The organism is Acinetobacter sp. 102, assembly GCF_037028485.1.
Classification (GTDB): domain Bacteria; phylum Pseudomonadota; class Gammaproteobacteria; order Pseudomonadales; family Moraxellaceae; genus Acinetobacter; species Acinetobacter higginsii.
The window spans coordinates 1-56,443 of the sequence record NZ_JAZEZK010000025.1; the positions used below are offsets into that span (position 1 = coordinate 1).

Here is a 56,443-nt window from a genome sequence, read left to right on the forward strand (position 1 = left end):
CAGCTACAGATATAGCTCTCTCTGGTAAAAAAATTAGCGGATTCCAATCATTATATTCATATACCTCATAAGTTTTTTTTGTAGAAATATTAAAAATTTTATTTGGTACTTCATAAGATTGATCAGTAGCGTTTGTTAAGGACGTTTGAACTTTAGCAGTAACATGAATCATACCATTATTAGTTTTTTTGATTTTTCTGTAACACGTAGGATTTCCATCAAATAATCTTAATGTTTGAATAGGAGTGGAGATATTAAAAATTTTAGGAAAAAATAAAAAATCGTCACCTTTGCTTTCAGGCAGATAAATTTTTAATTTGTCTAAAATATATTCAATAATATCGATGTCTAAAAATAAATTAGTTGATGAAATACCATGACCAAAGATACTTTCATTTCGATCTTCAACATATGTATGTAAGATATTTCTTAAAGATATTTCTTTGATTTGTAGCCATTCTACTAATGCAGGTTCGTTTGAAATATCTTTATCTTCAAAGTAGAATCTAGCTAAAGAACTATTTTTTAATTTGGCTATCTGTGTTAGAGAGTTACTTATAAAATCAACGCATGTTCCATCGGCTGGTTGAGATAGCTCAATGAAACTAATATCAATTTTTGACATATTTTCCGAACTTTCTTTAGCTAAAATATTTATATATTCCGCATTTGAAATACAAATATGTTGAATAAGTATTCTAAAAATACTCAGGCTTACTTCAGCAATATTTTTTTGTGTTTTTAATTTGCGTGCTGCTTTAATATTATTTAAAAAAATATTATACATTGCAAGATCCAAATATATAGTTTGTACTTTGATATTATTTTAAATTATATTGAATTATTTTTTATATTCAATGATTTATTTCAAATAAAGATTAATGTAAAGATAAAATCTGTAATTTATCGCATAGTTCTTTGGAATGTCGCATAGTTGTTTGTAAATGACAGCCACCGCCGACCAAAGCAATTGCGGATGCGGTATGGTGTGGTGCACGAAAGGGTCGTTGCCCAAAGCTATGTTGTGCATTGGCGACTGAATAAATACTGGCGACCTCTAAATTTTCCTGTGCATTGAGTGGCGGTAAAATGGAGGGAAGGCGAGAGGCGAGTAAGGTTTTACCTGTACCAGGAGGGCCTTTAAATAAGAGCGAATGCCCACCTGCTGCTGCAATCTCTAAGGCACGACGTGGTCGTAACTGTCCTTTAACATCTGCGAGGTCGAGTTGATAAGACGTTAAACCATGAATTGATCTTTGTGGTGCAGCAGTAATTTGAGAATTGCCCGAAAAATGTGCACAGACATCCTGTAGGTGATTGGCCGCATATACCTCAAAATTGGGGAGTTGGTTGGCCTCTTCTAAATTGCCATTAGGCAGCAACAGACGATGCTGCGCTTGTTGGCAGGCCATCGCGATGGTCAATGCGCCTGAAATCGGGCGTAAATGTCCATCTAATGCCAGTTCACCAATAAATTCAAAGCCTTCAGTGCTATTTTCTGGTAATTGTCCTGAAGCAATCAAGATGCCAAGAGCAATGGGTAAATCAAGTCTAGAACCATCTTTAGGGAGATCTGCTGGTGCCAAATTGATGGTTAAGCGCTTGGTTGGAAACTGAAAACCGCTATTAATAATGGCTGAGCGGACACGATCTTTACTTTCACGTACTGCAGCTTCAGGTAGACCTACAATTGTGAGTGAAGGCAAGCCTGAACTGATGTGGACTTCAACTTCAATTTGTGGGGCGTGTAGACCCAATAAGCCTCTCGTATAAATTTTGGCAAAAGACATCTTATTATTGTTCCATTGTGGTGCTTTATTTTTAATCATTTTTCGGTGCTATTCGCACCGAATTGGTGCTTATTTTTTATTCTGAACGATTTCTTCAAGTATTTTCATTTGCTGTTGCAGCTCAGTGAGGCGTTGATTGGCCGTATTGAGAGCAGTTCGTTGGCGATCAAGCTCTTGTTTAGAGACAAGGTCTAACTTTTCGATGCTTTCACTGAGTAACGCACGTAAGTTTTTTTCTAGGTCTTTTTTAGGTTGGTCAACTTGTTGCAAAATTGCCTGTAAAAGAGTCTCAATCATAAAGTGCTCAATAGGTTATGTATATTTGCTGCTCAGTGTATCACTGCTGGCTATATTCCTCTAGCACACTTCGGGACAGAAGGATGAGTGACTGGTTGATTTCATTCAATATAGCGAAATGAAACTTATTTTCGATGCACTATCTACATCTTCAAGCCTAAATAGGTTATAAAGAAAGCTTGTGCCCAATATTTAAAAACCCCCAACCTTTAAATATTGGCATGAAAATTGAACATAAAACCTTACTGGTGAAAATAAGCCGAAGGAAAACAAACATGAAGCTTGTAACTGCAATTGTAAAACCATTTAAATTAGATGATGTGCGTGAAGCACTCTCTGAGATTGGTGTTCAAGGGATTACCGTAACTGAAGTCAAAGGTTTCGGACGTCAAAAAGGTCATACAGAACTGTATCGTGGTGCAGAGTATGTGGTTGATTTCTTACCGAAAGTGAAGATTGAAATTGCAATTAGTGATGAAATGGTGGACGCAGTCATTGAATCAATCACTCGTGTCGCAAGCACAGGCAAAATTGGTGACGGCAAAATTTTTGTCACGAATTTAGAGCAAGTAATCCGTATCCGTACGGGTGAAACTGGGCCAGATGCTGTCTAAATTGGCACAAACTTTGCTGAGTTAGAAATAAGAGAAATAGCTCACAAAATAAGGTTGGGGGACACGAATGAAAAAAATGCTTATGGCGCTCAGTCTATCTGGCGCACTCTTAGGTGGTTCAGCGGTGGTTTGGGCAGAAGATGCTGCATCAACACCAGTAACTGAACAAACTGTAGCCGTTGCTGATACGGGTGCTGCAACAACTGAAATTGTAGCCGTTGAAGCTCCAGCTCCTGAAGAGGCTGCTCCTGCTGCTGTAGCAACAGTGGATACAGGTGATACAGCTTGGGTTCTTGTTTCAACAGCATTGGTTCTGTTGATGACTATTCCTGGTTTGGCTCTGTTCTATGGTGGTATGGTGCGTAAGAAAAACGTACTCAGCACCATGATGTTCAGCCTTTCTGCGGCGATCTTAGTGAGTTTAATCTGGGTAATTGCCGGTTACTCATTGGCTTTCTCTGGTTCAGGTGCTTATGTGGGCGACTTGGGCAAGGCGATGCTGAATGGCGTTGCATTTGATGCCTTAAGTGGAACAATTCCTGAAAGCTTATTTGTTATTTTCCAAATGACGTTTGCGATCATCACTGTTGCGATTATCAGTGGTTCGATTGCTGATCGTATGAAATATTCAGCATTTATGGCATTTATCGCAGTATGGGTCATTTTGGTTTATGCACCAATCACTCACTGGGTATGGGCGGCTGATGGCTGGTTATTCAAAGCAGGCGCATTAGATTTTGCTGGTGGTACGGTTGTTCATATTAACGCAGGTGTTGCAGGTTTGGTTGCAGCATACATGTTAGGGAAACGTACAGGCCTTGGCCGTGAATCTATGGCACCACATAACTTAACTTTAACTGTGATTGGCGCAAGCTTGATTTGGGTAGGTTGGTTCGGCTTTAACGGTGGTAGTGCTTTAGGTGCTGGTGCGCGTGCAAGTATGGCGATTCTTGTAACTCAAGTAGCTGCTGCCGCTGCTGCATTCTCATGGCTCATTGTTGAACGTCTTGTTCGTGGTAAAGCATCAGTTCTTGGTGGTGCATCAGGTGCGGTTGCTGGTTTAGTGGTGATTACGCCTGCTGCTGGTTTCGTTGGTGTAGGTGGCGCATTAATCATGGGCTTAATTGGTGGTGTTGTGTGCTTCTGGGGGATTACTGCACTGAAACGCCTGCTTAAAGCGGATGATGCTCTGGATGCGTTTGGTTTACATGCTGTTGGTGGTATCGTTGGTGCGATTCTTACTGGTGTGTTCTACAGTGATGAAATCATCAAAGCAGCAAATGTTGCACTTGCACCAACCTTTATCGGTCAGTTGTGGGTACAAATCGAGGGTGTGTTAGCAACAATCGCGTATAGCGCAATTGTGACCTTCATTATCCTGAAAGTAATTGATCTAGTGATTGGTATCCGTGTTAGCGCTGATGATGAACGTATGGGTCTTGACCTGAGCCAACATGGCGAACGTATCGAATAATCAGTGCAAGATGTGATTAAAAAAAACAGCCTTATGGGGCTGTTTTTTTATGGCTTTAGGGTGCTAGTTCTGCAATTGAAGAAACTTTGCTACACTTAAGCAAAGTGAGTAAATAATCGCGCAACTATGCATTGTCCATTTTGTAACGCTGCTGATAGTAAAGTCATAGACTCCCGTTTGGCTGCCGAAGGCTGCCAGATTCGTCGTCGTCGTGAGTGTGTCATTTGTGGGGAGCGTTTTACCACCTTTGAAAGTTATGATGTGGTCATGCCTCGCGTGATCAAATCAGACGGTAAAAATGAACCTTTTGATGAGGCCAAACTACGCCGTTCTTTAATGCATGCCTTACAAAAACGTCCTGTCACTCAGGAACAAATTGAAACCGTACTCAGTGATATTCAATCGCAGATCCGCCGTCTAGGCGAGCGTGATGTCAAATCCAGAACCATTGGTGAAATCGTTATGCAGGCATTATTTGCATTGGATCATGTTGCCTATGTTCGATTTGCTTCTGTGTACCAAGATTTCCAAGATGTAGAAGCATTTCGCCATCAAATTGAGCAAATGCAACAACGTGAAAATGAAGCTTAAATTCGAGAGATCATGTCTGAGTTAACCCAAGATCATTTATCTGAACATCAGCACTGGATGCAACAAGCCATTGCCTTAGCTCGACGTGGTCAATATTCGACGAAGCCGAATCCAAATGTCGGTTGCGTCATTGTCAAAGACGGTCAACTGATTGGGGAAGGCTATCATCCTAAAGCTGGTCAGCCGCATGCGGAAGTTTTTGCCCTGCGTCAAGCAGCTGAGAATGCCAAAGATGCAACTGCATATGTCACTTTAGAACCTTGTGCACATTATGGTCGAACACCGCCTTGTGCGGAGGCTTTGGTCAAAGCTCAAGTGAAAAAAGTCGTCATTGCCTGTTCTGATCCAAATCCACTGGTCGCAGGTAAAGGCGTTAAGATTTTACAAGATGCTGGCATTGAGGTTGAAACGGGAATTTGTACGGAAAGTGCAAAAACGCTCAACTTGGGTTTTTTGAAGGCCATGTCAACTGGCCTGCCTTATGTACGTTTAAAAATAGCATCAAGTCTGGATGGCCGTACTGCGATGGCTTCGGGTGAATCAAAGTGGATTACTGGCACAGCAGCTCGACAAGATGTCCAACATTGGCGGGCAATTTCGGGTGCGGTGATCACTGGTATTCAAACGGTTTTGGCCGATGATTGCGAACTAAATGTGCGTGCATTAGAAGGCGTTGATCTGACAACAGTGGTGCAACCAAAACGGATCGTTTTGGATCGACAAGGGCAATTACCACTTTCTGCAAAAATTCTACAGCAATCTGAAACGGTGATGGTGATGACACCATTTCGTCAAGAACTTGCTGATTTAGGCGTGATACAATTGCCACCGCAACCTTTAAACCAGTTATTGCAGACTTTGTCTCAACAACATCAAATTTATGATGTTTTGGTTGAGGCAGGTGCGACTTTATCAACGGCCTTTTTACAACAAGGATTGGTTGATGAAATGATTAGTTATGTTGCGCCAACTTTACTTGGTCAATCTGCTCGGGCTATGTTTAATGCTGAATTTAGCAAAATGGCAGAGCAGCTCCGTTTTGAGTTGGTCAATGTAACCCAACTTGGGCAAGACATACGCCTAAGATTGCTCCCTATCCAAGAGATGATATGAATCCAGAACCATCGGTTTATCACAAACGTCGTCATGCTGCCCGTACGACTGACGAATATCTTTTTCATCAGTTAGTGCCTTATCTCGGTAATAAGCGTCGACTGCTTCACCTCATTTTAGAAGCACTTGAGATTACAGGTACATTGAATAGCAAGAAAAAGAATCCACCGATTTTTGCTGATTTCTTTGCGGGGAGTGGGGTTGTTTCGCGGTTAGCCCGCCAAAATGGTTATCGCGTGATTGCCAATGACTGGGAACCGTATAGTCATGCCTTGAACAATGCCATTTTAGCTTGTGTCGATGCACCTGCTTTTAAAGAGTTAGGTGGCTATCAGAAAGCCATTGATTATCTGAATCGCTTACCTGAGGTCAAAGGCTGGGTCACGCATAATTTATGTCCACGTAATGATGATGTGTATGATCCTGCCCGTGATCGTTTGTTCTTCAAACGCCGTAACGGTATGCGGATTGATGCGATTCGTCAGCAGATTGCAACATGGCAAGCGCAAGGTGCAATTAATGATGTAGAGATGAGTGCTTTATTGGCACCGCTACTGTATTCCGCAAGTTTCGTCAGTAATACCAGTGGTGTCTTTAAAAGTTTCCATCAGGGCTGGGGCGGACGTACCCAAACTGCCTTGGAGCGGATTGAATCTTTATTGTGGCTGACACCAAGTCGCTTCTGTGAGATTGGAGATGCTAAGCGTCCTGCTGCTGAAATGTGGTGTGTCGATGCACAGCATCTGGCCAATCAAATGAGTAGTTTTGAGGTTGATGTCGCCTATCTTGATCCACCCTATAATCAGCATGCCTATAGCAGTAACTATCATGTTCTGAATGCACTGACTTTATGGGATCAAGTTGACTTGCCATCCCCAGACACCAAAGGTTTTAAAAGTGGTATTGATCGAGCTTGGCGTAAAGAACGTCCAAGTCCTTATAACTCTTCTAAATATGCCAAAGAGGCCTATGAAAAGTTATTGGAAACGATTAATGCGCGTTATATTTTGACCAGTTATTCGACTGATGGAAATATTGAGCCGAAGGACTTACTGACTGCCAATTTGAAGCGCGGTAAAGTGACCTTATTGACTCAAGATGTTCCACGTTATCGGGTCAGTAAACAACGCCAGTCTGAACGTGCTCGCGTACTTGAGTTTATTGTGATCACGGACACCCATGCCAAGTCTGGACCACCATTACGGCAGCTCTTGGGGCAGTTGTACCATTTCGCTGAATTGGGTGGTGTAGATACCACAGGTAACAGTACCCAACTGGCACTTTGGTAAAAGAAAAAAGACACCATTTTGGCAACAAAGTGGTGTTTTTGTATCCAGTATTCGCTGAGTATCGGTTAATTAGATTGTTGTGATCGATTTGTAAGATAAGCCTATGTTTTTATAGTAAATATCTACCAATTTTGAGTTGGTTTATATGTGCATAGTCATGCTTTTAAGTTGAATGATAGAAAATAATAATTAAAAAATACTGATGTAAAACAAATGAATAGAACTATTTATTCTTCTGTTTTTATCGTCATGTTCACTGAATATAAAGCTGGAAATACTTTAACCAATCGTTCAAATTTTTACCAAATGATATTGACCATATCTAAAAATAACTATAGTTTGCCGAGCTTAATTTAGGGTCTTGCCTATTTGCAGCGATGACCAAGAGAGGTTGTTATGAGTCGCTCGGAACCCACCTTATTGGGGCAATGTGTAGCTGAATTTTTTGCTACCGCAATTTTTTTATCATTTGGTATTGGTGTGGTGGCTGCACTTAAGCTTGCGGGAGCGAGTTTAGGCTTGTGGGAAATTAGTATTGTATGGGGTTTGGCTGTTGCATTGGCAGTGTATTTGTCTGCTGGCATTTCTGGGGCACATCTTAATCCCGCAGTGACCATCGCTTTGGCACTGTTTGCTGGTTTTGAAAAACGTAAAGTGCCTTTCTATATCATTTCACAAGTTGCTGGTGCTGCTGTAGGTGCACTTCTGGTTTATGGTCTGTATAGCAATTTATTTGTGGACTATGAGCAAACCCATCATATGGTGCGGGGCAGTGTTGAAAGTTTAGAATTGGCGGGAATTTTCTCAACCTATCCACATCATCTGCTCTCGCTTGGTCAGGCCTTTATGGTGGAAATGTTTATCACCATGTTATTGCTTTGGCTGATTATGGCGATTGGTGATGATAGCAATGGTTTACCGCGTGGTGCTTTGGCACCGATCTTGGTCGGTTTATTGGTTGCAGTGATTGGTGCATCTTTTGGCCCATTGACTGGCTTTGCTATGAATCCTGCCCGTGATTTTGGCCCAAAAATTGTGGCTTATTTCTCTGGCTGGGGACCTGTTGCATTTACCGGTGGACGCGATATTCCATATTTCATCGTCCCGATTATTGCACCAATCGTAGGGGCTTGTTTGGGCGTACTTGGTTATAAGCTGTTTTTTAGTCATTTTTTAGTCAACAATCCTGTTGTAGTAAAAGAAAAAGAAATTGCTGAAAAGCAAGTGTCTGAAATGTAATAAAGACCAGATCAAGAATCTGAAGGGCAGTCAACGGATTGCCCTTTTTATTTGCCTGTATTTGGACTGTACATGCCTTGTTATCTCTAGTTCTTTGCTTTAAGGTATCTTCTTTACAGTGGTACATACTGCAATAAAGATAGGTTGAAACTCCCATGTTTACAGGCATTATTGAAAGTTTAGGTAAGGTTGAGAGCCTACAGAGTGTAGGTGGTGATGTTCGTTTATGTATTCAAACGGATTTGGATATGTCTGATGTACATTTGGGGGATTCGATTGCCACTAACGGGATCTGCCTGACCGTGATTGAATGGGGTGAAAACTGGTATGCAGCTGACGTTTCGCGAGAGAGTTTAAACCGTACCACATTAGGCCAATGGAAAGTCGGTCAAGCCGTTAATGTCGAAAAAGCGATGTTACCAACCACACGTTTTGGTGGGCATATTGTCAGTGGACATGTGGATGGTTTAGGTGAAATTACCTTAGTGCGACATGATGCACGTTCACTGTATTTTGAAGTGACAGCGCCTGTTGAGTTGGCTAAATATTTAGCCGAAAAAGGTTCAGTCACTGTCGATGGGATTAGTCTGACTATTAACCATTTGCGCGGCAATATTTTAAGCTTGAATTTAATACCACATACTGCAGAACGTACCAATATTGGTACTTGGCAGGTTGGAAGCAAAGTCAATTTGGAAGTAGATGTCTTGGCACGTTATATCGAGCGTTTATTGCTAGGTGATAAGGCTGCGGAACAGAAAACTGAATCGAATATCAGTATGGCATTCTTGGCTGAAAATGGTTTTTTAAAATAAAAGATGAAGTATAAAAAAGCCCAGTTTGAACTGGGCTTTTTTATTATTTTTCGTCTGAAAATTCACTATTTTTCAAGATATAGTCAATTTCATCTTGCGCGAGGGCATGTAACTTGGCGCGGAATACAGTTACCGCTTGCTCAATTAAACCTTCGGCTTCTAATTCAAGTCGTACACGAACACTTTCTAACTCTGAAAGAATTTGCTGATCATCGATCACAACACGTTGAGCCTTTGAATAATCGATACTTGGCTGTTCAGGATTACTTTGATAGCGTTCAGTTTGCTGTGCAATTTCCTGATCAATATGACCACGTAAGGCAAGCAGGTTTTCAGTCTGTTGTTCAAATTGACGGGCTTCATCGGCTTGCAGTTGTGCTGCATAGGCGGCTTCAGCTGCACGCTTTTCTTCCAATGCCTTTTCCAAAGCCAGTTGTTTACGAATACGTGCTTGTTCAATCAAGTCTGCTTTTAAGTCGGCATAGGCTTGATCAATACGCTGCTGAGAAAGTTGCTGCGCATTTTCCTCATGTTGTGTCCATGTCTGAGTCAGTGTTTTTGGTAGCAGTAGATCACAAATACGTGCTAAATCATCCTGATAGGTCTGACGGACAGCCTCAGGTGCATTTAACCAACGTTTTTTAAAGTCCTGACCTACATTTAATGCCACAAGACACTCCTCAAATGATGCTGTTTATTGCCGATTTATAATTTAAATGTTCGAGGTTCGATACCTAAACGACGATACATTTTAAATTTTTCCCGCCCGATCTGTTTTGCCGTTTCATTATTTTCAATAATTTCGATAATGTGGCGAAAATCTTGAGTTTGTTCAAGTGCATGATTGTTAAAATTAAACACGATCCAATCATTCGACGGAGGTAATTCCGCTGAAATACACACAGGACTATGCGGCTGATCAATGCCATGTGGAATAAAGCTGAGTGGATCAAAGTTCCAAAGTTTCTCATCTAACTCCGTTTGCTGCCCTGAATCAGCGCAATACCACCAGATGTGTGGATGCTGATTCAGAATCTTACGGCATAAACGGCAAGCACTTTCGACTTGCCGTTCTTTACTATTTTCAAATAGATAAAAGCTGATTTGTGGCATGTTTTAGTTTTTCGTTGCAACACGATTTGCTAAAAACTGCATCAGTAATGGCACTGGACGACCTGTAGCACCTTTAGCTGCACCCGATAACCACGCTGTACCTGCGACATCGAGGTGTGCCCAACGATAATCACGAGTGAAACGTTCGAGGAAACACGCAGCAGTAATTGCGCCACCATATGGACCGCCAATGTTGGCAATATCGGCAAAAGGAGAGTCGAGTAATTCTTGATACTCTTCCATCACTGGCATACGCCATACTCGGTCTAGTGACTGTTCGCCTGCCTGTTGTAGGTCTTGGGCAAGTTCATCATCTGGCGTAAATAAGCCACTCACCACTTTACCTAGCGCAACCACACAGGCACCTGTGAGGGTTGCAATATCAATCACCAGCGCAGGGTTAAAGCGCTTGATATACGTTAAGGTATCACAGAGAACCAGACGGCCTTCTGCATCGGTATTCAGGATTTCAATAGTCTGACCGCTCATACTGGTCACAATATCACCTGGGCGAGTAGCATGAGCGGAAGGCATATTCTCAGCAGCTGCAATCGCACCGACTACATGAATTGGCAATTGTGCTTCGCATAGTGCTTGAATGGTTCCAAGAACAGAAGCTGCGCCGCACATATCAAATTTCATTTCATCCATGCCTAGGCCTGGTTTTAATGAAATACCACCTGTATCAAAGGTCACACCTTTACCGACAAGCACGACAGGGGCTTGATCTACTTTGGCATTGTATTCGAGTGTAATAATGCGACCCGGGCGGTCAGAGCCTTTGCTGACTGCAAGGAATGCATACATCCCCAAGTCCGCTATTTGCTGCTCATCAAGCACTGTGACTTTTAAAAGCGCTGGATATTGTGCTGCAAGTGCAATTGCTTGATCTGCCAAATATTCAGGGAAGCAAATATTACCTGGACGGTTGCCGAGATCACGTGCGTAGTTTTGACCTGATTGCACTGCATGAATTAGATTCAGTTGTGCATTATCTAAAGTAGTTTGGTTGGCAACAAGATGGATTGTTTCTAATACAAATTCATTTTTTTTCGATTTAAATTCATCATAACCATACGCTGCTTGAGTCAGGCTCAAGACAAATAGTGAATGTAAATCGGTTGGAAGTGCGGAAAGATCGACACTAATTTGTTTAAATTTATTTTGTGATGATTTGATAATAGTTTGTGCGAGTTTTGCTAATTTTGTGGCTTTTAACTCGGCACTTTTTCCGAGTCCGAGCAGGTGAGCATTGGCTTGTGCGGAAATATTGGCAATTAAGGCTAAGCTTTCGTTAAAACCTGCTTTGAATTGTGTTGCGTTAAGCACTTCTTCTAGGTGGTTGATTTGATATGTATTTAAGTTCTGTTGTAATTGTTCTGAATCAACCAAAATCCACAAAGATTCGCTAGACGCCTGAGTTGGGAATGCGTTATGAAGGGTAAATTTCATTGTTTGTATGGAACCTGATGAGTGAAAAATAAAGATAAGTCCATTAAACACTTTCAGATATGAGGTTGCAATCCGCAACAAGCGATAGGTTTTATATTTTTAACATTCGGGTAAACTAGCGTTACCTTCAATTGGGCTTTTTGGAAGTATTACTTTGATTATTCGGCGTTATCTCGTCAAACAAGTGGTTTCGACATCTCTCGTCGTCATAGGTTTATTAACCCTGATTATGATGGGTGGTCGTTTAATCAAATATTTTGGCGTGGCAGCTCAAGGTCGTTTAGATGCAGGCATTTTATTTAGCATCATCGGCTATCGTTTGCCCGAGTTTTTAACGCTGATTCTTCCTTTGGGTTTCTTCATTGCCTTGATGCTGGTGTTTGGTCGTCTTTATGTTGACCATGAAATGGCGGTGTTAAATGGCAGTGGTGTGAGTCGTAACCAGTTGGCACGCATGTTGTTACCGATGACGTTGGTCTATCTGGTGGTGCAAACCTGTTTAATGATTTGGATGGGACCATGGGGCTTACGTGAGTTTGAAAAACTGACCAGCACACAAGCGGTACGCACGGGCTTTGACTTGGTTCGTCCCAAGGAGTTTATTTCTTCAGGACCTTTTACGATTTATGCAGACTCATTGTCTGAAGATCGTAAGAATTTAAAAGAGATTTTCTTCTATCAAAAATCCAACCAAGAAGATAAACCAGACATCATGATTTTGGCGAAAGAAGCCACCCGTGTTGAAGTTGCTAATGATACGGCGAATGTCGTGGACTTGGTTCAAGGCCGCCGTTACGAGATTTATCCTAATCAGCCACGTTATCTTCAGGCAGAATTTCAATCTTATCGCTTACGTTTAGAAAATGATAAAGATGTGAAATTTGAAAGTGATGATGTAGAAGCATTGTCAATGTCCAAGCTTTGGCAGAAACGGGATGACTCCGTGGTGCGTAGTGAGTTAGGTTGGCGTATCTTTGGGCCATTTATCATTATTGTGGGTTTGATGCTTGCTGTCGCATTGTCTGAAGTGAGTCCGCGTCAAGGGCGTTATTATCGTTTGATTCCTGCGATCTTTATTTTTGCCAGCTTAATTGTGGTATTGATCGCAATTAAGACTCGAATCAGTAAAGATGAGTTGGACATTTGGGCTTATCCAGCTGTGATTTTGGTTTATGCCATTGCAGCCGCAATTTTTGCACGTAAACAAAAATTAGCGCCTAAAATTAAGAAAAGTATGCAGCGAGTGGGGTTGTGATGTTAGCACGTCGAATAGTCGCCAAACATGTGACAAAAACCACGGTTCTAGCCATGCTCGGAACAACGCTGGTGTTATCTTTCCTACAAGTATTATTTACGTACCTTGGTGAATTGGGTTCGCTGAAACCTAACTATAATGCGTGGCAGGCTTTTCTGTTTGTGATGTGGGGTGCGCCGCGTTATTTATATGAAATCCTGCCTGTTGCTGCATTGATTGGCTCTGTTTTAGGACTGGGCGCACTTGCTTCGAATAGTGAACTGATCGTAATGCGTTCTGTTGGTATCAGTTTATGGCGAATTGTTGGCTGGGTCATGCGTTCAGCGCTGTTATTGATCGTACTGTCTTTTGTGTTGAGTGAATGGGTGATTCCTTATACCAACGAACAAGCTCAAAGTATTAAAAAACAACGCAGTGTAGCAGCTTTGGGCGAAGTCAAAGGCTATTGGTCACGTGAAGGGCAGCGCTTTATCTATATTGATTATGCCAACTCACAAGGTCAGTTACGCAATATTCAAACCATTGATTTTGATCAGGACCATCGCTTGCAGTCTTTTGTGACCGCTGAAAAAGGACAGTTTATTAAAGATGGTGAATGGCAGTTGTCCCAATCACATCAAGTGGATTTACTGGCGCAAGGCAATGCCATTAAAACGGATCATGAGCAGCAATCGCTTGGTTTAGCATTACAGCCGAAATATGTACATATGGTGACCTTGGACCCTGAAGATTTATCTCCAAGCCAATTGATTAGTTTCATGCGCTATATGGATGAATATAGTCAGGTTCCGAAGACCTATGAATTGGCCTTTTGGCAGAAAGTGACCTCACCATTTTCTTTAATTACCTTGGTGTTGATTGCTTGCTCCTTCATTTTTGGGCCGTTACGTCAACAGTCAATGGGTTTCCGTTTGGTGATTTCACTGTTCACAGGTTTAGGCTTCTTCTATCTTCAAGATTTCTTGGGCTATGCAAGCTTAGTGTATGCACCTTCACCTGCATGGTTTGTACTGATGCCAGTGGTGCTGATCTTTATGGTGGGAAGCTATCTGCTTTATCGAGCACGTTAAGCTTGATGGAGAGGTTCTATGATCAGGATTGATGAAAGCCATCAGTCAGGTCATGGAGAATTCGATTAAATTTCGGTAAAATAGACCGATCAAATGACAAACAGAGAGTCCATTATGACGGATGCAAATGCTGGCAAAATTCCTCACGTTCTGGTGATTATGGATGGCGTAGGACATCGTGAAGCAGTTGAAGATAATGCTTTTTTAGCAGCAAAAACGCCAAACCTCACTGCGATGAAGGCCAAGCATCCAAATAGTTTAATCTCAGGTTCAGGCGAAGATGTCGGCTTGCCTGATGGTCAAATGGGCAACTCTGAAGTCGGTCATATGAATTTAGGTGCAGGTCGTGTGCTGTACCAAGATTTCACTCGAATTACTAAAGATATCCGCACTGGTGCTTTTTTTGAGCATGAAGTTTTAGTTGATGCTGTAGAAAAAGCCAAACTAGCAAAGGGTGCTGTACATGTGATGGGCCTGTTGTCTCAAGGCGGTGTTCATTCACATGAAGACCATATTGTGGCAATGTGTGAGCTAGCATTAAAACGTGGTGCGACAGTATATCTACATGCCTTCCTAGATGGACGTGACACTCCACCACGAAGTGCAAAGCCATCATTAGAAAAACTAGATGCTTTATTTGCACAATATCCAAATCAGGGTCGTATCGTTTCGATGATTGGTCGTTACTTTGCGATGGACCGTGATAATCGTTGGGATCGTGTTGAACAAGCCTATCGCCTCATGACTGAAGGTGAGGCAGTACGTGTCGCCAACTCAGCAGTTGAAGGTTTAGAGCTTGCTTACGCTGCGAATGAAAATGATGAGTTTGTTAAAGCAACACGTATTGGCGAAATTGCTAAAGTGCAAGATGGTGACAGTGTTGTTTTTATGAACTTCCGTGCCGATCGTGCGCGTGAGATTACGCGTGCTTTTGTTGAAAAAGATTTTGCTGGATTTACCCGTAAAGTCGTTCCAAACCTGTCTAAGTTTGTCATGTTGACCCGTTATCAAGCGAGTATTGATGCACCTGTGGCGTATATGCCAGAAGGACTTAAAAACTCGATTGGTGAATATCTGTCAAGTTTGGGTAAGACCCAATTGCGTATTGCTGAAACTGAGAAGTATGCACACGTCACTTTCTTCTTCAGTGGTGGTCGTGAAGATGAATATGAAGGTGAAAAACGTATTCTCATTCCTTCGCCGAATGTTGCAACCTACGATTTAAAACCAGAAATGAGTGCTTATGAAGTAACTGATGAGTTAGTCAATGCAATCAATTCTGGTGAGTTTGACCTTTTAGTCGTGAACTATGCCAATGGTGATATGGTTGGGCATACGGGTGTGTTTGATGCTGCGGTGAAAGCCGTTGAAACAGTCGATAGCTGTCTAGGCCGTGTTTACGATGCAGTGATGGCAAACAAAGGGCATATGTTAATTACAGCGGATCATGGTAATGTAGAGCAAATGCAAGACTATGATAGTGGACAGGTTCATACCCAACATACCACAGAGTTGGTTCCATTTATTTATGTTGGTCCAACACAAGCAACGATTGCTGAAGATGGCGTATTGGCGGATGTAGCACCAACACTCTTGCATTTGATGGACATTCCTGTGCCGCCTGAAATGCAAGGCAAGAACTTAATTACTTTAAAATAAGGTGAATCAATGATCCAACACAACAACATTTACCGAGCGTTATGTGCAAGTGTGTTGATGTGTTGGGGACATAGTCTCTCAGCCGCACCAATCACCCATTCTTCTGGGTGGTCGAATGAAGACTCCAAGTCTGGTAATGCTGAAGTCCCGATTGAATCTATTCAACAATTTGTACAGATTTACGGCATCGTCAAAGATAACTATGTCGATAAAAAGTCGGATGATGCTTTATTCCAACAGTCGATTAAGGGCTTGGTCAGTGGTCTAGATCGTTATTCCCGTTATTTATCTGCAGAAGAATACCGTCAACTGATCCAGTATACAGAGGGCGATTTAGCTTCTGTCGATTTCAATTTAAATTATGATGCACATTCGAAAACGTGGCAAATTCAGGATCTGAAGTCAGGTTCGGATTCGAGTAAACTCGGTTTACGCAATGGACAAGTTATCCTAAAAGTGGATAACCAAGAACTGAAAAGCTTAAATCAAGACCAAGTACAAGGTCTGCTCTATGGCTCGATTGGAAGTACTGTCCAGATACAAACAGAGAATAATAGTACGACCATTTTGGTGAGAAACAAGAAAGTCGAAACTGATATTGAACCCGTTTTATTGCACAATCAGGTATTGGTGCTGAAAATACGTGTTTTTCAGCAAGATACGGCGAATGAGATTAAACGTTTGATTGAAGAATATAGTTCGACCAAACTTAAGGCCGTGGTATTCGATCTACGCAATAACCCAGGGGGCTTGCTTTCAGCCTCAGTTGAAGCGGCTGACCTATTTTTAAATCAGGGTTTAATTGTCACGACTAAAAGCCGTTCTGAAGGTGATCAGCAATTCCAAGCACTTCCTTCTAATGAATTTCAAAATATGAAATTAGGCATTTTAATCAACCGTCGTTCTGCTTCTGCTGCTGAAGTCTTTACAGCAGCATTAAAAGAGCATAAGCGTGCATGGGTGGTCGGTGAAAATAGTTATGGTAAAGGTGTGGTACAAAAGTTATTTCCCTTACCAAGTGGCGCTGCATTGCAGATGACGGTATCACACTATTACACTCCCAATGGCAATATGATTGAAGGTCAAGGTATTCAGCCAAATCAGACCTATGCTTTGTCTGCCGAGATGAAAGAAGATAATTATCTTGAGCATGTCACAGATCTGGTTTTAAAAAGTAGATATTAAAAAAAGCCCCTCAGTTGAGGGGTTTTTTTTAATATTGATTATTCATCATCTTCAGTATCTAAACCGAATTTTTTCAAACGGTAGCGTAGAGAACGGAAAGTCATTCCCAACTTCTTCGCGGCTAAGGTTCGATTCCAATGGGTAAGATTCAATGCATTCAGAAGAATTTCTTTTTCAATATTCTCCAAATAGCGCTCCAAACCTTCGGGTGGAAGCTTCTTTGAACTCATGTTTGGACTTGCAGAATATTGCGGTGTTTCAACTTCTTCAGTTGTCGTATTGGAAAATGAAGGTGCTGGGTTTGCCAATGAACTACGTAAAGGTGCAGTTTGGAGATGTGCCAAATCAATATTGTCATCGTCACTCAGCGTAATCGCACGTTCAATAATATTGCGTAATTCGCGCACATTACCTGGGAAATATTGCTGTAATAAGAACTGCTCTGCACGTGAAGATAACGATTTCGCAGTGAGGTCCCATTCTTGACTAATCTTTTGAATAAAGTGATTGGCCAATAACAAAATATCCTGTCCACGTTCACGTAAAGGAGGCAGTACGATATCCATCACATGAATACGGAAGAACAAATCTTGACGGAAACGACCTTGCTGTACCAACAGTTCCAAATCTTGGTGACTGGCACTAATCACACGGAAATCCACATCAATCTCTTGATCTGAACCAACGGGACGAATTTTCTTTTCCTGTACGGCACGCAGCAATTTGACCTGCATATTTAAAGGTAGTTCGGCAATTTCATCCAAGAACAAACTACCGCCGTGTGCAGAGAGAATTAAGCCTTGCTTGTCCTGAGTTGCGCCAGTAAAACTGCCTTTTTTATGCCCGAATAGTTCACTTTCCATCAATTCAGTTGGAATCGCCCCACAGTTAATCGCAATAAAAGGGCCTTCGCTGCGATTACTTAAACGGTGGACCAGATTCGCAACCACTTCTTTGCCTGTTCCTGATTCACCTGTAATGAATACTGGGGCCTGGGAACGTGCAATTTTCTTTAAGGCGATGCGGAGCTGTTGAATAGGTGCAGAACGTCCAATTAACAGCTTGTTCTCTAAGGCTGTTTCGGCAGCCTCTTGTTCAGGTTGTGGACGGTTCAATGCTTTCTGAATCAATTGATCCAAATGCATCTGGTTGACAGGTTTACTGACAAAATCAAATGCGCCTGCTTTTAAGGCTGAAATGGCAATATCCATATTGCCATAGGCAGTCAGTACCGCAATAGGCGTATTGGGATAGTTCTGTGTCACGTGTTTGACCAGATCCAAACCATTGCCATCTGGAAGATTTAAATCTGTTAAGCAAGCATCGTACTGGAATTCAGTAAAGAACTTTTTTGCCTGTTCGACCCGATAGGCCAGATGTGTCTTGATGCCCATACGCGCCAGCGTCATCTGCATTAAAAGACATAAATCTTCTTCGTCGTCTACCAATAAGACGAGTGGTTGTTTTGTTGCCATTTCCCCGAGAAACCTAATCTATAAATCAATGAGTTTTTGAGCATTCAATCCTGAAGCATGCTCCTTGTTGTCGCTCTATATAAGTGAGCTTTGCATGATTTGCCTCGCAAAAAGTATGAGACAAATACAATCCTAAACCAGTTCCTTTAATTTCGGTACTAAAAAATGGTTTGAACAGTTGAGAAATATCCCGTTTTGAGACACCCGTCCCAAAATCGATGACATCAATGCAAGTTCGTCCGTCTTTTTCGTGCACCTCGACTTCGATATAAGGCGCATCAGTTGCATTATGTCTTAACGCATTTCTAATTAAATTAATCAGCACTTGGCGTAATTGTTTTTCATCAAATAAGATGTTGGTTTGCTCTGTGAGTTTAATTTGAATTTGTTGTTTAGCATCTGCAAGATCTTCATTGAGTAAACTTTCAAAGAAGGAGCTCAGATCAATTTCTTGTGCTTCTGTCGGTTTATTTCGTGCCATTGCTAAGGTGTCTTGCACGATGCTATCAATCCGTTTGGCTTGTTTGCTAATCATGCGCGACAGCATTTCTTGTTGGTGGGTATCACTGTCTTTGAATAATTCATTGGCTTGCACAATAGCAGCCAAAGGATTGCGAATTTCATGGGCAATACTGGCTGACAGCTGACCAAGTGCGGCGAGTTTCAATTGCTGAACTTGCTGAGTCAGTTTTTGTGCGTCTTTTAAGATCAATAACACTAAGGCTTGTTCGGGAACAATTAGATGCTTAACCCGAACGTTGATGGTGTATGAACTTTGCTGTGATTCAAAACTGAATTCTTCGCCATCCTCTAAGTCACTAAACTGAACCAGTTCAAATAAGTCGGGTTGTAATTTGATCAGTGGCGTTTTTTCTAAGGAAATCGGTAAATGGATACCTAATAGCGCATTGGCTGCTGGATTGGTTAATACGATATGATTACTTTCATCCAGTACTAAATAGCCATCTTCGATTTGTTCTAAGATATAGCGGTTAATATTCTGTAGTTGATGGATTTCAATGGATTGATGAAAGGTTAAGGTTTCTAGAATTTTAAAACGCTGTACTGCAATACGACCAATGGCATGAACTACAAAAAATAAAAACGCCAGAAAAACGCTATTTCCGAGGTGATTTAAATTATTGGCCTCAAAAAAGTCACCTAAAAAACGTTGGTAAACCACCATAATGACGGCAAATAAAGTAATAATCAGCGACAGGTGAGCGTTTAATAATATCGCAGAAGAAAAAATAATAATGACGTAAAGCAAGCTGAGTTGCAGATTTGGACCACCTGCAGAAAAAGTGATTAAGCTTAGGCAAATGACATCAATCAGAAAGATAAAAATCAACTGCTTTGAGGTCTGTATTGGGACAAGATGTAGTAAAAACAGTTGAAAAATGTTGAATGCGATATAGCAAATCAAGGTATAAAAATATAAGAAGGGATAAACATAGTTGCTGGAAAGTTGTTCAGCAGTGAGTAAATAAATTAACAGCAGGCTAATCGAAATGATTAGCCGATAGCCGCTATACCAAACCCCAAGCCGATAGACAGTTTGTGAGACTGACGACGCAATTTTCCCTAACATAGGCACTTACTGTTATTTTAAGGTTTAATGAGTCCATAACGAATCGCAAGATGGGTGAGTTTGACATCACTATCAATGCTCAATTTTTCAAAAATACGATAACGATAGGTATTTACAGTTTTGACGCTTACGAATAATTTGTCAGCGATTTCTTGAGCACTAATACAATTCACCACCATCATGGCAACTTGCATCTCCCGCTCTGACAAGGCATCAAATGGCGATTGCTGAGTATCCGAAAGATAGGAGCTGGCCAGTTGCTCGGCAATATCAGCACTAAAGTATTTTCCGCCTTGCATGACTTTGTTGATAGCACGAACCATTTCAGAAATCGGTGCACCTTTGGTGATATAGCCTTTCGCTCCTGCTTTTAATAACAGGGATGGATAGGGTTCTTCAGCAAGACCGCTGACGGCAATCACTTTTGTTTCAGGTGCGCTTTGTAATAAGCGGCGAGTAGTTTCCACCCCACCAATACCTGGCATATTCACATCTAACAACACTACTTGCGGGTGTTTCTGACGGACTAATGCAATGGCCTCTTCACCTGATTCAGCTTGCCCAATGACCTCTACATCGGGGTGGTCTTCCAACATACGACAAATTCCTGTGCGTACGAGTTCATGATCATCAACAACGAGAACAGTGATCAAGAAGACCTCCTTTTTTCAAAAAAACTGGTTTTTTGTTACATAAAGCAAAATTAGCTTGCAATGAAACGACAAAATTAGCAATCCTATTCTTCGTTTTTAGCGAATAGTTGTACACAATTGTGTCTATAAAAGCTTTACCCGATTTGTTTAAATGTAAGGCATAATGGTATTAAGCGCAAATGTGCAGCGTCCTGAGTTGAGTATTGTGTCGTGAAAAATTCTAAAAAATCTATCATGCATGTTTTAAGCATGTCTATCTTGTTGGCCTGGAGTTCAACAAGTTTTGCTGAACTGGTTGTGAATAACAATCCAGCTTCTTCGCGTGTGAGCGGTTCAGCTTCGATGAATTGGTCTGCAACTGATGCAAGTCAGTTTATGGAAGATGATGATCCAGTAGAAATTAGCCCACAAGGTTCAACCTCTGTTACCACAACATTGCGTAACGGTGGTTCGGCAACAATTACTTCTTCAAGTACGCCGCAACAGTCGTCGACACAGATTCGCGATACCTTTGGCTACAGCAGTCAGCCTTCAGTCAATGCACGCGCTGCTTTGGTGATGGACGCGCAAACGGGTGAAGTACTGTACAGTAAAAACAGTAATATGTCGGTACCCATTGCATCGATTACTAAGTTGATGACGGCTGTCGTCACGGCAGATGCTCGTTTAAACATGTCAGAAGAAATTACGCTAGAGTCAATCGACTTTGCTGGTGCTGGCGGTAAGAACTCAAGTTCAACCCTACGTGCAGGCGATACCATGAATCGCGCAGAAGCACTTTTGTTTGCATTAATGAAGTCTGAGAATCCAGCTGCAGCTGCATTAGCACGTACCTATCCAGGTGGTCGTTCTGCATTTATTGCGGCAATGAATGCAAAAGCGAGGCAATTGGGCATGACGTCTACGCGTTATGCTGAATCTACAGGTTTAGATCCACATAATGTTTCTTCAGCACGTGATTTGGGTATTCTGGTAAGTAGCGCTTCACAATACGGCTTGATTCGTCAATTCTCTACCACGCCGACCTATGACTTTAATTTAGGTTACCGTGTGCTGAAATCCAATAATACCAATGCGTTGGTACGTAATGGCGGTTGGAACATTAACTTGTCAAAAACAGGCTATATCAATGAAGCAGGTCGTTGTGTAGTGATGCATACCACTGTGAATTCACGTCCAGCGGTTGTGGTGTTATTAGGTGCGCCAAGTTCGCAAGCACGTAATAGCGATGCAACGAATTTATTAAGCTGGTTAAGCACTTTGCCAAAACGCGTTTAGTTCTCTTAAGTCAAAAAACTCCTCTTTATGGGGAGTTTTTTTATGGTTGCTGCAAAGAGTAATTTCTATATTCAGACCATAAAAAAACCAGTTGCAGGCACTGGTTTTTTTATTTCAGTACGTATGCTTACATATTTGAAAGAATAGAATCTTTCACTTGATCCATAGTCGCGTCAATCGACAACATCACGGCATCAGCACATTGCTTGATTGCAGTGTCTGGGTCTTTTAAGCCATTGCCTGTCACTGTACATACAATCACAGAACCTTCAGCAATTTTACCTGCTTTAAGATCACGGATCGCACCACCAATAGATGCTGCTGACGCAGGTTCAACAAACACACCTTCATACATTGAAAGCAAACGTTGCGCTTCTAGAATTTCAGCATCAGTCAGTTCATCAAACCAACCTTTAGAATCACGTACCACTGCTTTAGCATGGTTCCAGCTTTGTGGATTACCGATACGAATTGCTGTTGCAACAGTTTCTGGGTTCTCTACTGGCGCACCACGTAAGAATGGAGCAGCACCAGAAGCTTGATAACCGACCATTGTTGGTAAGCCTTCTGGCTTAGGACCAGTGAATTGATCTGTTGCAGCATCATAAATCACTTGTTCAAATTGATCTGCAGGTTGGTTTGCAACTGCTTCGGTATAGCCCATCCAGTGTGCTGTGATGTTACCAGCATTACCGACTGGTAAGCAGTGATAATCAGGAGCACGACCCAATGCTTCTACGATTTCATAAGCAATGGTTTTTTGACCTTGCAGACGGTATGGGTTGATTGAGTTTACAATCGTTACAGGTGCTTGATCTGCAACTTCTTTAACCAAACGCATGCCGTCATCGAAGTTACCACGGATTTGCATAGTGATCGCGCCGTACATCATTGCCTGCGCCATTTTACCCATAGCAATTTTGCCTTCTGGGATTAGAACAAACGCTTTGATGCCTGCACGTGCTGCATACGCTGCTGCCGCTGCAGAAGTATTACCTGTAGATGCACAGATAATTGCTTTAGAGCCTTCTTCAACTGCTTTGGTCACCGCCATGGTCATACCACGGTCTTTAAATGAACCAGTTGGATTCAGACCTTCGTATTTCACATAGATTTCGACGTTTTTGCCAATAATACGTGGAATGTTCTCTAGTTTAATCAGTGGGGTATTCCCTTCACCTAAAGAAATTGCGCGTGTAGTTGCAGACACAGGTAAACGGTCACGATAACGATCTACAAGACCAGTATAACGATTGGCATTCGACATGATGGTGTTCCAATATGAGGTAGAGCGGGGTGAGGGAAGTCATTTTCCCTCAACCTGATTAACTATCGAGCGATTCTAAACGAATTCTTACGATTTCGCCACGAATTGCAGGTAATGCTTGAATTTGTGCTAGTGCTTCATCCATTTTTGATTCAACGATCGGATCTGTTAAAATCACGATAGGAATCAAGTCTTTTAAGCGTGATTGCTGCATGATGGCATCAATACTAATACCTGCACGGCTTAGAATCGTAGTGACATCAGCGAGTACGCCTGTTTGGTCTTCAGCATTGAGACGGATGTAGTAACCAGTGGTCATTTCTTCACGGCTCAAGATTGGCACGTTAGTCAATGCTTCAAAAGCAAGCTGAGGAATTGTTCCTGCGCCATCTTCGGTATATGAAATATCACGAACGATATCAATCACGTCAGCAACCACAGCAGAAGCAGTTGGACCTGCGCCTGCACCAGCACCGTAATACAAAGTAGGACCAACTGCATTGGCTTGTACTAACACTGCATTTTTAACGCCATTGACGTTAGCAATCAATTCTTCAGCAGGAATTAAAGTTGGATGTACACGTAACTCAATGCCTTTATCTGCGCGACGTGCGATACCTAAGTGCTTGATACGGAAACCAAGTTCTTCTGCATATTTCACATCTTGAGCAGTGATTTTGCTGATGCCTTCGGTATAGACCTTATTAAATTGCAATGGAATACCAAAAGCACATGACGCCAAAATCGTGAGCTTATGTGCAGCATCAATGCCTTCCACATCAAAGGTTGGATCAGCTTCAGCATAACCAAGTTCTTGCGCTTCTTTTAAAACGTCTTCAAAGGCACGGCCTTTTTCACGCATTTCAGTCAGAATGAAGTTACCTGTACCATTAATGATGCCTGCAAGCCATTCAATATGGTTAGCAGCAAGACCTTCACGGATCACTTTAATGATTGGGATACCACCAGCAACAGCTGCTTCATAGGCAATCTGAACAGCATTGTCTTCAGCTGCTTTAAACAGTTCATTGCCATGTTCAGCCAGTAAAGCTTTGTTTGCAGTCACAACCTGTTTGCCATGTTTAATGGCTTCCATGATGACTTCATAAGCAGGATGAATGCCACCCATGACTTCGACTACAACATCAACATCAGGTTGACGTACGATTTCCATCAGGTCATCACTTTGTTGAATGCCTTCGAGCTGTAAATCTGGACGTGGACGGCGTGTGCCTACGTGTGTAATTTGAATTTCTCGACCGGTACGGCGTTTAATTTCCGCAGCATTTTCTTGTAGTAATTTAAGGGCTCCACCACCTACAGTACCAAGACCGAGTATCGCCAGACGAACTGGTTTCACGTCACACTCCATTATATTCAATCATTTTAATGAAGCTTGATCATAGCTAAAAAAATGCGCAGACACTAGGGCTAAGATCATCTTTAATCTGTCGCCCGAGTCTTTGTTATTTTGAAAGGGATTTTTAGCTTATTTGTTTAAGCGTTGAACAATTTCTTCAGGGGTCATGTAACCACCTAAATATTCACCTTCGACGTTATAAATCGCTGGTGTACCATTTACACCCATATTTAAACCCAATTGATATTGGTCACGTACTGGGTTCTTACATTCTGCTGCAGTCACAGGTTGGCCTTGAGTTGCTTGCTCAAATGCAGCTTTACGATCTTGGCTACACCAGATAGCCTGCATAGTTGGCATGAATTGTTCGCCACGTGGCCAAGCGATATAACGCACTTCAATTCCTTTGGCATTAATCTCTGCTAAGTGTTCATGCAGTTTATGGCAATAAGGGCAGCTTGAATCTGTAAACACATAAATCACATGTTTAGCTTTGCCACCTTGCGCAGGATAAACGATTAAGTCTTCAGTTTTGAGTGAGGCTAAATGTTTTTTATTTTCGGTTGCTTGTAAGGCATCGCTGACATTGTGCAGTTGTTTATCACCTAAACGCACTACATCACCTTGAATAATGTATTGACCATCAGCAGTGGCATAGACTGAACCCATCCCTTCCAGACTCACCCAATAAAGGTTTGGAACTTCAGTTTTTTTGATGCTCAGGATTTTCGCGTTGATATTGGCTGTTTTAAAGTTTTTTTCTAAGGTCGAGACCAAACGCTGTTGTGCATTGCGTTCGTTTAATGTTGATGCTTCACCTGTCGCTGGTGCACTTGCTGTGAGCGCATCTTGTTTTTGTGCTGAGTTTTCTTTTGAGCAAGCACTGACTAATAATGTTGATGCTAATGTACAAGCAATTACAAGCTGAGACCGAGTAAACAACATATAGAACCTTTTTTGTACGAATTCATTTGTATAAGGGGCCTAGCATAACAAAAAAAATGAATCACTTCGTTAAATCTTGCATAGGCTCTGTGAACAGCATCAAGTTTTGCCTGAATCCTAGATAAATGGTGGTTTTAGCCACGTGGATGGTATTTACCATGTAATTCCTGCATTCGCTGTTGCGCGACATGGGTGTAAATTTGCGTAGTAGATAGGTCACTATGTCCAAGTAGCATTTGCACCACACGTAAATCTGCGCCGTGATTGAGTAGATGAGTTGCGAAAGCATGGCGTAAGGTATGGGGAGACAATTCCGCTTGAATATTAGCTTGTAGGGCATAACGCTTAATCGCATACCAAAAATTCTGTCGACTCATGAGACCGCCATGTTGAGTGAGAAACAGATAATCCGTGCTGCTTTTATACAGCTGTGGACGTGACTCAGCCAAATATCTTTCGATCCAATCACAGGCAAATTGACCCAACGGAACGAGACGTTCTTTATTACCCTTACCTGTGATTCGAACAAAGCCCTGTTTTAGGTTGATCAGTTCTAAACGTAAATTTAGTAATTCTGAAACACGTAGACCACAGGCGTACAGGACTTCGAACATGGCACGATCACGTAGGCCTAATGCTGTATTGATGTCAGGTGCATTGATTAATGCTTCTACATCTTGTTCAGATAAATCCTTGGGCAAGGCACGACCAATTTTAGGGGAATGGTGGGTGGCAACAGGATTATCGTCCCGTAATTTTTGTTCTCTTAAAAACTTATAAAACTGTCTTAAAGCAGATAGACAACGTGCAATCGAACGAGGACTTTTCCCTGCTTTGGTGAGGGCGATAAGAACATCCGCAATGTCATCACTAGACCATTGCGGTAATGCGGCGGTTTGATGTAATTCAGCACATTGAATCAGGTCGGATAAATAGGCGTTACGGGTATGTGGGCTCACGGTTTGAGCCACTAGATAATCCCGAAAACCCTGTAAAAAACTCAAATTTTCAGGGATGTTAACCGCAGCGGGAATACGAGGCTTTTTATTTAACATAAGGCGTTGAAGATATTTCTCAGTGAAAGAGGGGCGGGTATTTTAGGGAGAACACTGCCCTGATTTATTTTTGGTTGAATTGCACTGTAAAAGAAAAATGAATTGTTGTCGATCTGTCACAGAAGCAAATGCCACTGAGATTGGTTTTGGTAATTATTCTCATTTGCTTGTATACTAGCAAAAAAGGGTTAAGGGTTAGAAGCGGTGCGATTGTCAGCATTAAAAGTCAAGCAAACAGCGATGATTACGAAAGTAAATCGCGTGGTCGATGAGACAGAACAGCCAGATTTAGTTGCAGTTCGTTTAGAAAGTTTAGGCTTTGTGCCAGGTACACAAGTACAGGTGATTACCAAAGGTATCTTTGGTGGGGATCCGATTCTAATCCAGCTCGGTTTTACGCGTTTTGCGTTACGAAAAGCGGAAGCGGATAAAATTGAAATTCAACTTGAAGGAGCACCTGCATGAGTGATGCGTTACGTGTTGCCCTTGTGGGAAATCCAAACTGTGGTAAGACATCTTTATTTAACCATTTGACTGGTACACGCCAAAAAGTTGCCAACTATGCGGGTGTGACGGTTGAACGTAAAGTCGGGCACTTTCAGCTTCCTTCGGGGAAAGCGGTGCGTGTTCTGGATTTGCCAGGAACCTATAGTTTACAGGCGACCAGCCCAGATGAAGAAATTACCCGTGATGTCTGCCAAGGTAAAATTGCGGAAGAAGGGCAACAAGATGCCTTCTTGTGTGTGGTGGATGCAACCAACTTAAAGCTACATCTTGGTTTGGTGTTAGAAATTATTGAGTTGGGTCGTCCTATCCTTGTGGTGTTGAATATGATGGATGAAGCGCGTCGTCGCGGTATCCAGATCAATACACAAAAACTTTCTGAGCGTCTCGGTGTACCTGTGGTTGAAACGGTTGCAGTACGTAGTTCGGGCATTGAAAACTTATTGCACGCATTGGATCAAGGAAAGTACTCTGTTCCTCAGACTGAGCTCAGTGGTCTGGCAGGCACGCCACATCAAAAAATTGAAGTGATTTTCAAAGATGTGGTGAACTTTGTTGATCAGGAAGATAAGCGTACTGATTTTCTAGATAAGATTTTCCTACATCCAGTGCTTGGCCTACTTAGCCTTGCAATCATGATGTTCATCGTCTTCCAAGCTGTTTTTTCATGGGCAGAACCATTTAAGGGCGCAATCGAAGATGGTGTAGTGCCATGGTTGGGAGAGTGGTTGACGGAAACAATTAGTCATCCTGTGCTGCAAAGCTTGTTGGTTGATGGTGTGCTTGCTGGTGCGGGGACTGTGGTTGCATTCTTACCGCAAATTTTAATCCTATTCTTCTTCATTCTTGTACTGGAAGAGTCGGGTTATCTACCACGTGCCGCATTTTTGCTTGACAAATTAATGTTCAAAGCGGGTTTGAGTGGGCGCTCTTTTATCCCGTTGTTATCGAGTTTTGCTTGTGCAATTCCGGGCATTATGGCAACCCGCAGTATTAGTGATCCACGTGATCGTTTTACCACGATCATGGTTGCGCCGTTAATGACCTGTTCTGCACGCTTGCCTGTTTATGCCTTGTTGATTGGTGCATTTATTCCAAGTGAAACGGTATTGGGGATCTTTAATTTGCAAGGTCTCGTGCTGTTCGGTTTATATATGGGTGGCATTGTAAGTGCGCTCTGTGTTGCATTTGTGATGAAATTTTTGCAAAAGGACAAAACCCAGCATGCTTTGTTGATGGAATTACCAAGCTATCGTTTTCCTGATATGAGAAGTGTGGCAATCGGTTTACTAGAGCGTGCAAAAATCTTCTTGCGTCGTGTTGGTGGAATCATTGTTGCCTTGACCGTAATTCTTTGGTTCTTGTGTACTTTCCCACAAGCTCCTGAAGGTGCGACACAACCTGCGATTGATTATAGCTTGGCGGGTATGCTTGGGCATTTATTACATCCAATTTTCGCGCCTTTAGGTTTTAACTGGCAGATTGTCGTTGCACTTATTCCAGCTATGGCTGCACGTGAAGTTGTGGTTGCTGCTTTGGGTACCGTGTATGCCTTATCAGGGGCAGATGATGATGCAGTTGCACAAGGTTTGACTCATCTGATCAGTGCTGATGGTTCGGGTTGGTCATTGGCAACTGGCTTGTCATTATTGGTCTGGTTTATCTATGCACCACATTGTTTAGCCACTTTAGCAACAGTACGCCGTGAAACAGGCTCATGGAAACATGTCGCGGTCATGACGGTTTATCTATTTGGTTTGGCTTATTTAATGTCGTTCTTCACCTACCAAATTGCATCACGCATTTGGGGGTAAAAGGAGTAGCTTATGTTTGAGTACTTGATTGTTGCTGTATTGGTGCTGTGGAGTGCTGTTGTAGTGTTTAAGAAGGTGCTTCCTCAAACAGCAAGTTCAGCATTTCTGAGTCTGTCAAATCTTTGTCAGCGACTAGGTTGGCAACGTTTGGCGACATGGTTAAAACCGAAAATGGCAGCTGGTTGTGGCGGAAATTGTGGTTGTTCTACGGATGAAGCGGAGAATAAAAAAGCAGAGCCTGTTCAAACAGTGAAATGGCGTTAAGCGCAATCTTAAAATTGCCCATCTTAAGATGGGCAATTTTTTTTGGAAAAGAAAAAATGAATCAGACGGATATGAGTGAGAAGACATCGTTAAGCTTAAAACATAAATGGATTTTATTGGGTTTTGTGCTATTGATGACTTTGCTTTATCTCTCTGCTTTGTCAAAAAATCTGAATATTTATAAAGAAACAGTTTTATGGCTACTTTCATGTTCCATCTTGACGTATCTATGGTTAAAACCCGAATTGATTGAACTTAAATTCAAGCACTATGTATTTAAATCTGTAGATTGGCTGGGGGTTGTGATCCTAGTTTTATTGGGGATTGGCTTTTTTATACCTGCCTAAGCTTTTACGCACTGACACAAAAAAGATTGAATAAAACCAAAACTGAAAAAGCATTTAAAACAGTAAAGTGCTAACATTTTTGCCATTCTGTAATCTGCAAAAAATGGGGCGAAAATGTTAATACAACGTGGTGGATTAAAAGTTGTGGCTGGCTTGGGTATTTCGGGTGTGTCAGCAGTTAACTTTCTACATGAACAGGGCTACCAAGTTGCAGTAACAGATTCACGCGCAACCCCACCTGGACATGATCAGATTCCAACAGGTGTTCGTACCAGTTTTGGTCAACTCGATACCGAGCTTTTATTACAAGCAGAAGAAATTATTCTCAGTCCAGGGCTTGCACCTCAACTTCCAGAAATTCAACAGGCCATTGAAAAAGGTATTCCAGTTGTTGGTGATATTCAATTATTACGCCGTGCGACTGAGGTGCCAATTATTGCGATTACAGGATCAAATGCAAAAAGTACCGTGACCACATTAATCGGCTTGATGGCACAAGAGGCTGGCAAAAATGTGGCTGTCGGTGGCAATTTAGGTCGCCCTGCATTGGATTTATTAAAAGATAAACCTGATCTGATTATTTTAGAGTTATCGAGCTTTCAACTTGAAACCACATCACATTTAAATGCAGAAGTTGCTGTGGTGTTGAATATGAGTGAAGATCACCTAGATCGTCATGGCGATATGTTGGGTTATCACAAAGCCAAACATCGTATTTTTCAGGGTGTGAAAAAAGTCGTTTATAACCGTGATGACAATCTAAGCCGTCCATTGGTTCCAGATGTTACGCCAATGCAAAGTTTTGGTCTGAATGCACCTGATTTAAATCAATATGGTGTATTACGTGATGCCGATGGCAGCATGTGGTTAGCGCGTGGAAGAGAGCGTTTGTTGAGAACCTCTGAGATGTATATTCAAGGGATGCACAACGTTGCCAATGCATTGGCATGTTTGGCATTGGGTGAGGCGATTGGTTTACCTACGGATTCGATGTTTGAAACGCTTAAGCATTTTAAGGGCTTGGAACATCGTTGTGAGTATGTCGAAACGATTGATGGTGTACGCTATTACAATGATTCTAAAGGAACCAATGTTGGTGCGACGCTAGCTGCAATTGATGGTCTTGGTGCTGCAATTGAAGTGAACAAAGGGAAGTTAGCCTTGATCTTAGGTGGGCAAGGTAAGGGGCAGGATTTCAAGCCTCTCCGTGATGCAATTCAAAAATATGTGAAATCAGTGATTCTCATTGGTGAAGATGCTGCGGTGATTGAACAGGCGATTCAAGGTACAACAGTTATTCAGCATGCAAATAGCTTAAAAGAAGCGGTCGAACTGGCTCAAAAAGCCACACAAGCGGAAGATGTCGTTTTACTTTCGCCGGCTTGTGCAAGCTTTGATATGTTTAAAAGCTACAATGATCGTGGGCATCAATTCGTGGCATGTGTAAATGCCTTGAACGAAAAGAAGAACTAGGAACAAGACTATGGCTGATTTAGCCCAAAATACGGTGCAAAAGATTTCGCAGTTGCTGAATCGTTTACCCAAGCTTCCAGCAGAAATGACAGCGCGGAATATCCTGATTTTTTGTGTGATTTCTTTACTGTGTTTCGGTTCGGTTATGGTGGCATCTGCTTCGATGCCATATGCAGAATATATCCATGAAAGCCCATTTTATTTCTTGATTCGTCATGGTATCTCAATTGTCGTGGCTGCGCTGGTGGCGTTTCTGACTTATCGGGTGTCATTAAATCTGTGGTTTAAAAATGCCTTTCCTTTATGGCTCATTACCATCGTATTGCTGTTGGCGGTGCTGGTGGTGGGTTCTGAAGTGAATGGTGCCCATCGCTGGATTAAGGTCGGTGGCTTTACCTTGCAGCCAACCGAGATTGCCAAAATTGTGATGGCGATTTTCACCGCAGACTATGTGGTGCGTCGAGCCAAAGAGGTCCGTACCCACTGGAAAGGCTTATTGCGTTTAAGCGGGGTGATGGCTTTAACGGTTGGTTTTATTGTTGCTGAGCCTGACTTGGGCGCAACTGTTGTTATCGTGTTAATGATGGTGGGTGTATTCTTCTTGGCGGGTGCACCTGCAACGCAGTTCTTGATTATGCTGGGTGCAATCTTTGCGGGTGTCAGTGCATTAATTATTTTCGAACCATTCCGCTTCCAACGCTTGATTTCGTTTACTAACCCTTGGGCAGATCCTTTGGGTGTGGGGTATCAGCTCTCCAATGCTTTGATGGCCTTTGGTCGTGGTGAGTGGTTTGGTACGGGCTTAGGGCACAGTGTACAGAAGCTCTCATATCTACCTGAAGCGCATACCGACTTTATGTTGGCGGTGTTAGGTGAGGAGTTTGGTTTCTTTGGTGTGTCGATTGTGATGATGCTGTCGTTTACCATGCTGGCGTGTTGTATCCGTATTGGTCACCGTGCCTTGCAACATAACTACTTACGTGCAGGTTATTTGGCCTACGGGATTAGTATCATCTTCCTGATGCAGATTTTGGTCAATGCAGGCATGAATATGGGCTTGATGCCAACCAAAGGTTTGACTCTGCCTTTCATTAGTTATGGCGGTACATCACTCATGATGTGTGCGGCGATGATTAGCTTGATTCTAAAAATTGATGCGTCAACGCAAGAGTTGAATCCTGTAAAAGAAGAATCAAATTTCTGATAGACGTCTCTCCCTCTTTCTTTATCCAAATATGATGTGAGATAAAGGAAGAGGGGAATCTGTATTTATTGTATTTTTTGATATGGCGGTAATGCGGTACCAGCCTCTTCAACCAAATTCATTAATATTTTATATTCTGCATAGCTATCATTTAAGTAATTAAGTTCAGCGTCTTTTTTTTCATGACGAAGAATTTCAGCATGATATTGATAACGTTTTTCTAAATAATCCTTATCTAACCCAAGCGCAATAATCATGAGTTCCTGTGACCAATGCATTTGCACTAGAATATGATCAATCGCATCTCCATATGCCCATGTTTGTAGACTTTTGAGATTGCCGTTTGCGAAATGCTGATGCAAAAAATTTACAAGTCGATCAAACTCTGGGAAAAAAATTTGGATGCCATAGTTACTTTCCCATCTTGAGTTTAAATTAAAATTTAATGCATAAAATTGTTCAGCTCCAGATACTCTTTTTGTTGTATCTCTAATATCTGGTATGTCGACTCTAACTTTAAGTTTCTTGGTAAATTTACTTTTCATCTCTTCTGTTAAGAAATGATTTGTCAAATCCAAAGTCAGATCAATGTCTGGAGATTGGGTTAAACTCCACAAGATAACTTTGAGTTGATAAAAAATACTTTTTCTATCGCTAATAAGTATGAAATGTCTCATTCCACTATTCATATTAGTTTCAGCGTCAGGGCGATTCCATTGGGGGTCAATAAAATCATAATTTCGATAAAACCGATGTAACTCTAGCTTTTTTAAAACGGGGTGATGTAAACACCATAGCTTAAACAATTCTTCAGCTTTTTTTATATTTCGTGGCGCCTGAATATTGTCCAGATCAAAGACCTGTTGTTCAGTGCTTAAGGGTTTAAGAAAAGATTTAAGAATTGCTGAGACCGCATTGGTTGGGACTTGGAGAACGCTTACTCCCCATGCCGCAAAGCGTGGTTCATAAAAACCGACTCCTGAAGCCCGAACAGCTTCATAAAATACTCTGTATAACGCATCACCTTGCGCCAAAATATCGAAATGTTCTAATTCTAATATCGCACACGGTGCCGTTGTTAGACCGTGCTGTAAACCTATAACCCAGTCCTCTATTTCATTAGAAAAGAACTCGCTATATTTTGGATCGGTTACTTTTATAACAATATAATTAATCCATGCCTGTAGTGTCTTGCCTTGACTCTCAGTATCTCGGTGCTGTTGATATAAATCATAAGCTGCACGCTCAGAATCATTCAGCGAAGGAATCTCGGCTGTAAAAATTTCAGGTTCCCATAAATAAATTGCACCTAAAGACATATGTTTCCCCTTTAATTTGTTGTCTCAAATTTTTAATGTGATGAAAGCTTTTTATTTTGGTGATTGATTTTATTTTAGTTAATTGTTTTTATAAATAGATTCCAGTTAAATGCTCACCTTTTGGAATCAGCTTGACATCCCATTGCTGCACGGCTTGTTGTAGCATAATCCGCGGTTGATTCAGTTCCACCGCAGGTTGGCCTAAAGCCAAGATCGCTTGCTGTAATAGTTTGGGGGCTTGAGTGATATCCAATGCTTGTGCCAGATTCTGTTTAGACAGTTTTTGCCCTTGATCGTTCATGGCAAGTGGTAAATGCATATAGCTTAAACTTGGATAACCCAGTAAAGAACCTAACCAGATTTGTCGAGCGGTGTTATCGAGTAAGTCCGCACCGCGTACAACATGCGTGATGCCTTGCAGATAATCATCGACCACTACTGCCAATTGATAGCTGATAATGCCATCACGACGCTTTAATACAAAATCACCCAGATCATGCTGTAAGTTAGAACACTGCTGGCCTTGTAATCGATCTTGAAAGCAAATCAGTTGGTCGGAAACTTTTAAGCGAACGGCCTGATCAGCAAAATCAAGATTGAGATTGCGGCAGGTTCCGGCATAGATATGATTGGAACCCAGCATTTTACGGGTACATTGGCAGGCATAAATCGCATTGAATTGCTTGAGTTGCTCAAGCACCTGCTCATAGATCTCGAAACGATCTTTTTGAAAAATAATTTCTGCATCGGGTTCAAATTGAAAGGCATCAATGCAAGAGAGAATGTGTGCTTCGCTATTGGGATAAATGCGAGGGATGTCGGTATCTTCAATCCGAACCAGCCATTGGCCGTGATTGGCTTTGGCGTCGCAATAACTGGCAACTGCGGTGAGCAGGGAGCCAAAATGCAATGGGCCGGTTGGCGATGGCGCAAACCGACCCACATATGAGCGAAGATTAAGCAAAGCATCGCTTTGCTTAACTTCATGGCTCAACACGGTTTTCAAAATTAACCGTTATTTTGCTTTTCTTTGATTTCAGCCAAAGTTTTGCAATCGATACATAAAGTCGCAGTTGGGCGAGCTTCTAAACGACGTAAGCCAATCTCGATACCACAAGTTTCACAGAAACCGTAGTCTTCGTTTTGAATGGCTTCAATCGATTGTTCGATTTTACGGATGAGTTTGCGTTCACGGTCACGTGTACGTAATTCAATCGCAAATTCTTCTTCTTGCGTCGCGCGGTCATTGACGTCAGGAAGTGCACTAGATTCGTCTTGCATCGTATTTAAAGTACGATCAACTTCAGACATTAACTCTGCTTTCCATGCATTTAAAATTTGGCGGAAATGCTCAAGTTGTCCTTCAGACATATATTCTTCATTTTTCTTTGGCTGATAAGGCGCAATTCCAAATAAGCTCGCAGTTGTACCGCTTTCTGAAGCTTTTGGTTTGGTTTTGCGTGTACGTTTTACAGCCAATTTTTGATCGTCGATCACTTCTGTCTGTTCGTCCAAGACTTGATTTTGGTTGTCATTCGCCATATAGGGCATTCCTCATCTTACACGTACTATCTATACGCAAAAAATATGGTGATATGCAAGTGTTTTTATAGAAACCTGAGATGGTTTTTCCCATCAAGGGTCGACATCATATAGAGTTTTTGAGCAAGATGGTAGTCATTCCCGTCCAGATTTTGTCTGAAATTGACAATGTAATTTGTAATCAAAAGTTTAATCATATCCTAAAACTTCAGAACTACTCATTCGTTGCGATGTCGGTAAACGATAGACCTGAGTTTCCAGTTCACCGTTCGCTTTAAGGCAGATATAGCGGTAACCAGGATGCTCTTCATCGAGTGCAAATTTATCGCTTCTTGGTTTGAATTGGATACAGGTTGAAGGGGTAGATAAAAATTCAACACCTTGCCATGTATTGATCGAATCTTGATGTACATGACCACAGACTATTGCTTTGACATTGGAGAATGGTTGGATTGTTTCCAACAGGTCTGAGGAGTTTTTGAGCTTGTGTTGGTCAATCCATGCCGATTGCATCGCAAAAGGATGATGATGACAAGCAATCAGCACATGACGATCATGTTGTTGTGCAAGTAATTGGGTGAGTTGCTGCAATTGTGCGTCAGCAATTTTTCCATCAATACGTTTTGGTTGTGCGCTATTTAATAAAATAATGCACCATTGACCTAGTTCAATCACCGTTGGCTGAGTTGGATCTGTTTCATGAAATGGAAAATGCGCCACATCGTCATGGTTGCCTGGCGTATGGAAAAAGGGAATTCCCACGCTTTGCATATGTTGTACATAGCGTTTATATGTCAATGGTGTTGGCGATTGTGCCAAATCACCGGTGTGTACAATGAGGTCAATATGAGGATGTTGCTGGCGCATCAAGTCGATTACAGCATGAAAACTTTGTTCGGGCTGCATCCCGACAAATTCTAAATGTGGATACTCTAATAAATGTGTATCAGTAATCTGTATCATCACAAAATCTTGTTGCGATAATGATGAGACTTGGAAAGTCACCGTCGTTAGCCCCTTCAGATTTTTATCTTTGTTGTAGTTGTATATGTTGAGACAGCCACTGCAATGCCATGATTACAGGTGCGTTTCTCAACCGCCCGTTATTTAATAATGCTTCTAATGCGGAATAATCAAATAGATGAAGTTGAATATTTTCCCCTTCATCTGGCATCCCAAAAATGCCCCCGTCCTTTGGCAAATCAACTTCTGCTACATATAAATGAAAAAATTCAGAACATGCGCCAGCAGAAGGGTAGAAGCTAAATAAATGTTTTAATGTGGTGATCTCACTGCCAGATTCCTCTAGGCTTTCACGGCGGATACAGCTTTCAGGCGATTCATTTCCATCAAGTACCCCCGCGATGACTTCGAGTTGCCATGGCGACACTGGATCACTCAATGCACCGACACGAAATTGTTCAATCAGTGCAAAGCGTTGTTGTTGGTCATTATATAGTAAAACGCCAGCGGCTTCTGGACGATGAACCAATTCACGTTGAATTAAAGGTGAAAAATCTTCTCGGTGAAATAACCGATGTTTTAAACTCACTTTCTCAACTTGAATGAATCCTCGAAATAAAGGCTCTCGAGATTCTATCGTAACGTCGGTTGCTGAATAGCTGGCGTGGTCAAGAATATTCATCTTCAATCAGGATGAGATTGTACATATCTCATCCTAACCGAGAATGATTCGCAGGAAAATCTTTTTTTAGTTGATTTACACCTTGTGGTACAATTTTTGACCATGTTCCTGATAAGCGGTTTTCATCGCATTGAGACCTGCTTCAACTTCTGTTTCGGCATCATTTGACTGCTTGGCATTGTGTTGATTTTGCGCGTAATCTCGCACATTCTGGGTGATTTTCATCGAACAGAATTTTGGTCCACACATCGAACAGAAGTGTGCAGATTTATGCGCTTCTTTGGGAAGCGTTTCATCATGCATGCTGCGTGCTGTGTCTGGATCTAAGCTTAAATTAAATTGGTCATCCCAACGGAATTCAAAGCGTGCTTTAGATAAGGCATTATCGCGGACTTGTGCACCTGGATGGCCTTTGGCCAAGTCAGCTGCATGTGCTGCAATCTTGTAGGTGATAATACCGTCTTTGACGTCTTTCTTGTTCGGTAAACCTAAGTGTTCTTTTGGCGTGACATAGCACAGCATCGCCGTACCGTACCAACCAATCATTGCAGCACCAATCGCAGAGGTGATATGGTCATAACCTGGTGCGATATCTGTGGTGAGTGGGCCAAGGGTGTAGAAAGGCGCCTCTTTACAGACTTCGAGTTGAAGATCCATATTTTCTTTAATCATATGCATTGGCACGTGACCAGGACCTTCAATCATGACTTGTACATCATGTTCCCAAGCGCGATGCGTTAATTCACCCAATGTTTTAAGCTCACTAAACTGCGCTTCGTCATTGGCATCTTGCACACAACCTGGACGTAAACCATCTCCCAAACTGAATGACACGTCATAGGCCTTCATGATTTCGCAGATTTCATCAAAATGCGTGTACAAGAAGTTTTCTTCATGATGGGCCAAGCACCATTGCGCCATAATCGAACCGCCACGAGACACTATGCCCGTGAGACGATTTGCGGTCATGGGTACATAACGCAGTAATACACCTGCGTGAATGGTGAAGTAGTCAACGCCTTGTTCGGCTTGTTCAATCAAGGTGTCTTTAAAGATTTCCCATGTTAGGTCTTCAGCTACACCATCGACTTTTTCGAGTGCTTGATAGATCGGTACAGTTCCGATTGGAACAGGTGAGTTGCGGATAATCCACTCGCGGGTTTCATGAATATTTTTACCTGTCGATAAATCCATGATGGTGTCGGCACCCCAGCGGGTTGCCCACGTCATCTTCGCGACTTCTTCATCAATAGATGAACCAAGTGCAGAGTTCCCAATATTGGCATTAATCTTCACCAAAAAGTTACGACCAATGATCATCGGTTCGCATTCTGGGTGATTAATATTGGCCGGAATAATGGCACGACCCGCAGCAATTTCCTGACGGACAAACTCAGGTGTAATCTCTCTTAAGTTTTGTGCACCAAAGTTTTGCCCTGGATGCTGACGCATATCTACATTTTCACGTTGGCGCTGGTTCTCACGAATGGCGATATATTCCATTTCAGGAGTAATAACACCTTGCTTGGCATAGTGCATTTGCGTGACATTTTTTCCTGTTTGCGCGCGACGTGGGTTTTGAATGTGGGCAAAACGGATTTCAGCTGTACGAATATCTTTTAAACGTGCTTGACCAAACTCAGAGCTAAGACCAGAAAGTACATCGGTATCTTGGCGTTCTTCAATCCATGTTTGACGCACTAAAGGTAAGCCTTTGTTCAGGTCGATTTGTACATTTGGATCGGTATATACGCCTGAAGTGTCATAGACCATGACGGGTGGATTGTGTTCACCACCTAAGCCAGTCGGCGTTTCGGTTAAGCTAATTTCACGGAAGGGAACTTGGATATCAGGGCGAGAACCTTCAACATAGACTTTTCGAGATGCAGGTAATATTCGGGTTAAATCTTTTGCAGCTTGCTCATGTTGAGCAGAAATATCAGCAGGGGAAAGATTCGTTAATTGGTTCATGGCATGATCCTTATGTATGGCATTAACGAATCAAGCACGACCAAAAACCATGGCGGATTCACCTCGTGAATGAGATAAATGCAGGCGAAGTTTTTGTTGGGCTTGATTCCTACGCAGGTGTTAACCTGATCAGGTTCAACGGTACTTATCTTTAAATTGCGTAATTAAGATAATCTCAGCAGTTTGTTAACTGCGCTCCGTCAAGCTAGGCATTTAGACTAACAGATTTTTTTATTTTTGTTGTATCAATTCACACCAATCAACAGGGGACGAATCCGTGCTATTGTCATAAAAGTTTCATCATTTCTATGTTTTAATCACCAATCATTTTTTCCATGTGTCTAGTGGAGGCATACTGTGAGCCCAAGCAATCCTGTGTTAAGTCATCATATTTCTTCACAATTTAATGAAGACTTGCAAGATGTGCACACCAAGTTTATGACCATGGGTGGATTAGTGGAGCAACAAGTTGCTAACTCAATTCATGCTTTATTAGACACAGATGCGAACTTAGCCATTGATGTGCAGTTTAAAGACAATGCAGTGAACCAATTCGAACGTGATATTGATGAAGGTTTAACCTTAATTCTCGCACGTCGTCACCCTGCAGCAATTGATTTGCGTATGGTGATCGCAATGAGTAAAGCCAATACCGATTTAGAGCGTATTGGTGATGAAGCTGCAAAAATTGCACGCATTGCGCAAAACCTGTGTGAAGAAGGTGAGTCTCCTCGTGGTTATATGGAAACACGTCATATTGGAAACCAAGTACGTGTCATGATTCATGATGCATTAGATGCTTTTGCACGTTTAGATGTGGAGCAAGCCTTGAAAGTGGTGATGGCGGATGTGGATATTGATCGTGAATATCAGTCGGCAACACGTACTTTAATGACCTATATGATTGAAGATCCGCGTCATATCTCACGTGTGATTAACGTGATGTGGGTATTGCGTTCATTAGAGCGCATCGGTGATCATGCACGTAATATTTCAGAACAAGTTATTTATATGGCGAAAGGTACCGATGTACGTCATACCAGTATTGAAGAAATTGAACAGAAAGTGCATCAAAAATAATGGTAAAAGTAAAATAATCACTGACCGCTCTAACTAGAGCGGTTTTTTAATTTTGAGAGAGGCGTAATAAAAAAATCCCAGACTTCGGGGGAAAGTCTGGGAGAGAAATATCATGCGTTACGTGAGATATCAACGTATCTCTTTGTCCTTCTGAATATAACTATAAACACGCTACCCGAAAGAGTCATGTAGACAAGTGTGTATACTCTGTAAGGCTTTATTACTTATGTAAATATCATGTAAAAAGAGAACTGAAATACAGCTCTCTTTTTACAGCAGGGTGAGACAAAACGACTTATTTTTGTTCAGTCCAACCTTCCGCTTTTTCTACGCTTTCATCGTTATTAAAGAACTTCTCACGTTGTTCTTCGAGGAACTTCTTCGCATCAGGTTCAAATACATTCAAACGTTTTTCATTAATCAGGGTGGTTTGATGTTTTAACCATTCTTGCCATGCCTGTTTTGAAACTGTTTCAAAGAACTCTTGGCCTTTGGCGCCTGGAAATGGCGCAAAGTCTAAGCCTTCAAGCTCTTGTTTGTATTTGCGGCAAAGTACTTGTCTAGTCATCATAAATCCTTAAGCGTATAACTGTTCTAGGCGAGTGTGCGCACGGGCAATCGCAGCTTCAACTTGTTTTGGAGAGGTTCCACCAATGTGATCACGCGCATTGACAGAAGCTTCTAGCGTCAATGCTTTGTCAAATACATCTGCTGTGATCAAATCAGAGAACTGTTGCAGTTGTTCAAGTGTCAATTCAGATAAATCTTTTTCTTCAACTACACCTAAAGCGACCGCTTTACCAACAATTTCATGTGCATCGCGGAAAGCCACGCCTTTTTTGACGAGGTAGTCTGCAAGATCGGTTGCAGTAGAGAAACCACGTAAAGCTGCTTCACGCATAATCTCGATATTTGGCACTAAGGCTGGAACCATATCGGCAAATGCCATCAATGAACCACGAACGGTATCAATTGCATCAAACAATGGTTCTTTGTCTTCTTGGTTGTCTTTGTTATAAGCCAATGGTTGGCCTTTCATTAAAGTTAATAGGCTAATTAAGTCACCAAAAACACGACCTGACTTACCACGAACCAGCTCAGGCACATCTGGGTTTTTCTTCTGTGGCATGATGGATGAGCCTGTGCAGAAGCGATCAGGAATATTCACGAACTTGAATTGTGCCGAAGTCCATAAAATAAGCTCTTCTGACATACGTGATAAATGCATCATGATCAAAGATGCAGCTGCATTAAACTCAATGGCAAAGTCACGATCAGAAACTGCATCTAATGAGTTTTCTGAAACTGCTTCAAAGCCAAGAAGTTCTGCGGTGTAAGCACGATCAATCGGATAGGTTGTTCCAGCTAAGGCGGCTGAACCAAGTGGCATGCGATTCACACGTTTACGGCAGTCTTGTAGACGCTCAGTATCACGGACTAACATCTCAAACCATGCTAACAGGTGATGACCAAAGGTCACGGGTTGAGCCGTTTGTAGATGAGTGAAACCTGGCATAATGGTGTTGGTGTTTTGACTAGCCAAACCCAGTAAGCCTTTTTGTAAGCGTAATAATAGACCTAAGATGTCGTCAATTTCATCACGCAAATATAAACGGATATCGGTTGCAACTTGGTCATTACGGCTACGGCCAGTATGTAATTTTTTTCCTGTAATGCCAATACGTTGAGTCAAACGAGACTCAATGTTCATGTGTACATCTTCTAAATCAATGCGCCATTCAAAGTTACCAGCTTCAATTTCAGCTTGAATAGTGCTTAAACCTTGAATAATGTCATCGCGTTCAGCTTCAGTGAGGACACCTACTTTGGCAAGCATGGTGGCATGCGCAATTGAACCTGCAATATCTTGTTTATAAAAACGTTGGTCAAATTGCACAGATGCGGTAAATTCTGCAACAAAAGCATCTGTTGCTTCAGAGAAGCGACCGCCCCACATTCCAGAGGTTTGATTCGGGCTGGCTGAAGAAGAGGATTGAGAAGATGTGGTCATGGCGGCTCAGCAAAATAAAAAAGAGTATAGCAAATCCAAACGCAGTTGCCGAAACTCGACGTAAGAAGTTATCGCAAACTCGTCAGGGGAATCCATCAGGCTCCTATTTTTTTACGAAAATTGGGCAATGGCAATACTTATTAGAATTAATTGTTGCAAGTAATGTCTTGGCGATGGTGTTGGCTTTGGCTGAAGCTCGCTCATGGCAAGCCTTAGAGGGCTTCCGTGTACTGCAATATATGGTTTTTATTAATTGGGTGATTTTGTCTTTCGCAACACTAGTTGATTATTTTAAGGATTTTTTTGCTAAGTTTAGTCAGAAAGTCGCCTTGATAATGGGCTTTGTACTGTTGCAACTGATTGTACTGTTGACTACCTGTGCGATCAATATTATTCAATATTGGGCTGCACGTTCAGGTTCATTTTCAGAGGAGATCTTATTTCATGGGAGCAGTTTACATTTAAGCTATGGGGTTTTGTTAGGCGCTTTCTGTTTGCGTTACTTGTATATGCGTGAGCAATGGATGAATCAGCAATATAGTGAATTGAATGCGCGAATTCAGGCGATGCAGGCACGGATACACCCTCATTTCTTATTTAATAGTATGAATAGTGTGGTGAGCTTAATTGCGATTGACCCTGAAAAAGCTGAAAATATGTTGATTAATTTGTCGCGCTTATTCCGAGCGAGTTTTCAAGAACTGAAGTTGGTGAGCTTGGCTGAGGAAATTGACTTATGTCAGCAATATTTAAGTATAGAAAAGATGCGTTTAGGTGCCCGTTTGAATGTAGAATGGAACATACAGGCGACACCCATTGAATTAAAACGAGTGACGATTCCGTTATTAACGTTGCAACCTTTGCTTGAGAATAGTATTTTTCATGGGGTGGAGAAAGTTTTGCAACCTTCGACCGTTAGCGTATTGGTTGAAATATTGCAAAATCAAGTCAGTATAGTCATTACTAACCCTTATTCTCACGATACAATAAAATCGAGAAAGGGAAATGGTATTGCGATAGACAATGTGAAGCAGCGCCTGAAAGCTTATTATGGGCAAACGGTTAAGTTTCAGATTTATGGGGGAACGTCGTTATATACGACGGTGGTGAGCTACCACTATCGAGTAAAATAATAAGTCAAGTTAACCATAAAAAATATGGATGAAGTTAACGGTGACAAGGAGGAGAGGAGGAGAGGATGAGAGTTCTGATTGCTGATGATGAGCCTCTCGCAGTAGAGCGTTTGTCACGTTTAGTGACCCAGATGGGGCACGAAGTCATTGCGACGGCGCATCATGGTCAGGATGTGTTAAATCATATTGAAAACGACTCACCTGATGTCGTTTTATTAGATATTCAAATGCCAGGAATGAATGGTTTGGAATGTGCTGAACAACTCAATCAGCTCAATCCTAGACCTGCGATTATTTTCTGTACGGCATATGATCAACATGCATTGGAAGCATTTAAATTTCAAGCACAAGGATATTTACTTAAACCTGTTGCACAACAAGATTTACAACAGGTGTTTAATCATTTAACTCACCTTACACAAGCACAAATGACTGGTTTAAAACAACAAGACGATATGTACGATACCAAAACACAACGCCATCAAATTGCTGCGAAAACCTATCGCGGGGTAGAACTGATTCCATTGGAAAATGTTTATTATTTTTTAGCAGATCAGAAATATGTCACTGTTCGCCATAAAAATGGCAGTGTGCTAATTGATGAAACACTGAAAGACTTGGAATTAGAATTTGCAGACCGTTTTATCCGTATTCATCGTAATGCCTTAGTCTCGCTCGACTATCTCGAAGGGTTGGAATTGGTGGCTGCTGGGCAATATCAGGTGCGTTTGCGTGAGTTGGAGGAGCGATTGTCTGTCAGCCGTCGCCACTTGCCGAGTTTAAGAGAGTGTATGCATCAATTATAAAACCCCGCTTTTCAGCTGAATGATTGATCACTTTATGAATTTTTACTTGCAATTTCAGGTGATCAAGTTAAGTTTGGAACAATTGCTTTGATCAATACTTAACTTGAATTTATGAAAACCTTAAAAATTGCGACTCGACAAAGCCCTCTTGCACTTTGGCAGGCGGAACATATTCGTTCTCGTTTAAATGCGCTTTATCCGGATTTAACGGTTGAATTGGTTAAGTTTGTCACCCAAGGCGACAAGATTTTAGATACACCGTTAGCTAAAATTGGTGGTAAAGGTTTATTCGTAAAAGAGCTAGAAGCAGCATTGCTGGATGGTCGTGCGGATTTAGCTGTACATTCAATGAAAGATGTACCGATGCATTTACCAGAAGGTTTAAGCTTGGCCGTGATCTGTGAACGTGAAGATCCTTTAGATGCGTTTGTCTCAAACCAATATTCACATTTTGATGAGTTGCCACAAGGTGCGAAAGTAGGTACATCGAGCCTACGCCGTAAGTGTCAAATTTTACAGCTCCGTCCTGATTTAGAAATTATCGATTTACGTGGAAACGTAGGGACGCGTTTATCCAAGCTGGATGATGGTTTGTATGATGCGATCATCTTGGCCAGTGCTGGTTTAAAACGGTTAGGCCTCGCGGATAGAATTCGCCATTGCTTAACCCCTGTTGTAAGTTTACCCGCGGTGGGGCAAGGTGCGCTTGGTTTAGAGTGTCGTACGGATGATGTGGAATTATTAAAGTTGATCCAACCCTTACAGCATGAAGAAACCTCGATTTGTGTACGTGCAGAACGTGCCTTTAATGCCTATCTGGAAGGGGGTTGCCAAGTGCCGATTGCAGGTTATGCGATTTTGGCCAATGATCAATTACACATTGAAGGGCGTGTTGGCAGTGTAGATGGCAAGACTTTGTTGAAAGAGCAATTGGTTGGTGCAACAGTTGATGCTGAGCAACTCGGTGAGCAGCTTGCTCAGCGCTTGTTAGCGCAAGGTGCGGGTGAATTGCTCAAAGCGTTGTATTAATGCTGTTTATTAATACACGTCCTGATGACCGTGCTTCTGTTTTAACTCAAGCTCTGAGAGAAGTTGGTTATCAGGTTGAAGCGCTGCCTTTACTTGAGTTGGTTGCAGAACCTTTTTCTGAAGCTTTGCAACAACTTTACTTCGCCTTGGCTGAGACTCAAGTGATTGTGGTGGTTAGTCCGACTGCTGTTGATATTGGGATGCGTTATTTACAGCAAGCGGGATTACAACTTGATCAGCTTAAACATATTCAATGGGTCGCAGTGGGGCAAACTACAGCAAAGGCTTTAGCCCAATTTAAAATAGCAAGTGTTGTTCCTGAGGTGGAAACTTCAGAGGGAATGCTGGAGCTTCCTATCCTAAAACAGCAGATGCATTTAAAGAAAATTGCATTCTGGCGTGGTTTGGGAGGGCGGCAGTTTATGATGCAGCAATTGCAGCAACAAGGTGTTGAGATTCTGAATTTTGTGCTTTATCGCCGGCAATGCCCAGAACAAAGTTTTTCTAAATTTCCTGAAATTGTAAAAAAAATAAGTTTAAATCAGCCTGTTGCGGTGTTGATTAGTAGTGAAGCGAGTTGGAACTATTGGCAGCAGCTATGTGGACAGCATGCATGTGCGACAGAGTGGGTTTATTTGGTTTTAGGCTCACGTCTGGTTCAGATTATGAGACAGGTGCGGGACCAGACTGCTCAAGGATTTAACATTATTCAGCTTGAAAATTTATCTGCATCAGAGATCATTCAACGCATGAGTGATTGGCAAGGACATGTATGAGAAAAATTGGTTATCTAATATTAGGATTGAGTTTATTGTGGTTAGCTAAACTCAGTTACGATGTTGCACAATATTCTCAAACTGTACCGCAGTTACAACAGCAATTAGATCAAACTGAGCAGCGTTATGCTTTATTGAATGATCAATTTGTTGCAGTACAACGCCAGTTGCAAAATACCAGCTCGGTAGAGCCCACAGATAGTGTCTCCATCCCGACTACGGTGACGGGGATTGCACCAGTTATTTTGATTAAGCAGCAATTGCAATTGGTTCAATTTGCATTGGATCAACAACAGTTTATCTATGCGCTGGATCAACTTAATCAAGTGCAACAGCATATTGTGCAATATGCAGTATCTCCTGCGTTACAACATAGCTTGGTTAAGTCGATTGAGCAGGATAAACAAGCCATTCAACAATATGTTTTGAGTCAGACACAACAGCAGCAGCAACTGGATAATTTGTTGCAGCAATTAGATCAAAAGATTCAACAAGAAATCCGAAACCCGAAAGTGTCTATGACAAAAAATGAAACGGCATCGTGGTGGCAGTGGTTCAAATTAGAAAAAGTACAGCGCAACTCACCTAACTTGATGAATCGTAATATTACCTTGAAAGAAGCACAATTACGTTTGTTACTCGCTTCTCAAGCCTTAAAACAAGGGCAACGAACAGAATATCGAAAATCTATTCTGGAAGTGATGCAATTACTTGCTGAATTACCAGATCAAAATAGTCAACAAATGAAATTACGCTTAGAGAAAATTTCAAATCTACCTGTAGTACCAACACCGAAATTAACCGCACTGGGTTTGTTGGGATAAGGCATTATGAAACGTTTACTGTTGATTTATGTGCTTGCAAGTTTGGTGCTATTCGCACTGTTTTCTGTATTGAGTTATGGCTATGGAAATGGCTATGTCTATATCTATTGGCGAGATTGGCAATTTCAAACGGGTGTTTTAGGGCTCATTGGACTATTTATTCTGATCAGTTTATTGGCACAATTAACTTGGTTATTCGGTAAACGATATTTTGCCCGCGAGCAGCGGAAAAAAGAAACGATCCTTCATTTTAAAGATTTGCATCCTTATGAACAGCTTGGCATTGTCTGGCTGTTGGAAGCGGCGAAAGATCAGCAAGTATTTATTGAGCGTGTTTATACTCAGTCAGGATTGCTTAATCATATTATTGATGCGCAATTTGATTATAAGAATGGCGATTATGAAACTGCCTTGCAGAGTTTGGAAAAATCTGCACCGATGGCATTTGAGCTAGCTGAATTACAACGCATAGATATTTATCTTGAGCGGCAGGAAACACAGAAAGCGCTGACCCATCTAGAGTTTCTTGCCCAGCATCAGCTTTCTCCGTGGTTGACTGAGATTGAAACAGCTTATCAGCAACGTATTACTGCATTATGGGGGAAGCTTGCCTTACAAGAGCCGTGGTTATTCTTGCAAACAACCCAATACGGTTTATTAGATGCAGAACATCGTGACTTATGGCTACAGCAGTTACTTATACGATTTGATCAGGCTTCTGTGGACGATCTTGCTGCATTACAGCAACGTTATCTGGTTTTACAGGATGAGATTCAAACTCGTCCATACAGTAGTAAAGTACTCTGGTTGAAATTATTGGCACGTATGCCAGAAATGAGTTTGCAGCATGAAGATCTGGCTTTGCATTTATTGCAAGATCAGTTTGATCCAGAAGTATTTTATCTGTGGTTCCAACAACAATTATTGAAGCAGATCCCAGATTATGCCTATGTCGAGCAGCGCATTATGCAACTTGAACAGCGTTATACCAGTGTGCCGATGCTTAGCTTTGCAAAATGGCATATTTATGTGGCAACACAACGGCAGGCAGAAGCAGAGCAATTATTAACTTTATATCCAGATAATATTTTAATGAGCTATTTAAGGATTAAATCAACTTTGGGTGATAATCCTGATTTAATCAGGCAGTTAAATTTAATATTTGAAAATGATGTGAATTTTCTTAATTTTAAGATATGAGTGAAAATATGAAGGAACTGTCTGTCTATCCGGTTGTGCTTAAGCAAACGGTTGCTTGGGGAGATATGGATGCTTTTGGTCATGTAAATAATGTGCAGTATTATCGTTATATCGAGAGTGCACGCATTGCTTATTTAATGGCGTTGAATATCTTTGATCAGGATATATTGACAGTCGTTGCATCAAGCCAGTGTAAATATTTAAGTCCGGTATTCTACCCTGATGTGCTGCATATTGGTGCAAGGATTGAAGAGTTAAGAAATAGCGCTTTTCGTATGCATTATGTGTTATGGAGTGAAACACAGAATCAAGTGGTCGCGACTGGTGAGGCGGTTATGGTCTGTGTTGATAAGCTAACTTCAAAAAAATTAAATATCCCTGATACGATTAGGCAAAAGATAATTCAACTCGAGCAAAGCGTGGATCACTCTTTAATATCTCATTAAATTATTATAAAGACGATTATGTCTATTTTTGTTTGATTATATAGTAAATTCATATAATAAGGTTCAAATACGCTGCTTTGGAAAGATTGGTGTATTTGAACCTTGATAAGCCCAATAAAATTAGAATTTTTTAGATAAAATTAAGAGTAAATTAATATAAATCGTATTGCTACTAGTCTGCTATTCACTTTTATAAAATATGTTTTTATATAACACGGCTGCTTTTTTTTGGGTTTATTGTAAATAAAATGCGATTTAGTGCTTGATATATGATTAAGTGGGGTAATCTTATATTGATTATTTAATCATTTATAAATTAATATTGAATCGAATTTGAAATTCATTTTATTTTTGAGTGATATATTTCCCCTATTAAGTCGGAGTGGTTCTAATGAAACCAGATATTAGCGAGTTATCTGTAGAAGATTTAAAACGTTTACAAGCTGAAGCTGAAGCTTTAATTGCGAGTAAAAAAGATCAAGCAATTGAAGATGCATATAATCAAATTATTGCAATTGCAGATGCGATTGGCTTCAGTGTTGAAGAATTATTGGAAGTGGGCGAGCAAAAGCGTAAGAAAACAACGCGTAAAGCAGTAGAGCCACGCTACCGTAATAAAAGCAATGCTGAAGAAACTTGGACTGGTCGTGGTAAACAGCCACGCTGGTTAGTTGCTGAGTTAGAGAAAGGTGCAAAACTTGAAGATTTCTTAATCTAAACAAGTTTAAAAGTCATCGTTCTGTCATACGATGACTTTATCCTTTATTAAAAGCCAGGCTTAAAAAGCTTGGTTTTTTTATATGAGAGAATTGGCGATGTTGAAAAAGTATGCATAATGTCATTCAGGGGGCGATTGTCTCAAAAAGGATGATATTTGCATGTTGGTAAGGGTGGAATGAAGAAAAAAACCAAGCAATGGAGATGGTGGCTTTTCGCCATTTTTGCATTTTTAATTTTTATTATTTTACAAATTCCAGCAACATGGTTAATTGCGAAATTTTCAAAAGATAATCAATTATTACATAATGTTAGTGGTAATATCTGGCAGGGGCAAGCAGATTGGCAGCGCGGTCAATTGCGTGGATCAGTGCATTGGAAAACCCGTCCCCTCGATTTGCTGTTACTACGCGTTGGCGCAGATCTCGATATTCATAGTGGTAATACCCAGTTCAATGGAATTTTTGCCTATGGTTTAGGTCAAAAAATGATGATCAAAGACCTGCAGGGTAAAATTTCACCTGAAACATTAAAATATTTTGCCAACTGGCAATGGCCTGAAAATTCAATTCAATTGAAAGACGTACAATTGAATTATCAAAAAGAAAAAGGCTTTAGTGCGACAGAAGGTCAATTGAATTGGGGTGGTGGCGCGTTGAGCTATACTTTTGGCCAGCGTCAGGACCGTATGAATATGCCATCTTTAGTGGCTGATCTGAAAGATGAAAATGGGCAGTTAAAAATTGATGTCCGCGATCAACGTCAGCAGAAAATGGCAAATTTAAGCCTAGACACAAATTTGATGTTGGATGTGCAGCTAACACAAAGAATGCTGTTGAATATTCCATCTTACCAAGGTAAGGCTGGGCTAGATACTTATGTGATCAGTTCGCGTCAGCCGCTGCTGCAAGGTGGTTTCTAATGAAAGCAATCACTCAAAAAATGCAACAACTGCGTTGGCAAAAGCTGGACAAGCTCAGTGGTCTGATTTTAGTACTACTCATCTTATGGTTATGTTGGAAACTGGCTTCTTTATTTTGGTGGGTAGTTGCGCCGCCACAACCGATGCAATTTGATCGGGTTGATCTAGGTTCACAACAAGCCCAAGTCCCTAATATTAGCTCCTTTGCGCTATTTAATGAGCCGGCAGCGACCTCGGCAGATGATAATGTTAATTTGGAATTGCAAGGTGTATTGTTAGGCCAGCCAAATTACTTGTCTTCTGCTGTGATTAAGTTGAATGATACTGCTGAACGTTATCGTGTTGGCGAAACGGTGGGATCAACGTCATATCAACTGGCAGAAGTGTATTGGGATCATGTGATCTTGAAACAAGGCAACGGTGCTACCCGAGAAGTTAAATTTAAGGGATTGGACAAAGGTTTATATCAACCCATTGCACCCGTACTTAATAGTGCCAATAATGTTCAGCCTCCAACTGTTGCACCGACACAGAACACACCACAATCCGCTTTAGGTCAGGCAATTCAACAAATGCAGGACAATCGCGATCAATATCTGAAAAATATGGGGGTGAGCGGTGGTGGCACAGATGGTTATGAAATATCGGATAAGACGCCATCGAATTTAAAAAATACCTTGGGTTTGCGTTCTGGTGATCGTATTCTATCGATCAATGGTCAAAGCGTCGGGCAGGGACTCAACGAAGTACAATTATTAGAGCAAGTACGTCGTGAAGGGCATGCCAAAATAGAAATAAAACGTGGTGATCAAGTGATGACCATACAACAAAGTTTTTAGTGATCACACGTCACACATCAGTTAGGAATAAGTGCAGGTTATGGCTTTTTTAAATCATCAACGTCCACTTTGGGCATTACTTGCCGCAGCACCTTTGGTCGCGACAATCAGTACCAATGTGCAAGCACAAACATGGAAGATTAATCTACGTGATGCAGACTTAACCGCATTTATTAATGAAGTTGCAGATATTACAGGGAAGAACTTTGCTGTTGATCCTCGTGTGCGCGGTAATGTGACGGTTATTTCCAACAAGCCTCTCAATAAAGATGAAGTGTATGACCTATTTTTAGGTGTACTCAACGTTAATGGCGTGGTCGCGCTTCCTTCTGGGAATACGGTTAAGCTTGTACCAGATAGCAATGCGAAAAACTCTGGGATTCCTTATGATGCACGTAGTCGCGCAGGGGGGGATCAGATTGTAACGCGTGTGATTTGGTTGCAAAATACCAATCCGAATGATTTGATTCCTGCATTACGCCCGTTAATGCCACAATTCGCACATTTGGCGGCAGTTGCTGGCACCAATGCTTTAATTGTCTCTGATCGTGCAACCAATATTTATCAGCTCGAAAATATTGTGCGTAATTTGGATGGTACAGGGCAAAATGATATTGAGGCGATTAGCTTACAATCAAGCCAAGCTGAAGAAATCATTGGCTTGTTGGAGACCATGAGTGCAACAGGTGCATCGAAGGACTTTATTGGTTCACGTGTACGTATTATTGCGGATAATCGCACCAATCGGATTTTGATTAAGGGTGATCCAGATTCACGTAAACGCTTACGTCAGATGATTGAAATGTTGGATGTACCGTCAGCAGATCGTTTGGGGGGGCTTAAGGTCTTTCGTTTGAAATATGCCAGCGCAAAGAACTTAGCTGAGATTTTACAAGGTTTGGTGACAGGACAATCGGCGTCATCTTCATCATCAAATAGCAATAATAATAGATCAAATTCGATTAATAACTTAATTTCGAACAATCAGAATTCAAGCTCATCAACAGGTTCTTCTGTTTCGACACCTTCAATTAATTTAAATAGCAATTCGAATAATAGTCAGAACTCAGGTATCACCAGTTTTAATCAGGGCGGTGTCAGTATTATTGCCGATCCAACACAAAACGCGTTGGTGGTGAAAGCTGACCCTCAGTTGATGCGTGAAATTGATGCAGCGATTCAGCAATTGGATACACGTCGTCAGCAGGTGTTAATTGAGGCTGCGATTATTGAAGTGGTTGGAACTGATGCAGACCAATTGGGTGTGCAATGGGCGATGGGTGATTTAAATAGCGGTGTCGGGCTAATCAACTTTTCCAATGTTGGATCAAGCTTGTCCAAAATTGCGGCTGGTTATTTAACGGGTGGTGCAGCTGGTGCTGGTGCTGCTCTGGGGACTGGTGCTGCAATTGGTTTAGGCAAGTATAAAGAAGGCAGCAATGGTTCTCGTCAACTCTATGGTGCACTGATTCAAGCATTAAAAGAAAATACCCAATCGAATCTTCTTTCTACGCCATCCATCGTAACGATGGATAATGAAGAAGCTTATATTGTTGTGGGGCAAAACGTTCCTTTTGTCACGGGCTCTGTGGCAACGACAGGCAATAGTACTGTGAACCCATATACAACGGTTGAGCGTAAAGATGTTGGTGTAACCCTGAAAGTCGTTCCGCATATTGGCGAGGGTGGTTCAGTCCGTTTGGAAGTTGAACAGGAAGTTTCCAATGTGGAAGGGAAAGGTCAGGCCGCGGATTTAATTACCAACAAGCGGGCAATTAAGACCTCCGTATTGGCAGATCATGGGCAGACAGTGGTATTGGGTGGCTTGGTCGTTGATAATGCAACGATGGGACGCCAAGGTTTACCGATCCTCAGTGATATTCCTTATGTCGGGCGTTTATTTCGCGCGGATTCAAAGAGTAAAGAAAAACGTAACCTGCTGGTCTTTATTCATCCAACCATTGTTGGAGATTCGGATGACGTGAGACGTTTATCTCAACAGCGCTATAATCAATTGTATAGTTTGCAATTAGCAATGGATAAGAATGGTAATTTTGCTAAGTTGCCAGAAAATGTTACGGATATTTATAACCCGCAACCCGCAATAGTGAATTCACCTTATCAAAAAGTTCCAACCGCGACCCAAGCTAAAAAAACAGTGGTAGTGACAACACCAGTTGCGATTGAAGAGCCTCCAGTACAGCAGAAAACGGTGCAACTTCCGGTCAAGGAAACAGAGCGTAGTAAAAACACAGTGACCACTACGACAATCCGTCCAGCGTCTTCACAGTAGATGCACAGAAGCGCTTATGTCACAATGTTATGATTGCAAGAAATTATATAAGGATATGCATCTATGACTTGGAAATTGCAAGCCATTACAGGTGAATTTACGGGGCAAGAACTGAATGTCGAACGTGACATGTTGGTGGGGCGACACCAAGATGCTGATATTTTGTTGCAATCAGCGGATATCTCGCGTCGTCATGCAGCTTTAGTGTTAAAAGATAATCAGCTTTGGGTACAAGATCTCAATTCGTCAAATGGTACATTTATCAACGATGTGCGTGTTGAGCAGGAAACCGAATTACATGATGGCGATATCGTACAATTTGCAAGCTTTGTATTCTCTGTACTTGCGCCAGCGACAGCTGAAATTGAATTACCTGAAATTGAGATTGAGCCTGTAACGGCTGCATCACATGATCAAGGTATGCCAAGCATTGCTGAGCGAGCAGTTGAAACACCGATCAGTCGTGATGGTATGCCACAACAGGTTGGTATTCCAAAACCTGCTCCAATTCCAGAAGGTGTGAGTGTTCAGGTGGTTCCTGAGCCACAGCCTGTCGCGATTGATGAGCCAGTTTCACGCGTTGCTCAGGAAAAAGAGCAACAAAAGAACGCTTCTGTTGGTTTGATTTCGATTATTGTACTGATCATTTTAGCAGTGATTGCTTGGCTGTTCTTTAAATAATCGGGCGAAGCTTTTACAATCAAGGCATGCCCACGTTGGTATGCCTTTTTCATTTCTTGGGTCGAAATATATGTCTGTTGCTCAGTTACAAAGCCGTAATTTAGTTTTATTTGATCTGGATGGAACATTGGTAGATTCCGCCGCTGATCTATATCGAGCGATGAATTTGAGTTTGGAAAAACTGGGCTTCGCGACAGTGACTGAAGCGCAAGTTCGTGTTTGGGTCGGAAAGGGTGCAGCTAAACTATGTGAGGCTGTGTTGGAGCATTTGTTTGGGCACGTTAGTGCGCAGCAGCAAGAACAACTCCTCAGTACATTTGTTGACGTCTATGCTCAGGAACTCTGTGTAAATACTCAAGTCTATGAAGGGGTTCTGCCTTTTTTAGACTATTGTCAAAATCATGATATTGCTATGGCATGTGTCACCAATAAGCCTGAACATTTAGCGAAAGGCATTTTGGATATTCTGCAATTGAGTCCTTATTTTAAAATGGTTGTTGGTGGTGATAGTTTAGCTGAACGTAAACCACATCCTTTGCCATTGTTGCATTGCGTGCAAGCTCAGAATACGACAACGTCCGCAACATTGATGATTGGTGATTCAAGTAATGATGTTGAAGCGGCAAGACGCGCAGGTATTGATTGTATTGTGGTCAGCTATGGCTATAATCATGGAGAGAGTATCTATGACTGCCAGCCACAACAAGTGGTCGATCGTTTGGTGGAATTGGTTTAAGCAGATTGAATAAGGAGATAGGCATGAAGATGGTTATGGTTTTTCGATGGCGGGCTTGAGATAGCACTAAAGAAACAACGCACAGAAATTAAAACCATAGAGAAGATTCATGACCACATTCGTACAATTTGAACAATTAAAAGCAGCAGGCTATAACACCATTCCTGTTTACCGCCAACGTTTAGCGGATACTGAAACCCCACTTTCTGTTTTTGCACGTTTTAAACAACAAAAACAAGCTTATCTATTTGAGTCTGTCGAAGGTGGGGAAAACTGGGCGCGATATTCGATGATTGGCCTAGGGGAATCGACTGTTTTTTCATGCAATGCAGGTGTACTCACCATTCAACAGGCAGATGGTACGGTTAAACAGCAAGATTGTGCTGATCCCTTTGACTATATACGTGAGTTTCAAAGCCAGTTTAAAGTCCCTACTCAAGTTGAATTACCTGATCTACCAAGCTTTACTGGAGGATTGGTGGGCTATTTAGGCTATGACGCTGTACGCTATATTGAACCAAAACTGAAAAACGTGCCTGCTGTTGATCCTGTAACGCTACCCGACCTTTGGTTGATGCTCTCTCAAACCGTGATTGTGTTTGATAATTTAAAAGATACCTTATTTTTAATTCATCATGCCGATGTGAATCAGCCTGATGCTTATGCTCAAGCTCAGCAAAAGCTGGATCAGCTTGAGCAGTTACTCGCAATACCCGTCAGCTTGCAAGCGAAACCACATACTGCACCGCATTTTGAATCGATCACAGGCAAAGCAAAATTCCTTGAGACGGTTGAAAAGGTCAAAGAATATATTCGTGCTGGAGATGTGATGCAGGTAGTGCCTGGTCAACGTATGGTGTCTGATTTTGATGGTGAGGCATTGCAGGTTTACCGTGCATTACGCCATTTAAATCCATCGCCGTATTTATTCTTGGTACAAGGACAAACCTTAACGGATCAAAAGCCGTTCCATATTGTGGGTTCGTCACCGGAAATTCTTTCTCGCTTAGAAAATGGCATCGCAACAGTACGCCCTTTGGCGGGTACACGCCCGCGTGGTAAAACCAAAGAAGAGGATCTTGCTTTGGAGCAAGATCTATTGGCGGATGAAAAAGAAATTGCAGAACATTTGATGTTGATTGACCTGGGTCGTAATGATGTGGGACGTGTTTCTAAAATTGGGAAAGTGCAAGTCACTGACCGTATGGTGATCGAACGTTATTCACATGTCATGCATATTGTCTCTAATGTACAGGGTGAAGTCCGTGATGATGTCGATGCTTTGGATGTGTTTAAAGCAACATTTCCAGCGGGGACGCTTTCAGGTGCACCAAAAATTCGTGCCATGGAAATTATTGACGAAGTTGAGCCTGTGAAACGTGGTGTATTTGGCGGTGCTGTTGGATATTTAGGCTGGCATGGTGAAATGGACATGTCGATTGCGATTCGCACTTGTGTAATTCGTGATAAAAAGGTCTATGTACAAGCAGGAGCAGGGTTAGTTGCAGACTCAAATCCTGAATCTGAATGGAATGAAACCCAAATAAAAGCTCGCGCAGTGATCAAAGCGGTTGAATTATCGTCAAACGGATTGATTTTATGAGTTTTTAGCGATTTTTTTGAAAAAAGCACTTGCATCGATTCAGAGTTTTGCTAAACTGCACACCGTTCCGATACGAAACGTACGAAACACTAAGAAAGAGCCGGCATAGCTCAGTTGGTAGAGCAACTGACTTGTAATCAGTAGGTCCACAGTTCGAATCCGTGTGCCGGCACCATCTTAAAAGTGTGGTAGTATGAAGTGAAAGAACAGCACTGTGTAAGTGTGATATGGTGAGATTCCCGAGCGGCCAAAGGGGGCAGACTGTAACTCTGCTACGAAAGTTTCGAAGGTTCGAATCCTTCTCTCACCACCATCTAACTTCGATTGAAGTGGTCAGTACCAACATGCGGGAGTAACTCAGTTGGTAGAGTGGCAGCCTTCCAAGCTGCATGTCGCGAGTTCGATCCTCGTCTCCCGCTCCATCGAAGATGTCGCTCTTATAGCTCAGTGGTAGAGCACTCCCTTGGTAAGGGAGAGGTCTCGAGTTCAAATCTCGATAAGAGCTCCAGATATACAGTTTAGTGGTTATTCCACAAGTTTTTAAAGAAGCAGGCTATTATAGTCTGCTTTTCAAGTATTAGGTGTCTAGTTTTTTAGGCGAATGTCGATAAAGAAGGTTTTTCAGGGTTGTTTTTCTCTAAACTGGTGTCGACGTAAACGAGGAAAATCAAAATGGCTAAGGCT

At 41.7% G+C, this 56,443-nt stretch carries 52 protein-coding genes, 4 tRNA genes, 2 pseudogenes and 1 riboswitch; of the genes and pseudogenes, 37 read left to right on the plus strand and 21 right to left on the minus strand.

Annotated features, from left to right (window positions below):
• The 3 genes and pseudogenes from WA352_RS19045 to WA352_RS19055 all read right to left on the minus strand — a co-directional run.
• Positions 1 to 787, minus strand: a pseudogene (locus WA352_RS19045) (hypothetical protein); the annotation flags it as partial.
• Positions 788 to 944: 157 nt separating this feature from the next.
• Positions 945 to 1,790, minus strand: a pseudogene (locus WA352_RS19050) (YifB family Mg chelatase-like AAA ATPase); the annotation flags it as partial.
• A gap of 69 nt (positions 1,791 to 1,859) precedes the next feature.
• Positions 1,860 to 2,087: an accessory factor UbiK family protein gene (locus WA352_RS19055; protein ID WP_004802123.1), complete on the minus strand. Its 228-nt coding sequence runs from the start codon at positions 2,085 to 2,087 to the stop codon at positions 1,860 to 1,862.
• A 275-nt stretch (positions 2,088 to 2,362) separates the two neighbouring features.
• On the opposite strand from WA352_RS19055, the gene glnK reads away from it, so the two are divergent.
• The 7 genes from glnK (at position 2,363) to WA352_RS19090 (ending at position 9,222) form a co-directional block, all read left to right on the plus strand.
• Positions 2,363 to 2,701: a P-II family nitrogen regulator gene (glnK, locus tag WA352_RS19060; protein ID WP_004656379.1), complete on the plus strand. Its 339-nt coding sequence runs from the start codon at positions 2,363 to 2,365 to the stop codon at positions 2,699 to 2,701.
• Between the two features lie 67 nt (positions 2,702 to 2,768).
• Complete coding sequence (locus WA352_RS19065; RefSeq protein WP_005200614.1) at positions 2,769 to 4,175, plus strand: ammonium transporter; 1,407 nt, start codon at positions 2,769 to 2,771, stop codon at positions 4,173 to 4,175.
• Positions 4,176 to 4,301: 126 nt separating this feature from the next.
• A complete protein-coding gene (gene nrdR / locus WA352_RS19070; RefSeq protein ID WP_004656377.1) occupies positions 4,302 to 4,766 on the plus strand; it encodes a transcriptional regulator NrdR in 465 nt (154 codons plus the stop codon).
• 12 nt (positions 4,767 to 4,778) lie between these two features.
• The gene (gene ribD / locus WA352_RS19075) at positions 4,779 to 5,879 is read left to right on the plus strand and encodes a bifunctional diaminohydroxyphosphoribosylaminopyrimidine deaminase/5-amino-6-(5-phosphoribosylamino)uracil reductase RibD (RefSeq protein WP_005314773.1); all 1,101 of its coding nucleotides are present in this window, start codon (positions 4,779 to 4,781) and stop codon (positions 5,877 to 5,879) included.
• Positions 5,876 to 7,168: a DNA adenine methylase gene (locus WA352_RS19080; RefSeq protein WP_004802129.1), complete on the plus strand. Its 1,293-nt coding sequence runs from the start codon at positions 5,876 to 5,878 to the stop codon at positions 7,166 to 7,168. Before ribD ends, WA352_RS19080 begins: the two co-directional genes overlap by 4 nt.
• A gap of 396 nt (positions 7,169 to 7,564) precedes the next feature.
• A complete protein-coding gene (locus tag WA352_RS19085) occupies positions 7,565 to 8,407 on the plus strand; it encodes an MIP/aquaporin family protein (protein WP_004802130.1) in 843 nt (280 codons plus the stop codon).
• Positions 8,408 to 8,562: 155 nt separating this feature from the next.
• Positions 8,563 to 9,222, plus strand: coding sequence for a riboflavin synthase (locus WA352_RS19090; protein ID WP_005314776.1), 660 nt, complete (start codon positions 8,563 to 8,565; stop codon positions 9,220 to 9,222).
• A gap of 43 nt (positions 9,223 to 9,265) precedes the next feature.
• On the opposite strand, the gene blhA is transcribed toward WA352_RS19090, so the two are convergent.
• The 3 genes from blhA to WA352_RS19105 are packed head-to-tail and all read right to left on the minus strand — an operon-like array spanning position 9,266 to position 11,787.
• Positions 9,266 to 9,892, minus strand: a complete 627-nt coding sequence (blhA, locus tag WA352_RS19095) for a cell division protein BlhA (RefSeq protein WP_005314777.1) — start codon at positions 9,890 to 9,892, stop codon at positions 9,266 to 9,268.
• A gap of 35 nt (positions 9,893 to 9,927) precedes the next feature.
• Positions 9,928 to 10,335: a DNA polymerase III subunit chi gene (locus WA352_RS19100; RefSeq protein ID WP_005314778.1), complete on the minus strand. Its 408-nt coding sequence runs from the start codon at positions 10,333 to 10,335 to the stop codon at positions 9,928 to 9,930.
• Between the two features lie 3 nt (positions 10,336 to 10,338).
• Complete coding sequence (locus tag WA352_RS19105; protein WP_005314779.1) at positions 10,339 to 11,787, minus strand: leucyl aminopeptidase; 1,449 nt, start codon at positions 11,785 to 11,787, stop codon at positions 10,339 to 10,341.
• A gap of 154 nt (positions 11,788 to 11,941) precedes the next feature.
• Between WA352_RS19105 and lptF the strand changes: the two genes are divergently transcribed.
• The 4 genes from lptF (at position 11,942) to WA352_RS19125 (ending at position 16,956) form a co-directional block, all read left to right on the plus strand.
• Positions 11,942 to 13,042 carry an LPS export ABC transporter permease LptF gene (lptF, locus tag WA352_RS19110; RefSeq protein WP_004802139.1) on the plus strand — a complete coding sequence of 367 codons (1,101 nt, stop codon included), beginning with the start codon at positions 11,942 to 11,944 and terminating at the stop codon, positions 13,040 to 13,042.
• Positions 13,042 to 14,112 carry an LPS export ABC transporter permease LptG gene (lptG, locus tag WA352_RS19115; RefSeq protein WP_004802141.1) on the plus strand — a complete coding sequence of 357 codons (1,071 nt, stop codon included), beginning with the start codon at positions 13,042 to 13,044 and terminating at the stop codon, positions 14,110 to 14,112. The genes lptF and lptG overlap by 1 nt, the downstream gene beginning before the upstream one ends.
• A 114-nt stretch (positions 14,113 to 14,226) precedes the next feature.
• Positions 14,227 to 15,771 (plus strand): 2,3-bisphosphoglycerate-independent phosphoglycerate mutase, encoded by a 1,545-nt coding sequence (gpmI, locus tag WA352_RS19120; RefSeq protein WP_005200599.1) that lies wholly within the window; start codon positions 14,227 to 14,229, stop codon positions 15,769 to 15,771.
• A 9-nt stretch (positions 15,772 to 15,780) separates the two neighbouring features.
• Positions 15,781 to 16,956 carry a S41 family peptidase gene (locus WA352_RS19125; protein WP_005314780.1) on the plus strand — a complete coding sequence of 392 codons (1,176 nt, stop codon included), beginning with the start codon at positions 15,781 to 15,783 and terminating at the stop codon, positions 16,954 to 16,956.
• Between the two features lie 38 nt (positions 16,957 to 16,994).
• On the opposite strand, the gene WA352_RS19130 is transcribed toward WA352_RS19125, so the two are convergent.
• The 3 genes from WA352_RS19130 to gacA are packed head-to-tail and all read right to left on the minus strand — an operon-like array spanning position 16,995 to position 20,675.
• Positions 16,995 to 18,431 (minus strand): sigma-54-dependent transcriptional regulator, encoded by a 1,437-nt coding sequence (locus WA352_RS19130; protein WP_004802148.1) that lies wholly within the window; start codon positions 18,429 to 18,431, stop codon positions 16,995 to 16,997.
• A gap of 25 nt (positions 18,432 to 18,456) precedes the next feature.
• Positions 18,457 to 20,022: a sensor histidine kinase gene (locus tag WA352_RS19135; RefSeq protein WP_004802151.1), complete on the minus strand. Its 1,566-nt coding sequence runs from the start codon at positions 20,020 to 20,022 to the stop codon at positions 18,457 to 18,459.
• 17 nt (positions 20,023 to 20,039) lie between these two features.
• On the minus strand, positions 20,040 to 20,675 hold the full coding sequence (gene gacA / locus WA352_RS19140) for a response regulator transcription factor GacA (protein ID WP_004802154.1): 636 nt from the start codon (positions 20,673 to 20,675) through the stop codon (positions 20,040 to 20,042).
• 210 nt (positions 20,676 to 20,885) lie between these two features.
• Between gacA and pbpG the strand changes: the two genes are divergently transcribed.
• Entirely contained in the window at positions 20,886 to 21,953 is a 1,068-nt protein-coding gene (gene pbpG / locus WA352_RS19145; protein WP_157411984.1) for a D-alanyl-D-alanine endopeptidase PBP7/8, read from the plus strand.
• 127 nt (positions 21,954 to 22,080) lie between these two features.
• On the opposite strand, the gene thrC is transcribed toward pbpG, so the two are convergent.
• From thrC to xerD, 4 genes are all read right to left on the minus strand, one after another.
• Positions 22,081 to 23,220, minus strand: coding sequence for a threonine synthase (gene thrC / locus WA352_RS19150; RefSeq protein ID WP_004802157.1), 1,140 nt, complete (start codon positions 23,218 to 23,220; stop codon positions 22,081 to 22,083).
• A gap of 58 nt (positions 23,221 to 23,278) precedes the next feature.
• Positions 23,279 to 24,580, minus strand: coding sequence for a homoserine dehydrogenase (locus WA352_RS19155; RefSeq protein ID WP_005314789.1), 1,302 nt, complete (start codon positions 24,578 to 24,580; stop codon positions 23,279 to 23,281).
• A 129-nt stretch (positions 24,581 to 24,709) separates the two neighbouring features.
• Positions 24,710 to 25,525, minus strand: a complete 816-nt coding sequence (locus WA352_RS19160; protein WP_005314793.1) for a DsbC family protein — start codon at positions 25,523 to 25,525, stop codon at positions 24,710 to 24,712.
• Between the two features lie 134 nt (positions 25,526 to 25,659).
• Positions 25,660 to 26,580 (minus strand): site-specific tyrosine recombinase XerD, encoded by a 921-nt coding sequence (gene xerD / locus WA352_RS19165; protein WP_005314807.1) that lies wholly within the window; start codon positions 26,578 to 26,580, stop codon positions 25,660 to 25,662.
• 204 nt (positions 26,581 to 26,784) lie between these two features.
• Here xerD and WA352_RS19170 point away from each other — a divergent pair, with 204 nt between their 5' ends.
• The 6 genes from WA352_RS19170 to ftsW all read left to right on the plus strand — a co-directional run bounded on the left by WA352_RS19170 (position 26,785) and on the right by ftsW (position 32,186).
• Entirely contained in the window at positions 26,785 to 27,045 is a 261-nt protein-coding gene (locus tag WA352_RS19170; protein ID WP_004656347.1) for a FeoA family protein, read from the plus strand.
• The gene (gene feoB, locus WA352_RS19175) at positions 27,042 to 28,898 is read left to right on the plus strand and encodes a ferrous iron transporter B (protein ID WP_004802164.1); all 1,857 of its coding nucleotides are present in this window, start codon (positions 27,042 to 27,044) and stop codon (positions 28,896 to 28,898) included. Before WA352_RS19170 ends, feoB begins: the two co-directional genes overlap by 4 nt.
• A 12-nt stretch (positions 28,899 to 28,910) precedes the next feature.
• Positions 28,911 to 29,162 (plus strand): DUF6587 family protein, encoded by a 252-nt coding sequence (locus WA352_RS19180; RefSeq protein ID WP_005200588.1) that lies wholly within the window; start codon positions 28,911 to 28,913, stop codon positions 29,160 to 29,162.
• A 56-nt stretch (positions 29,163 to 29,218) separates the two neighbouring features.
• Positions 29,219 to 29,509: a hypothetical protein gene (locus tag WA352_RS19185; RefSeq protein ID WP_005314811.1), complete on the plus strand. Its 291-nt coding sequence runs from the start codon at positions 29,219 to 29,221 to the stop codon at positions 29,507 to 29,509.
• Between the two features lie 114 nt (positions 29,510 to 29,623).
• Positions 29,624 to 30,982 (plus strand): UDP-N-acetylmuramoyl-L-alanine--D-glutamate ligase, encoded by a 1,359-nt coding sequence (gene murD, locus WA352_RS19190; RefSeq protein WP_005314814.1) that lies wholly within the window; start codon positions 29,624 to 29,626, stop codon positions 30,980 to 30,982.
• A gap of 10 nt (positions 30,983 to 30,992) precedes the next feature.
• Positions 30,993 to 32,186, plus strand: a complete 1,194-nt coding sequence (gene ftsW / locus WA352_RS19195) for a putative lipid II flippase FtsW (protein ID WP_005314817.1) — start codon at positions 30,993 to 30,995, stop codon at positions 32,184 to 32,186.
• 65 nt (positions 32,187 to 32,251) lie between these two features.
• Here ftsW and WA352_RS19200 read toward each other — a convergent pair whose 3' ends face one another.
• The 6 genes from WA352_RS19200 to thiC form a co-directional block, all read right to left on the minus strand.
• The gene (locus WA352_RS19200) at positions 32,252 to 33,505 is read right to left on the minus strand and encodes a hypothetical protein (protein WP_005314820.1); all 1,254 of its coding nucleotides are present in this window, start codon (positions 33,503 to 33,505) and stop codon (positions 32,252 to 32,254) included.
• Positions 33,506 to 33,593: 88 nt separating this feature from the next.
• Entirely contained in the window at positions 33,594 to 34,502 is a 909-nt protein-coding gene (gene gluQRS, locus WA352_RS19205; protein WP_005314823.1) for a tRNA glutamyl-Q(34) synthetase GluQRS, read from the minus strand.
• Positions 34,503 to 34,513: 11 nt separating this feature from the next.
• Positions 34,514 to 35,047, minus strand: a complete 534-nt coding sequence (dksA, locus tag WA352_RS19210; protein ID WP_004802178.1) for an RNA polymerase-binding protein DksA — start codon at positions 35,045 to 35,047, stop codon at positions 34,514 to 34,516.
• Positions 35,048 to 35,236: 189 nt separating this feature from the next.
• Positions 35,237 to 36,052 (minus strand): 3',5'-cyclic-AMP phosphodiesterase, encoded by an 816-nt coding sequence (cpdA, locus tag WA352_RS19215; protein ID WP_004802181.1) that lies wholly within the window; start codon positions 36,050 to 36,052, stop codon positions 35,237 to 35,239.
• A 22-nt stretch (positions 36,053 to 36,074) separates the two neighbouring features.
• Complete coding sequence (locus WA352_RS19220; protein WP_005314826.1) at positions 36,075 to 36,692, minus strand: NUDIX domain-containing protein; 618 nt, start codon at positions 36,690 to 36,692, stop codon at positions 36,075 to 36,077.
• 75 nt (positions 36,693 to 36,767) lie between these two features.
• Positions 36,768 to 38,663, minus strand: a complete 1,896-nt coding sequence (thiC, locus tag WA352_RS19225) for a phosphomethylpyrimidine synthase ThiC (RefSeq protein WP_005314830.1) — start codon at positions 38,661 to 38,663, stop codon at positions 36,768 to 36,770.
• A gap of 89 nt (positions 38,664 to 38,752) precedes the next feature.
• Positions 38,753 to 38,873, minus strand: a riboswitch (TPP riboswitch).
• 147 nt (positions 38,874 to 39,020) lie between these two features.
• Between thiC and phoU the strand changes: the two genes are divergently transcribed.
• On the plus strand, positions 39,021 to 39,743 hold the full coding sequence (gene phoU, locus WA352_RS19230) for a phosphate signaling complex protein PhoU (RefSeq protein ID WP_004802187.1): 723 nt from the start codon (positions 39,021 to 39,023) through the stop codon (positions 39,741 to 39,743).
• 295 nt (positions 39,744 to 40,038) lie between these two features.
• On the opposite strand, the gene WA352_RS19235 is transcribed toward phoU, so the two are convergent.
• Entirely contained in the window at positions 40,039 to 40,311 is a 273-nt protein-coding gene (locus WA352_RS19235) for an oxidative damage protection protein (RefSeq protein WP_005154766.1), read from the minus strand.
• 9 nt (positions 40,312 to 40,320) lie between these two features.
• Positions 40,321 to 41,754: an argininosuccinate lyase gene (gene argH, locus WA352_RS19240; protein ID WP_336143652.1), complete on the minus strand. Its 1,434-nt coding sequence runs from the start codon at positions 41,752 to 41,754 to the stop codon at positions 40,321 to 40,323.
• Here argH and WA352_RS19245 point away from each other — a divergent pair.
• The 18 genes from WA352_RS19245 to WA352_RS19330 all read left to right on the plus strand — a co-directional run bounded on the left by WA352_RS19245 (position 41,745) and on the right by WA352_RS19330 (position 56,267).
• Positions 41,745 to 42,887, plus strand: a complete 1,143-nt coding sequence (locus tag WA352_RS19245) for a sensor histidine kinase (protein WP_005314837.1) — start codon at positions 41,745 to 41,747, stop codon at positions 42,885 to 42,887. The two genes, argH and WA352_RS19245, sit on opposite strands and share 10 nt — an antisense overlap.
• A 65-nt stretch (positions 42,888 to 42,952) precedes the next feature.
• Positions 42,953 to 43,693, plus strand: a complete 741-nt coding sequence (locus WA352_RS19250) for a LytR/AlgR family response regulator transcription factor (RefSeq protein WP_004802194.1) — start codon at positions 42,953 to 42,955, stop codon at positions 43,691 to 43,693.
• 111 nt (positions 43,694 to 43,804) lie between these two features.
• Entirely contained in the window at positions 43,805 to 44,722 is a 918-nt protein-coding gene (gene hemC / locus WA352_RS19255) for a hydroxymethylbilane synthase (protein WP_005314840.1), read from the plus strand.
• Positions 44,722 to 45,498: a uroporphyrinogen-III synthase gene (locus WA352_RS19260; protein ID WP_005314843.1), complete on the plus strand. Its 777-nt coding sequence runs from the start codon at positions 44,722 to 44,724 to the stop codon at positions 45,496 to 45,498. Before hemC ends, WA352_RS19260 begins: the two co-directional genes overlap by 1 nt.
• Entirely contained in the window at positions 45,495 to 46,322 is an 828-nt protein-coding gene (locus tag WA352_RS19265; protein ID WP_336143654.1) for a hypothetical protein, read from the plus strand. Before WA352_RS19260 ends, WA352_RS19265 begins: the two co-directional genes overlap by 4 nt.
• A gap of 6 nt (positions 46,323 to 46,328) precedes the next feature.
• Positions 46,329 to 47,522, plus strand: a complete 1,194-nt coding sequence (locus tag WA352_RS19270; protein WP_005314848.1) for a hypothetical protein — start codon at positions 46,329 to 46,331, stop codon at positions 47,520 to 47,522.
• 8 nt (positions 47,523 to 47,530) lie between these two features.
• Positions 47,531 to 47,968, plus strand: a complete 438-nt coding sequence (locus tag WA352_RS19275; protein ID WP_005314851.1) for an acyl-CoA thioesterase — start codon at positions 47,531 to 47,533, stop codon at positions 47,966 to 47,968.
• Positions 47,969 to 48,359: 391 nt separating this feature from the next.
• A complete protein-coding gene (locus WA352_RS19280) occupies positions 48,360 to 48,686 on the plus strand; it encodes an H-NS histone family protein (protein WP_004802206.1) in 327 nt (108 codons plus the stop codon).
• A 177-nt stretch (positions 48,687 to 48,863) separates the two neighbouring features.
• Positions 48,864 to 49,607, plus strand: coding sequence for a type II secretion system protein N (gene gspN / locus WA352_RS19285; protein ID WP_005200559.1), 744 nt, complete (start codon positions 48,864 to 48,866; stop codon positions 49,605 to 49,607).
• Positions 49,607 to 50,446: a type II secretion system protein N gene (locus WA352_RS19290; RefSeq protein WP_005314853.1), complete on the plus strand. Its 840-nt coding sequence runs from the start codon at positions 49,607 to 49,609 to the stop codon at positions 50,444 to 50,446. Before gspN ends, WA352_RS19290 begins: the two co-directional genes overlap by 1 nt.
• Positions 50,447 to 50,486: 40 nt before the next feature.
• Complete coding sequence (gene gspD / locus WA352_RS19295) at positions 50,487 to 52,739, plus strand: type II secretion system secretin GspD (RefSeq protein ID WP_004802213.1); 2,253 nt, start codon at positions 50,487 to 50,489, stop codon at positions 52,737 to 52,739.
• Between the two features lie 63 nt (positions 52,740 to 52,802).
• On the plus strand, positions 52,803 to 53,420 hold the full coding sequence (locus WA352_RS19300; protein WP_005314855.1) for an FHA domain-containing protein: 618 nt from the start codon (positions 52,803 to 52,805) through the stop codon (positions 53,418 to 53,420).
• A gap of 70 nt (positions 53,421 to 53,490) precedes the next feature.
• Positions 53,491 to 54,156, plus strand: coding sequence for a phosphoglycolate phosphatase (locus tag WA352_RS19305; RefSeq protein ID WP_004802217.1), 666 nt, complete (start codon positions 53,491 to 53,493; stop codon positions 54,154 to 54,156).
• 109 nt (positions 54,157 to 54,265) lie between these two features.
• Positions 54,266 to 55,759, plus strand: a complete 1,494-nt coding sequence (gene trpE, locus WA352_RS19310; protein WP_005314857.1) for an anthranilate synthase component I — start codon at positions 54,266 to 54,268, stop codon at positions 55,757 to 55,759.
• Between the two features lie 99 nt (positions 55,760 to 55,858).
• Positions 55,859 to 55,934 (plus strand) — tRNA-Thr (locus tag WA352_RS19315).
• Positions 55,935 to 55,988: 54 nt separating this feature from the next.
• Positions 55,989 to 56,072, plus strand: a tRNA-Tyr gene (locus tag WA352_RS19320).
• A 33-nt stretch (positions 56,073 to 56,105) separates the two neighbouring features.
• Positions 56,106 to 56,181, plus strand: a tRNA-Gly gene (locus tag WA352_RS19325).
• A gap of 11 nt (positions 56,182 to 56,192) precedes the next feature.
• Positions 56,193 to 56,267, plus strand: a tRNA-Thr gene (locus WA352_RS19330).
• Positions 56,268 to 56,443: the final 176 nt, after the last annotated feature.

Excerpts from the sequence above, each read along its gene's own strand:
- WA352_RS19055 (WP_004802123.1), bottom strand. The coding sequence starts at position 2,087 with ATGATTGAGACTCTTTTACAGGCAATTTTGCAACAAGTTGACCAACCT.
- glnK (WP_004656379.1), top strand. The coding sequence starts at position 2,363 with ATGAAGCTTGTAACTGCAATTGTAAAACCATTTAAATTAGATGATGTG.
- WA352_RS19065 (WP_005200614.1), top strand. The coding sequence starts at position 2,769 with ATGAAAAAAATGCTTATGGCGCTCAGTCTATCTGGCGCACTCTTAGGT.
- nrdR (WP_004656377.1), top strand. The coding sequence starts at position 4,302 with ATGCATTGTCCATTTTGTAACGCTGCTGATAGTAAAGTCATAGACTCC.
- ribD (WP_005314773.1), top strand. The coding sequence starts at position 4,779 with ATGTCTGAGTTAACCCAAGATCATTTATCTGAACATCAGCACTGGATG.
- WA352_RS19080 (WP_004802129.1), top strand. The coding sequence starts at position 5,876 with ATGAATCCAGAACCATCGGTTTATCACAAACGTCGTCATGCTGCCCGT.
- WA352_RS19085 (WP_004802130.1), top strand. The coding sequence starts at position 7,565 with ATGAGTCGCTCGGAACCCACCTTATTGGGGCAATGTGTAGCTGAATTT.
- WA352_RS19090 (WP_005314776.1), top strand. The coding sequence starts at position 8,563 with ATGTTTACAGGCATTATTGAAAGTTTAGGTAAGGTTGAGAGCCTACAG.
- WA352_RS19100 (WP_005314778.1), bottom strand. The coding sequence starts at position 10,335 with ATGCCACAAATCAGCTTTTATCTATTTGAAAATAGTAAAGAACGGCAA.
- WA352_RS19105 (WP_005314779.1), bottom strand. The coding sequence starts at position 11,787 with ATGAAATTTACCCTTCATAACGCATTCCCAACTCAGGCGTCTAGCGAA.
- lptG (WP_004802141.1), top strand. The coding sequence starts at position 13,042 with ATGTTAGCACGTCGAATAGTCGCCAAACATGTGACAAAAACCACGGTT.
- gpmI (WP_005200599.1), top strand. The coding sequence starts at position 14,227 with ATGACGGATGCAAATGCTGGCAAAATTCCTCACGTTCTGGTGATTATG.
- WA352_RS19125 (WP_005314780.1), top strand. The coding sequence starts at position 15,781 with ATGATCCAACACAACAACATTTACCGAGCGTTATGTGCAAGTGTGTTG.
- WA352_RS19130 (WP_004802148.1), bottom strand. The coding sequence starts at position 18,431 with ATGGCAACAAAACAACCACTCGTCTTATTGGTAGACGACGAAGAAGAT.
- WA352_RS19135 (WP_004802151.1), bottom strand. The coding sequence starts at position 20,022 with ATGTTAGGGAAAATTGCGTCGTCAGTCTCACAAACTGTCTATCGGCTT.
- thrC (WP_004802157.1), bottom strand. The coding sequence starts at position 23,220 with ATGTCGAATGCCAATCGTTATACTGGTCTTGTAGATCGTTATCGTGAC.
- WA352_RS19160 (WP_005314793.1), bottom strand. The coding sequence starts at position 25,525 with ATGTTGTTTACTCGGTCTCAGCTTGTAATTGCTTGTACATTAGCATCA.
- xerD (WP_005314807.1), bottom strand. The coding sequence starts at position 26,580 with ATGTTAAATAAAAAGCCTCGTATTCCCGCTGCGGTTAACATCCCTGAA.
- feoB (WP_004802164.1), top strand. The coding sequence starts at position 27,042 with ATGAGTGATGCGTTACGTGTTGCCCTTGTGGGAAATCCAAACTGTGGT.
- WA352_RS19180 (WP_005200588.1), top strand. The coding sequence starts at position 28,911 with ATGTTTGAGTACTTGATTGTTGCTGTATTGGTGCTGTGGAGTGCTGTT.
- WA352_RS19185 (WP_005314811.1), top strand. The coding sequence starts at position 29,219 with ATGAATCAGACGGATATGAGTGAGAAGACATCGTTAAGCTTAAAACAT.
- murD (WP_005314814.1), top strand. The coding sequence starts at position 29,624 with ATGTTAATACAACGTGGTGGATTAAAAGTTGTGGCTGGCTTGGGTATT.
- ftsW (WP_005314817.1), top strand. The coding sequence starts at position 30,993 with ATGGCTGATTTAGCCCAAAATACGGTGCAAAAGATTTCGCAGTTGCTG.
- WA352_RS19200 (WP_005314820.1), bottom strand. The coding sequence starts at position 33,505 with ATGTCTTTAGGTGCAATTTATTTATGGGAACCTGAAATTTTTACAGCC.
- dksA (WP_004802178.1), bottom strand. The coding sequence starts at position 35,047 with ATGGCGAATGACAACCAAAATCAAGTCTTGGACGAACAGACAGAAGTG.
- WA352_RS19220 (WP_005314826.1), bottom strand. The coding sequence starts at position 36,692 with ATGAATATTCTTGACCACGCCAGCTATTCAGCAACCGACGTTACGATA.
- thiC (WP_005314830.1), bottom strand. The coding sequence starts at position 38,663 with ATGAACCAATTAACGAATCTTTCCCCTGCTGATATTTCTGCTCAACAT.
- WA352_RS19235 (WP_005154766.1), bottom strand. The coding sequence starts at position 40,311 with ATGACTAGACAAGTACTTTGCCGCAAATACAAACAAGAGCTTGAAGGC.
- WA352_RS19245 (WP_005314837.1), top strand. The coding sequence starts at position 41,745 with ATGTGGTCATGGCGGCTCAGCAAAATAAAAAAGAGTATAGCAAATCCA.
- argH (WP_336143652.1), bottom strand. The coding sequence starts at position 41,754 with ATGACCACATCTTCTCAATCCTCTTCTTCAGCCAGCCCGAATCAAACC.
- WA352_RS19250 (WP_004802194.1), top strand. The coding sequence starts at position 42,953 with ATGAGAGTTCTGATTGCTGATGATGAGCCTCTCGCAGTAGAGCGTTTG.
- hemC (WP_005314840.1), top strand. The coding sequence starts at position 43,805 with ATGAAAACCTTAAAAATTGCGACTCGACAAAGCCCTCTTGCACTTTGG.
- WA352_RS19260 (WP_005314843.1), top strand. The coding sequence starts at position 44,722 with ATGCTGTTTATTAATACACGTCCTGATGACCGTGCTTCTGTTTTAACT.
- WA352_RS19265 (WP_336143654.1), top strand. The coding sequence starts at position 45,495 with ATGAGAAAAATTGGTTATCTAATATTAGGATTGAGTTTATTGTGGTTA.
- WA352_RS19270 (WP_005314848.1), top strand. The coding sequence starts at position 46,329 with ATGAAACGTTTACTGTTGATTTATGTGCTTGCAAGTTTGGTGCTATTC.
- WA352_RS19275 (WP_005314851.1), top strand. The coding sequence starts at position 47,531 with ATGAAGGAACTGTCTGTCTATCCGGTTGTGCTTAAGCAAACGGTTGCT.
- WA352_RS19280 (WP_004802206.1), top strand. The coding sequence starts at position 48,360 with ATGAAACCAGATATTAGCGAGTTATCTGTAGAAGATTTAAAACGTTTA.
- gspN (WP_005200559.1), top strand. The coding sequence starts at position 48,864 with ATGAAGAAAAAAACCAAGCAATGGAGATGGTGGCTTTTCGCCATTTTT.
- WA352_RS19290 (WP_005314853.1), top strand. The coding sequence starts at position 49,607 with ATGAAAGCAATCACTCAAAAAATGCAACAACTGCGTTGGCAAAAGCTG.
- gspD (WP_004802213.1), top strand. The coding sequence starts at position 50,487 with ATGGCTTTTTTAAATCATCAACGTCCACTTTGGGCATTACTTGCCGCA.
- WA352_RS19300 (WP_005314855.1), top strand. The coding sequence starts at position 52,803 with ATGACTTGGAAATTGCAAGCCATTACAGGTGAATTTACGGGGCAAGAA.
- WA352_RS19305 (WP_004802217.1), top strand. The coding sequence starts at position 53,491 with ATGTCTGTTGCTCAGTTACAAAGCCGTAATTTAGTTTTATTTGATCTG.
- trpE (WP_005314857.1), top strand. The coding sequence starts at position 54,266 with ATGACCACATTCGTACAATTTGAACAATTAAAAGCAGCAGGCTATAAC.